This is a genomic window from Intrasporangium sp., from assembly GCF_040414665.1.
Taxonomy (GTDB): Bacteria; Actinomycetota; Actinomycetes; order Actinomycetales; family Dermatophilaceae; genus Intrasporangium.
Map to the genome: position 1 here is coordinate 1 of NZ_JBEDUL010000011.1, position 40,497 is coordinate 40,497.

Here is a 40,497-nt window from a genome sequence, read left to right on the forward strand (position 1 = left end):
GCCAGGATCACTGCGACGATCGGCCTGCTCCTGCTCCTGCACGGCCTGGCGCTCACCCTCTTCGACGTGGCCACGCGGACGCCGGACCCGGTTCTGCCGGACGCAGCGGTGAGCATCGCCGGTGTGACGATCCCCGCCAACCGACTGATCCTCGCGGGTATGGCCATCGTGCTGGGCCTCGTGCTCGCGCTCGTGTCGACGCGCACGCGGCTCGGCCTCGCGGTCCGTGCGGTGGCCGACTCGGAGAAGGGCGCCCAGCTCACCGGCCTCTCCCCGAGCGTGCTGGGCGCTCTCACCTGGGGCCTTGGCTTCGCGCTCGCCGCCATCGTCGGCATCGTGCTCAGCCCCATCGCCGGCCTGGATGCCGACGCGTTGACCCTGCTCATCGTCCCAGTCTTCGGCGCCGCGCTCCTCGCTCGCTTCAACTCGTTCGGCCTCGCGGTCCTCGGCGGCCTCGGCATCGGCATGATCCAGGCGGTCCTCGAGCTGTTCCAGGGCAACACGGCATGGTGGAGCGAGCTCTGGTCAGGCGTCGGGCGTACCAAGGCCTTCCCGGCCCTCATCGTCATCCTCCTCATCGTGCTGTCCGGCAAGCTGCTGCCCAGCCGAGGCGGCGAGGTCGTCGGGCGGCTGCCCGTGGCGCCGATGCCGAGGTACCGCCGCATCGGCCCGGTCATCGCCCTGGTCGTCGGTGCGATCTTCATCTTCACCGCATCGACGCCGTGGCTCTCCGCGGGCGTGGTGTCGATGGGCGGCGCCATGATCGGGCTCTCCATCGTCGTCATCGTGGGCTTCCTCGGGCAGATCTCGCTCGCCCAGTTCGCGTCGGCAGGCATCGGTGGCCTCATCACCGCACGCTTGGCCGAGGGCCTGCCGCTCCCGCTCGTCGTGGTGGCTGCCGGTCTGGGCGCCGCGCTCGTGGGCGTGCTGCTCGGTATGCCGTCCGTCCGGGTCCGCGGACAGAGCCTGGCCCTGGTGACCCTGAGCGCGACCTACATCTGCCAGACGGTCATCTTCGAGGACGCCCGCATCGTCGGCAGCGAGTTCGGCTTCCCGGTCGTGAAGGCCCCCGAACTCTTCGGGTCCCAGCTGACCCCCCAGGCCTTCGCCATGGTCGTCCTCGTAGCCGTCGTCGCCATGGGCTGGTTCGTCGCGACGCTGCGAGCCTCGAGCTTCGGTCGTCGGGCCATCGCCGTGCGCGAGAACGAGGGTGCCGCCATCGCGGCCGGCACGAACGTGCGCACCTACAAGCTCGCCGGGTTCGCGCTCTCGTCGGCAATGGCGGGGATCGCCGGCTCGCTGATGTCCTACCAGGCCCTCGTCTTCGCGCCCTCCTCCTTCAGCGCCTTCGGATCCCTGAACGCCCTCGTCATGGGCTACATCGGTGGCATCGCCATGGTCGGAGGAGCCATCTTCGCCGGGATCGGCGCCAGCGGAGGCCTGTTCGCCCAGTTCCTCGCGGTCAACGGATGGACCTCCGCCCACGAGCTGATCGGTGGACTCGGTCTGCTCATCGCAATCCAGCTGCACCCCAACGGGATGGTCAGCCTGGGGCACGACCTGCGACAGCGGAGGCGGCGCAAGAACGCGGCGCCCGAGGTGGTCGTGGAAACCCCTGCTCAAGAAAACAAGATCCTTCAACCCCTCAGCTCACGTTGAGAAAGGCCGCCCCAATGAAGAAGTTGTCACGCCGCACGATGATCGGTATCGCCTCCCTGACAGTGCTCGCCACTGCTGCCTGCGGTGGCGCCAGCGCCGGATCCGGGGGAGGGGACGAGCCGATCGTGCTCGGCTCGCTCCTGACGGTCACCAACCCCGTCTGGCAGAACGCCGACGTCCAAGCCACGAACAAGGCGTGGGAGACGTACATCAACGAGGAGCTCAAGGGCATCAACGGCCGCAAGGTCCAGATCATCACGTGCGACGACAAGGGCGACGGTGCCACGGCGACTCAGTGCGCCAACAACCTGCTTGCCAAGGGTGCCGTGGCCTTCGTCAACAATGCGTCGCTCGCGTTCGGCAACGTCGTCCTGCCGCAGACGAGCGCGAAGAAGATCGCGAGCATCGGTGGCAACCCGATCACGCCGCAGGAGTACAACAGCCCATTCGTCTTCTCGACGACCCCCGGTGCATCCGGTTCCTACCCCGCCCTCGCCGTCTACTTCCGCTCCACCGGGGCCAAGAAGCTCGGCATCGTCCACACCGACACCGCAGGTGGCAAGGGTGTCGCCAAGCAGCTGACCGAGCTGTGGACCGCCCTCGGCGGCGAGGCGGCGGAGTCCTTCCTCTGGGACCCCACCGCTCCGGACTTCACTCCCCTCGTGTCCCGCGTCGCGGCATGGAAGCCCGACGTCGTCATCGAGCAGGCTTCTGCCGGCACCGCGGCTCGCCTCTTCAAGGACATGGACGCGGCCGGCATGAAGATGCCGATCGGTGGCACGAGCGCGGCTGCGGTCAAGTCCGTTTTCGACACCGCCGGACCCGCCGTCGAGGGCAAGTACTTCTCCTTCGCCTGCAAGCCGGTGAGCGCCGGTGGTGACGATGTCGCGCTCTACCAGAAGGTCATGAACACGTACGCCCCTGGCCAAGAGCTGACGAACCAGACCTGCATGGCGGCGTCGTCGCTCCAGTACATGATCCACGTCCTCAAGGGCATTTCCGGCGACGTGACCGCTGAGTCGGTTCTCGCGCAGCTGAACAAGAAGGAGCCCTGGGAGGGCTTCCTCACCCACGACATGAAGTCCGACTACATCGCGTCGGTGGCTCCCTCGCTCATGAACCCGTGGCAGACGGTCTCCCGTTACGAGGGTGGCAAGTTCGTCCCCGTCACGGTGCAGAACCCGGACGCGATCAAGAACTACTTCTCCGAGCTCAACGGCGTTCCCTGGTTCCGGGGCACCGTCGCAGGCAAGTGACCGCCAGGTGGTGCCGACCATGAACATTCTCGAGCTCAAGGACGTCGGAGTCCGCTACGGGGTCGTCCGCGCTCTTGACGGTGTCTCGTTCGGGGTCCAAGCCGGGTCCATCACCGGGTTGATCGGCCCGAATGGCGCCGGCAAGACGACTCTCATCGACTCGCTGACCGGTATGACCTCCTACACCGGATCGATCCGGTTCGAGGGCAAGCCGATCGACTCGTGGTCGGCCCACCAGCGAAGCAGGGCAGGCATAGTCCGCACCTTCCAGTCAGTGGAGCTCTTCCGCGACCTGACCGTGGCCGAGAACCTGCTCGTCTACGCCGACGCGCGCGGGCTGCGCGACTTCCTCGGACGCTTCAGGACATCCTCGACTTTGGACAAGCGGATCGACGAGGTGCTGGAGCTCTTCGGGGTCGGCTGGACCAAGGACCGTTTTCCGGACGACCTGCCGCACGGTACCCAGCGCATCATCTCCATCGCTCGGGCGCTGATTGCTCGTCCGAAGGTCCTGCTGCTCGACGAGCCAGCAGCCGGCCTGGAGGTGGGCGAGACCCGCGAGCTGGCGAGCCAGCTTCGTCGGGTCGTCCGTGAGACGGACACGACGATCTTCCTCATCGACCACGACATGGACCTCGTGCTCGGCCATTGCGACCAGATCCACGTGATCAGCTTCGGACAGTGGGTCGCCAGCGGCACCCCCGACCAGATCCGGGACCAGCCAGAGGTCCACGCCGCCTACCTCGGCATCCCTGCCGAGGCCGAAGCCGAGGCCGAAGAGAATGTGAGGGACTCGGCATGACTGAGTCGGGTCTGGTCATCTCGGATCTGCGCGCCGGCTACGGCAAGGTGGCGGTGCTGCGCGATGTGGACATCGCGGTGCGCCCCGGCGAGATCGTCGCGCTCCTGGGACCGAACGGGGGAGGCAAGTCGACCACGCTGCTCGCTTCGAGCGGCCTGGCCGACGTGACCCAGGGCGACATCCGCCTGGACGGCACTACCCTCGTCGGCCAGTCGCCCACACGAATCGTCCGGGCTGGTCTCGTCCATGTCCCGGAAGACCGCTCGCTCTTCGGCAGCATGACTGTCGAGGAGAACCTTCGAGTCGCGTCATCCGCGGACCCGTCACCGATGTGGGAGCTCTTCCCCGAGCTCGCGCGGATGAGCAATCGACGTGCCGCACTGCTCTCCGGTGGAGAGCAGCAGATGCTCTGCCTCGCCCGTGCCCTTCGCTGCGACCCGAAGGTCCTCCTCGTGGACGAGATGTCGCTCGGTCTGGCACCACTGATCGTCGAGCGGCTGTTCGTGGCGCTGGAGCAGCTCGTGTCGACGACGAACGTCGGAGTGCTCGTCGTCGAGCAGCACGTCCACGTGGCGCTCAAGTACGTGAGTCGTGGCTACGTCATGTCGGGCGGTCGTGTTACGGCCGAGGGCTCCGCACGCGAGCTCGAGGCCAGGTGGGAAGACATCGAGGCCTCGTACCTCGGGGTGACCAGCGCCGTGTGAGCACGACTGCTCCTGCCCACGCCGTCCAGCGCTCCGCCACATACGCAACGACAAGCTAAGGACCGAGTATGTACTTCCACGAAGCATTCGCACGCGCACTTCAGGCGCAAGGAGTCACGGATGTCTTTGGCGTCCTCGGCGACGCAAACCTCTATCTCATCGACAGCTGGGTCCGTAACTGCGAAGGCCGCTTCTACTCGGTCTCCAACGAGGCGGGTGGTGTGCTGGCGGCCAACGGGTTCGGCCGGACGACCGGTGGGCTCGGCGTGGCCACCGTGACGCACGGGCCGGCCCTGACGAACACCGTCACGGCTCTCGTGGAGTCGGTCCGCGACCACACGCCACTGCTGCTCATCGCCGGCGACACCGACGTCGTCGACAGGGAGAACTTCCAGAACATCGCGCAGCGCGACGTGGTGATGCCGACCGGTGCCGGATTCGAGCAGCTGCGCAGTCCGCAGACGGTGGCGGAGGACGTTGCCGTCGCCGTCCGGCGTGCACAGGTCGAACGTCGACCGATCGTGCTCAACGTGCCCGCCCAGTTCCAGTGGCAGCAGGTCGACGACCCCGGGGTGTCCGAGGTCCGGTGGGTGCCGCCGCAGGCGGTGCAGCCCTCTCTTGACGCCCTCGATGCGGCGCTCGGCGTCATTGCGTCGGCGCGTCGCCCGATCGTTCTCGCCGGTCAGGGAGCGTCATCAGACACAGCGAGGGCAGCCCTGGTGCGGTTGGCCAGCCGGATCGGCGCCCCCTTGGCGACCACGCTCCGCGCTCGTGACCTGTTCCGGAGTGAGCCGCACGACCTCGGGGTCGTGGGTACGCTCTCGCATGACGTCGCGGCAGACGTGGTCGACTCGGCGGACTGCATCATTGCGTTCGGCGCGGGACTGAACAAGTGGACGACAGCGGAGGGCTCGGTCCTCGCGGGGAAGGGTGTCGTCCACGTCGACAGTGACCCGGCATCCCTCGCCCGGTTCCAGACCACCCACGCGGACGTCATCGGCGATGTGGCCGCAACCGCCGACGCGATCGTCCGTCTCCTCGACGAGGCCGAGATCCCCTCGACGGGCTTCGCGTCCGACGACCTGGCGGCACGACTGGCACAGCGCCGGCCCGACGCGTTCACCGACCTGAGCACCGAGGGTGCGGTAGACCTACGCACCGCGATGATCCGCCTCGACGAGGCGTTCCCGCGTGACAGGGCCCTCGTGTTCGATGGTGGACGCTGGATCTTCAACGCCTTCAAGCTGTTCCACGTCGAGCACCCGCGGAACTACGTGCACACGGTGAACTTCGGTGCAATCGGCATGGGTATGGGCAACGCAATCGGAGCCGCGGTCGGCTCGGGGCTGCCCACCCTGCTCTGCACCGGGGACGGTGGGTTCATGCTCGGTGGCCTGGCCGAGTTCAACACGGCCGTCCGACACGGGCTCGACCTCGTCGTGGTCGTCTTCAACGACATGGCCTATGGCGCCGAGCACATCCAGTTCCGGAACAAGAACATGGATCCGGCGTTGTCCACCTTCGAGTGGCCCGAGTTCGCCGAGGTCGCCACGGCGCTCGGGGGAACGGGACATACGGTTCGTAACCTGTCCGACCTGGACGTGGCGCTGAAGGTCATCGAGGCGAGGGACAGGCCGGTACTCATCGACATCAAGATCGATCCCGACAAGGTCAGCCTCGCCGGCCACTGAGCGACCGCAGCTCCTGATCGAACAGGTCGGATGACAGACGCGGCCGCGGCGGCCGGGACGTGCCGCCGCGGCTGCCGGCCGCCGTGCTCAGACCGCGACGGGGCAGGCGTGCCAGGACACCTGCCGCCACGACTGGCCCGAACGCGTCCAGGTCGTCGTGTACCGCAGTGTTGACGTGAGGTTGGCGGACCCGACCGTGGTGACGACCCGGGCGCTGCCGGTCGCCACTGCGGTCGTTCCGTGCACCCGGACCTCGACGTCGGCGACGTCGGCGCTGAGGTACCGGAACGTACCGGCCCGCAGATGCCCGAGGTAGCTGGCCTTTGTGTCCAGGGATCCGTTGCTGTGCGTGTAGGCGAGCTCGTCGTCGAAGAGGTCCTCGAGCGCGTCGATGTCACCTTCGACCAGGCAGTCCCATCGACGGGCCTCCAATGCCCTGACGACATCGTCGAAGCCATTGGCCTCCTGCGCTTCCATGTGTGCGACCATGCCGATAATTTATCATGAGGATTTGAATCTCGGCCGGCGTGAGCCTCGACCGTTCCGTCGTACAAGGCCGTATGCCGCTGAGCTCGCTCGCGCGCCAACGCTCACTCCGCCACGTGCGGGGCAGCGCGACGTCCGCCTTGTGAGCGCGCCACCTCTGACCGCATCGAGGTGCAGGACAATCGCGGCAGACGGCGAATTCATCGGAAGAAATTGTTGACGGACTAATTCTCATGAGGAATGCTTGTCGCAACCACAAGGGCGTGGCTCGCGAACTCCTGGGGGATGGGTCTGCTCGGCCGAGCACGAAGCGCGCCACACGGAACGAGAGGATCCGCATGCCTACCCTGTCGCCCACGCTCGATACCGGCCCAGCCGGCTCAGGGGTCGCTGAGCCGAAGCCTGCACTTCGAGACCGGCTGGCCGCCGTCGACCAAGGCCTGCTCATCGCCGGTGTGACGATCGCCATGGTCCTGGTGGGCGCGATCTTCGTCGACGGCATGTTCACGCTGGACAACTTCCTGACCATGGCCCGGCTCTCGGCTCCGCTGGCGATTCTCGCGGTCGCCTCGGCCATCGTGATCATGGCCAAGAACGTCGATCTCTCGGTCGTTGCCGTCGTCGGCATCGCCGGCATGGCGAGCGTCCAGCTGTGGAACAAGCACGGGTTCGCCGAATGGCAGGCGATCCTGGCCGTCGCAGCCGTCGCCCTCGTGATCGGCCTCCTGAACGGCTGGCTCGTCGCCTACGTCGAGATCCCGGCCCTCTTCGTCACCCTCGGGACCTGGAAGCTGTTCGAGGGGCTGTTCAACGTCAGCCTCCTGGACACCCAGAACTACCCGCTCCCGCGTGACTCGCAGATCGTGGCAGCCATCGGCTCTGGCCCCATTCCGGCAGTCCTGGCGCTCTCCGTGCTCGTAGGCGCGTGGGCGTTCATGAAGTACACGTCGTACGGCCAGCTGATCCGCGCCACCGGCGACAGCCCTGCCGCTGCCCGGCTCACGGGCGTGCCGGTCCGGCCGCTCGTCGTCGGCACCTTCGTCATCGCCGCGCTGCTCGCCTGCCTGGTGGGTCTGCTCCAGCTCGGCATCAACGGCGGCTACAGCAAGGCCTACGGCTCGGGCGAGGACCTGATGTTCAACGCCATCACGGCCGCGGTCATCGGCGGTGTCTCCCTGACCGGCGGTCGGGGAACCATCTTCGGCGTCTTCGCCGGGACCGCCTTCATCGCGATCTTCGTCAACCTCATGACGCTGCTCGATGTCAGCGTCGTCACCAGCGTCGTCATCCGCGGCGCGATCCTGCTTCTGGCTCTGGCCCTCGACGCCTGGCTCCACCCGAGGGACGAGGAGACGGCGAAGTCCGATGACCTCTGACAGCCACCACACACCGCCCGCTCTGCCCGGAAAGAGAAGACCTATGCGCAACACCACGACCAAGTCCAAGATCCTGGCGGCGTCCCTGATGACTGCAGCTCTGGCCCTGAGCGGCTGCACCGTCAGCACCAGCTCGGCCACTGTCGGCGCCTCCGCCGTGTCCGAGCAGGCGGGCCTCCCGGTTGCCGTCGACGGCGCGAAGGCCAGGTCCATGGTCCACGACAGCCTCAAGGGCAAGAAGATCGCCTACATCCCGATGTCGCTCCAGTTCGACCTGACTGCGATGTGGGGCCAACAGTTCAAGAGCCTGTTCGGGTCCCTCGGCGCGGAGTACTCCGAGTCCGACCCCGCCAACAATGTCGACACCCAGATCCGGATGATCGACTCCCGCATCGACGACGGCGTGGACCTGCTCATCATCCAGAACCCTGACGTTGGCGTGCTCTCCCAGCAGGTCCAGCGTGCGCAACAGCAGGGCATCTACGTCATCAGTGTCAACGTGCAGGGAACCCAGTCCTCCGACGCGTACGTCGGGTCCGACCACACCGCCATGGCGCAGGACCTGGCCGAGCGGATGGCCAACGACTGCAAGGCTGCCGGCAAGGACAAGGTCGCCATCGTCAGCGGCTTCGCCACCGACTCCAACAGCATCGAGGCCGACAAGGGCTGGGAGCCCGTGTTCAAGAAGCACGGCCTCAAGGTCGTCTCGAAGCAGCAGAGCAACTACGACGCCACCAAGGCCAACGAGATCGCCACCGTGGTACTGCAGCAGAACCCCGACCTCTGCGGTTTTGCCGTCATCTTCGACGTCACCGCGCTGGGCGTAGCCCAGGCCGTCGAGACAGCCGGCCTGAAGGGCAAGGTAGGGATCTACAACTTCGACGCCTCGCGCACCTGGTGTGACGCGCTGGCGGACGGCCGCGTGACGGCTGGCGCTGCCTACAACGCCTCCGGCATCGCGGTGGCGGCCGGCTACGCCGCGCAGGAGCTCTTCCTCGTCGGCGCTCCCGCCGGGTCCCGTCGGGTCATGGGCTATGTGCCGCACGTGCTGGCAGACAAGAGCAACTACAAGACCGTTCCGGGAGCCTGCTATGGAGTCAGCTGACCTCTGCCGCATCGGGTTTCGCACCGAGGAGGTGCAGGACAGATGAGCTCACGCACCGTCGACGCCTTCACCCGGACCACGGGACGACCGTCGATCGCACGCTTCGCCCCGCGCAGGACGCTGGGTGACCTGCTCTCCAAGTCGTGGATGGAGGGGGCGGTCCCGATCTTCCTGGCCCTCCTGCTGGGATGTGCCGTCATCCTCACGACGCCGCAGATCATCTCCGGCGGCGACCGCGGAATCATCCTCGCCCAGTTCGCCGAGGCGGGCCTGCTCGCCATCGCACTCACTCTGGTGCTCGTCGGCGGCGGTTTCGACCTGTCCGTCGGCTCGACCATGGGCCTCGCCGCCATCGGCAGCCTGATCCTCTTCCGCGTCTACGAGCTGCCGGTCGAGGTCGTGGTCGGGTTGACGCTCGTCGGCGGGGCAGTCGTCGGGGCGATCAACGGCTTCCTCATCGCCGTCGTGAAGACCCGCCCCTTCATCACGACGCTCGTGACCGCCCTCACGATTCGGGCACTCATCGAGCTCATCCAGGGCGAGTACAGCCAGCAGCTGCTCTTCCCGCGCGAGGACATCAACTGGATGTTCATCGGCCACGGCGCCGTCCTCGGGATCCCGACGGCCCTCTTCTGGCTCCTCCTCATCGTGGTCATCACGCACGTGATGCTGACGCGATCGCGGTGGGGCTGGTGGCTGACCGCCGTCGGCAGCGACCGGCGATCGGCACGGCGCAACGGGATTCCCGTCCAGACCGTCTCCTTCCTCAGCTACGTCATCAGCGGCGTCCTGTGCGCGCTCGCCGGGCTGTTCATGTCCGCCAGGCAGGGCAGCACGTCCGCCAACGTGGCCTCCGGCTACGAGATCATCGCCCTCACCGCGGTGGTGCTGGGTGGGGTCAGCCTGCGCGGCGGACGTGGCTCCGTCGTCCGGGCCACGACCGGTGCCCTCATCGTTGCCGTCCTCGGACAAGCCATCTTCCGGCGCGACTGGGACACCTCGATGGAGATGGTCGCGCTTGCGCTGGTGCTGCTCGTCTTCGCCGCGCTCGACCAGAAGTGGGGCAAGCACCGCAACAACCTCGCGCAGAAGCTCACGATCTCTCCCTTCCGCTACAACGCCGGACCATTGGAGGACGTCACCGACCCCCGAAGCGTCTGGGCCGTCAACGATGCCCTCTCCGAGGCAACTCCGATCGGACTGGGCAGGATCCGTGGTGCGGAGGACTGCGTTGTCGACGACGAGGGAAGCGTCTACTGCGGTGACCGCCGCGGGTGGGTCTGGAAGTTCTCTGGAGAGAACCACGAGCACGGAGAGATCTACGCGCGCACCGGCGGGACCCCCCTGGGCCACGTCTGGGACGCAGACGGCAACCTGGTCGTCGCGGTCAGCGGCATGGGCGTGTGCCGGATCGACGACAAGCGGGAGGTCGAGTGGCTCGCGACTCGTGCGCCCCGGACGAAGTGGCAGCTGTTCGATGACAGCGCACTGCGCTTCGCCGACGACCTCGACATTGCGCCGGACGGCTCGATCTACTTCAGCGACGCATCCACCCGCGTCGACACCAGCAGCTACCAGTCGGTGGTCGCGGAGTACCGCCCCAACGGTCGCGTGCTCCGTCTCGACCCCGATGGAACGGTCGAGACCGTCGTGACCAACGTGGCGGCCGCCAACGGCATCGCCACGTCGCACGACGGTCAGTCGATCCTCATCGCCAGCACCACGATGTTCCGCGTGGACCGGCTCTGGATCAGCGGCCCGAAGCAGGGCCAGTTCGAGCCCGTCCTCGAGAACCTCCCGGGCGCCCCGGACAACGTCAACAGGGCGTCTGACGGCAACTACTGGCTCAGCTTCGTGGGCATGCGAACGCCCTTCTCGGACTTGATCCTTCGTTACCCGGACTTCCGGCTGAGGATGACCAAGCTGCTGCCGGTGGACGACTGGATCGTCCCGCAGTGGAACGTCTCCTGCGTCGCCAAGTTCAACGAGGCCGGGCAGATCCTCAAGGTCCTGTGGGACCGGACAGGCGAGCGCCACCCGATGGTGACGTCGATGAGCGAGCACCGCGGTCACCTCTATCTGGGTGGCCTCGAGAACAACCGGATCGGCCGGATCAAGCTCGACCCGGAGGATGTCGGCCCGATCGACCCCTATCGCATTCCCGGCACAGGCGCGGCGCCCGTGCCGCCGACTCCCGAGGAGGTGCGGGCATGAGCCGCTGGCGCAGGGACCTACTGGAGTTGATCAGTCCCGGCCGGGTGCGCCGCAAGGCGATACCTCCGCTGGAGGCGGGGCTCCGCCCCAACACCCGGCTTGACGAGGCGACGGTCCTTGCCGCGCTCCATCCGATGGGCCTGGACGATGTCGCGATGCTGGAGGGCCAAGTCGTCGTCAGCACCGGAGGATTCCTCTCGTGGCTGGTCGAGGACGGCCTGCAGACCTTCGTCGAGCTCCCCGGCACCGCCGGCGCCCTGGCCAGCCGCGGCGACACGGCCGGCCGAGCCGGCTCCATCGTGGTCGCCGTCGAGGGACACGGCCTCGTGGAAGTCACGAAGGACGGCAGTGTGTCCGTCGTCTCGCAGGACCCGCGGCTGACCTCGTGCGTCACCGCCATCACCGCACTGGACGACGGCTCCCTCCTCGTCTGCGTGGGATCGACGACCACCGACGACTGGGCCCGCAACCTCATGGCCGAGAACCTCGCCACCGGACTGCTGCTGCGTGTCGTCGACGGCCGTGTCGAGGAGCTCGACCGCAACCTCGCCTGGCCCTCTGGCGTCTGCGCCGACGGAGACAGTGGCTTCCTGCTCGCGACGAGTGTCGGGCACCGGATCGAACGGCGATCCCTCGCTGACCCCGGACGACGTGGGAAGCCCCTTCTCGACAACCTGCCCGGATACCCCGGCCGCATCACGCCGGCCAGCCAACCGGGGGAGTGGTGGGTCGCCATGCCCTACCTCCGCAACCGCGCCACCGAGCTCATCCTCGAGCACGACGACGTGCGGTCGGAGATGGTCTCCCGGACCGAGCCCGAGTCCTGGCTCGTGCCCTGCCTCGCGATCGAGAACCTCTATCGAACCCCCCTCCAGGTCGGTGCCATCCGCGTCCTCGGTGAGATCAAGCCCTGGGCGCCCACCCGGACCTATGGCCTTGCCTTCCGCGTGAACGCCGAGGGGCGTGTCCTCGAGAGCGCGCACTCTCGCGCCGACGGTCGCATGCACGGCGTGACGGCCGTCCTCGAGCGGGAACCGGGCTCGGTCGTCGTCGCCTGCCGCGGCGCAGGAAATGTCCTCATGCTGGGAGCTGATCACTGATGACCACCACGAACCTGACGTCGGTGCTCCACCTCGAGGGCGTCACCAAGCGGTACGGCGGCGCCCTCGCAATCTCCGACGTCACCTTCGACGTCCGGCCGGGCGAGGTCCACGCCCTGCTGGGGGAGAACGGCGCCGGCAAGTCGACGATGGCCAAGATCATCGCGGGTGTCATCACGCCGGACGAGGGAAGCGTCGCCATGAACGGCGAGCCCAAGAAGTTCAGCGCCCCCGCGGAGGCCAGTGACGCCGGCGTCGCCATGGTGTACCAGGAGGGATCCCTGGTCGACACGATGACCGTCGCCCAGAACCTGTTCCTCGGCAACGCGGGACTGCTCAACAACATGGCCCGGCTCAACGTCCAGGCCCGGCACCTGCTCGAGTCGCACAACTTCCACATCGACCCGACCGCCACCGTCGCCAATCTCGGTGCCGCGCAGAAGCAGATGGTCGAGATCGCCCGGGCCGTTCACAGGGAGGCGCGGCTGGTGATCTTCGACGAGCCGACCGCCTCGGTCACCCCGGAGGAGGCGCAGCAGCTGTTCCTCTCGATGAACAGCCTCAAGCAGCGAGGCGTCGGGGTCGTCTTCATCACCCACAACCTCGAGGAGGCGCTGCAGCACGCCGACCGGATCACGGTCATGCGTGACGGAATCGTCCAGGCGACCGAGCCGGTGGCGGACATGTCCCGGGACAAGATCGTCCGCCTCATGGTGGGGCGCGATGTCGAGTACGCCCGGCACTCCGGCAGCACCTCCCCGGGAGTGGAGCCGGTGCTCGAGTTCGACAACGTCACCATGGGCAAGGTCGTCCAGAACATGTCGTTCTCAGCCTTCCCGGGACAGGTCGTCGTGCTCGCCGGCCTCGTCGGTGCCGGTCGCTCCGAGGCGGCGATGATCGCGGCCGGCGCGATGAAGCGCCGACGGATCGGCGGCGGGGAGATCCGTCTCGAGGGCCGGCCCGTGCGGTTCCGGACGCCGCGCCAGGCCATCGAGCAGGGCATCGCCTACATCACGGAGGACCGGAAGGCTCTCGGCATCTTCGCCGACCTCACCATCTTCGAGAACATCGACATCGGGCACATGGGCACGGCCCACCCGCTTCCCCCGATCACGAGCGCCAGGAAGCGCAAGCGGCTTGGGTCGTCGCTGGTCGAGCGGTTCCACGTGCGGACCCTCAACCCGGCGAAGGCAAAGCTCGTCGAGCTCTCAGGCGGCAACCAGCAGAAGGTGCTCCTCGCCAAGGGCCTGACGAAGAAGCCGAAGGTGGTCATCTTCGACGAGCCGACGCGCGGCGTCGATGTCGGCGCCATCGAGGACATCCATGCCGTCATCCGCGAGTACGCCGAGCAGGGAGTCGCGGTCATCGTGATCTCGTCCTACCTGCCCGAGGTTCTCTCGCTCGCCGACCGCGTGCTCGTCACCCGCGGAGGTCGCGTGGTGGCAGAGTTCTCCGGCGACGAGGCCACCGAGGAGAAGATCATGTTCGCCGCCGTCCACTGAGACCAGGCCGTATGCCGCTGAGCTCGCTCGCGCGCCAATGCTCCCTCCGCCACGTGCGGGGGACGCGTTGGAGCCAGGGCGAGCTCAGCGGCATACGGCTGAGTTTCTTTGGTGCGCATACAAACAAAGGATCCCGACGCCTTCCTGGCGTCGGGATCCTTTGTGCTACGCAGGATTACGACGTGGCGGTCTCGCGGTGGGCCGCGTCGCGGCCGGCCAGGTAGCCGAAGACCAGGCCGAGGACGATCGTGCCGCCCGCACCCCCGTAGAAGCCGTGGGTGGTGGCTCCGCCGGCGTTGCCGGCGGCGTACAGGCCGGGGATGACCTGGCCCTCGGTGTTGAGCACGCGACCCCGGGCGTCCGTGCGCGGCCCGCCGATCGTTCCGATCGCGCTGGCCTCGATCTTGACCGCGTAGTAGGGCGGGGTGTCGACGGGACCGAGCGTGCCGCTGGCCGGGTTTTCCAGGCTGGGGCGCATGACCTTCGTGAGCGCGGGCACGATGACCTTGCGCATGCGGTCCGGGTTGTGCGCCTTGGCGACGCCGCCCATGACGCGCCCGGCGATGGGCCCGATCGCCTTGGCGATCAGCCGGCGGGCGCTATCGGCCTTGGCGGGCGCCCAGCTGTTCGGGGAGTAGCGGCCGAGGAAGGTGTTGTGGTCGCCGAAGAACCGCTCGAAGGTCGTCGTGCCGCGGTTGAACCGCGAGTCCCGACCTGCGGCCGCCTCCGGGTTGAACTCGCCGACGGTGCGCTCCAGCCCCTCAGGGTCGATGCCACACCGGACGGCCAGGTCGCGGAGGGTGGGAGCGCTGACGACGATCGACGGGTACTGCCCGCCGGGCGCCGCGCCGAGGAACCCGTAGTGCTGGTGGTAGAACTCGTCGAAGATCATCCAGGCGGTCGCGTTGGGCATCTCCCCGGTCACCGGATCCGGCTCCCGCATCACGGCACCGAGGTCGTTGTAGGACAGCGCTTCGTTGGCGAACCGCTCGCCCCGGGCGTTGACCATGATCGTGTGGGGGAGGGCCCGCTCGCCCTGGACGAGGCGGCTGATCGGTCGACCCTCCATCTCCTCGCCGGGGACCTGGATCCCGGGCATCCACCAGGCCTGGTCGATCGCGACGAGGTCCGCACCGACCTCCTCGACCATCCGTACCGCGTCACCGTGATGCCCCTTGGGGCTGACCTGGACGGAGAAGGGCGCGCCGAGGTGCTTCGAGGTCAGGTCGTCCGCGCCCTCGAAGCCACCGGTGGCGAGCACGACGCCCTTGGTGACGTGCACGACCTGCTCCTGCTGGTCCGTGCCACCACTGATGACGACGCCGGTGATCCCGTGGTCGTCGGTCAGCAGCTGGGTGGCTCGCGCCCGGGTCCGCACCTGGACGCCCTTGCGGAGACAGCCCTCGAGGAGAGCGCCGATCAGGGCGTGGCCGGCGAGCCAGGACCCCTTGATGCCGTTGAGCATCCAGAGCGGCAGCGGGTTCCGCGCCATCCCCGACTTCTTCGGCGGACGGACGAGCTCCGCGTTCTCACCGAGGACCTGGGGAGGGAACGGGCCGGGGAACAGGGCCCGGAAGTTCGAGGCGCCGGGGATGTCGGAGGTGTAGTCGGGCCAGCAGACCGGGATCCAGCTGAGGTAGGTCTCCTGCTCGACGTACCGGGCGACCTGGGGCGCCGTGTCGAGGAACGTGTCGACGATCTCGGGGTCCAGCACCGCGTCGCGGCCCTGGCCGAGGAGGTAGGTGCGGGCATCGTCCAGGGAGTCGGAGGCCTTGAGGGCGTCATAGGAGTACCCGTGGTTCGGCACCCAGGCGGCGCCCCCCGAGATGGCGGTCGTGCCGCCGACGAGCTCCTCGGCCTCGAGGACGAGGACACTCGCGTTCTCGTCGGCGGCGGCGAGGGCGGCAATGAGGCCAGACCCGCCCGATCCGATGACGACGACGTCCACCTCGGTGGGCAGTCCGACGTTGCTGGCTGCGCCCACGACGCCGCTCGCGTTCCCGTTCTTCATGTGTCAGTCCTTACTCGGTCGTCCGTGCGTCGAGTATTCATCATGAGAAAAGGGCGGTCAAGGCTCCCGAGGTGCGGGGGTCGGAAGCCGGCCACGCGCCAACTCGGTTGGCTCCGAGGGCCCAGCCCAGCGGCATACGGCATATTCCTCATGATCAATTGTTGACAGGCTGAACCACGCCTTGCGACACTCGATCGGGCGAGAGGCCGCTTCGCGCCGCCGACCTGATGCCAGCCGCACTCGTGGAAGAGAGACCCGTGACCGTCACCGAGGACATCGCAGCCGAGCTCCATCCCCGAGCAGGGGCAGCCAAGACCGTTGTCGACGGTGTGGACGTCTCGGCGCCGGCCGCTTCCTTCATCACGCAGGGTGCCGTTCCTCACATCATCGCGGGGGAGCAGCGGGCGTCGACGAGCGGCGACGAGCGGGCGGTGCTCAACCCGTCCACCGGCAACCAGCTGGGCGCGGTGGCCAACGGTTCCGCTGACGACGTCGACGCGGCGGTCACGAGCGCACGGGAGGCCTTCGAGGACGGCCGGTGGAGCAGGCTCGCGCCGCGGGAGAAGGAGGCGCGCCTGCATCGCCTCGCCACGCTGGTCGAGGACCACGTTCAGACCATCGGCGACCTCGACGCGCTCGATGCCGGGATCCTGCGCAAGTACGCCGACTACATCGCGCAGTACTCGGCGAACGCGCTGCGCTACTACGCGGGGTGGCCCACGAAGCTCGTCGGCCAGCTGCCCCCCGTCGGACCGGACTTCGTCGTCCAGGAGCGCACGGAGCCGATCGGCGTGATGGGCGTGATCAAGCCGTGGAACGGCCCGGCCGCGATCTTCGCCCAGGTCGCTCCGGCCCTCGCTGCCGGCAACTCGGTCGTGCTCAAGCCCGCGGAACACACGCCGCTGAGCGCCACCTACCTGGCCCTGCTCGCCCTCGAGGCGGGGATCCCGCCGGGCGTCTTCAACGTCGTCCACGGTGACGGCGTCGTCGGCAGCGCGCTCGTCGCCCATCCCGGCGTCAACCGGCTCTCCTTCACGGGTTCCGTGGAGACCGGTCGGGCGCTCGCGGCAGCGGCGGCGCAGAGCCTCAAGAAGGTCAACCTCGAGCTCGGTGGGAAGTCACCGGTGCTCGTCTTCCCGGACGCCGACTTGGCGGAGGCTGCCGCCGCCGCGACACGATCCGTCTGGAACAACTCGGGTCAGGTCTGCACGGCGGGAACCCGCACCCTCGTGCACCGGGACATCTATGAGGACTTCGTCGAGGCGGCCGTCGCACTGTCCAAGGACCTCGTCGTGGGCAACGCGTTCGACGACGCCAGCGACCTCGGGCCGCTCATCAGCTCGGCTCAGCTGGCCAAGGTGCGCAGCTACGTCGGCCTCGGCAAGCGTGAGGGCGCCAGCCTTCGCTTCGAGGGCGTCGCGGGCGAGTCGGGTGGGAACTACCAGGCCCCGGTGATCTTCGCGGATGTGCGCAACGACATGACGATTGCGCGCGAGGAGATCTTCGGGCCGGTCATGTCGATCATCCCGTTCGAGGACGAGTCCCAGGCCTACGCCCTGGCGAACGAGAGCGAGTTCGGGCTCGCGGCGGGGGTCTTCACCAAGGACATCGCCCGCGCGAACCGGGCTGCCGATGCGCTCGACGTCGGGACCGTCTGGGTCAACTGCTACCAGGTCACGGATGCGGCCGTCTCCTACGGCGGTGCCAAGGCGTCTGGTTACGGGCGCAGCCTCGGCGGGCCCGCGCTCGAGGAGTACACGAGGCGCAAGTCCGTGTGGTCCAGGAACTACTGAGTCCAAGAACTACTGACGATTGATGGCTGTCGCAAGGAGAGATGCAGTGCTGCGTTATGAAGGTCGGGTTGTCCTCGTCATCGGCGCCGGATCCGGGATGGGCCGGTCGGCGGCTCTGCGGATGGGCGCCGAGGGGGCCTTTGTCTGGGTCGCCGACGTCGACGAGGAGAGTGCCACGGCAGTGGCCGCCGAGATCAGGGATGCCGGCGGCTCGTCCGTCGGCGTCGGAGTGGATGCCACGGACACGGCGGCGCTGCGCGAGCTGTTCTCCCGGATCGAACGAGAGCACGGCGTCCTGCATGCCGTCCACTACCAGGTGGGGATTCCTGCCGCCGCTGGCCTCGACGTCGATGATGCCGCGTGGCAGCTCGCGATGGACGTCAACATGAAGTCGGCGTTCTACTCCGCGACGCTCGGGTTCGACCTGCTCGAGAAGGCTGCTGGGAAGGGCAGCGTGACGCTGACGAGCACGGCTGCCGCCATCATCGGCTCGCCCCGCTCGCCCCTGTACTCGATGACCAAGGGCGCCCTGCTCCCGCTGGCTCGCTCGCTCGCCGTGATCGGCGGACGGAGGGGGATCCGCGTCAACGTGGTCGCCCCCGGGATGGTCGAGACCCCGATGCTGGCCTCCTTCTTCCCGGGGGGTGAGGGGAAGGCCACGAGCGAGCTGATGGCCGGGTTCCGCGACACCGTGCCGCTCGGTCGAGGCGCCCAGCCGGAGGAGATCGGGAGCGTCATCGCCTTCCTCAACAGCGACGACGCCAGCTACGTCACGGGCGCGACGATCCCCGTCGACGGGGGAGCCACGATCATCTGACCTGCCTGAACCCTTGACGAATTCCTCATGAGAAATTAGATTGAAGGTCAGGGTTCCGATCGACAGGCAAGGACGCAATGAACGGGAACACGGAGGTCACTCAGCAGCTGGAGCGACTTCAGCTGCTCGTGGACGAGCTGGAGATTCGCCGAGTCATCACCGACTACGCGTCTCTCATCGATGCGCGCGAGTACGACCAGCTCCACTCCCTGTTCGCCCCGGACATCGTCGTCGACTACCACAACGGCCGCACGCAGGTCGTCGGGGCCGACAACGTCGTGGACTACATCGTGGAGAACACCAGGCACCTGGCGTGGCAGCACCACAACGTGTCGCCCTACGGGATCGACCTCTCGGGTGACCGTGCCACGGCGCAGGTCTACCTGCTGTCCCACCAGATGCTCACGGACTCGCCCGGCGAGGTGCTCATGATGGCGGCGACCTACGACCTCGAGCTCACGAGGGGCGAGCAGGGCTGGCAGATCCTCCACATGACCCACGAGATCAAGGTCGCCAACTACCTGCCCATCACCACTACTCCCGCAGGCGGCGCGCACGTTCCGCCCGCGGTTCGACACTGACAGCACTCAACGAGGAGTCGAGATGTACAGCAAGACCACCGCGCCCGAGACGGACGAAGCCCGCGAGGCGGCGGAGCGGCTCGAGCGCGCCAAGAACGCCGGGTGTCCGGTCGTGCACTTCGACTACACGACTCCGAAGCCGGCGCTGAGCTACTTCGAGGCGTTCGACGAGCTCCGCCACGAGGGTCCGACGGCGTACTCGACCTACGGACCCGGCTTCTGGATGCTCCTCAGCTCGGATCTCGTCCGTGAGGCCTACCAGACGCCAGAGGTGTTCAGCAGCAGCGCGACGATCCCGACGGTGCCGCACCCGGACTGGACCTGGATCCCGACCATGATCGACCCGCCGCTGCACAGCGAGTACCGGCGCATGATCAACATCGCGTTCTCTCCCCGGTTCGTGCGCGACCTCGAGCCGATCATCCGTCAGGACTGCATCGAGACCATCGAGTCGTTCCTCGCCGACGGCCGGTGCGACTTCCTCGACCAGTTCGCGAAGGTCTTCCCGACGAAGGTGTTCCTGCGCATCGTGGGACTGCCCCAGGAGCACACCAACATGTTCATGGGCTGGGTCGAGACGATCTTCGAGGGCCTGGGGCACTTCGGTGAGGAGGCGGAGGACCAGCTCAACGCCCAGCGGGAGATCCGTCGGTACTTCGAGGGAGTCCTGAAGGACCGGCGCGAGAACCCGCCGGCCAACGCGGAGGACGACTTCTTCTCCATCATCGCGAGCACCCAGATCGCCGGACGGCCCATCACCGACGAGGAGTTCCTCAACATCGCGGAGGTCATGCTGCTGGCCGGCCTCGACACCGTGAAGAGCCAGCTCAGCTACATCTTCTACTGGCTGGCCATCACGCCGAGGGACCGCGAGTGGATCGTGCGCGAGCCCGAGATCATCGCGAACGCGGTGGAGGAGTTCCTCCGGGCCCACAACATCGTGATGACGGCTCGTCAGGTGGCCAAGGACACCGACTTCCACGGCTGCCCGATGAAGAAGGGCGACATGGTCATGGTGGCCAACCCGTCGGCCTCGCGCGACGAGGCGGAGTACGAGAACCCGACGGAGATCCAGCTCGACCGCAAGGTCAACCGGCACTACTCGTTCGCGGGCGGTCCGCACCGTTGTGCCGGTGCGCACCTGGCTCGCACCGAGCTGGCCATCGCCCTGGAGGAGTGGCACAAGCGGATCCCGGAGTACCACATCACCAATACCGAGGGCCTCGTCGAGAGCGGCCCCCAGGTCGGGATCGAGAAGCTCCAGCTCGGCTGGGCGAACTGACCGACGAGCCCGCCACAAACCACCATGCAAGGAACAGCGATGAAGCGCATCACCATCGACAGGAGCAAGTGCAGCGGCCACGGACGCTGCTACACGCTGGCCGAGCCATTCTTCGAGCCCGACGAAGAAGGCTTCCCAGTGATCCTCAACGAGACGGTTGCGGCCGACGACGCCAATCTCTCGCTCCTGCTCGCCGCTGCGGAGAACTGCCCGGAACGGGCGATCGCGGTCGTGGACGAGGTCTGAGCATGACAACCGCACTCGCCCCCGCGATGTCGCTGGAGGGCTTCCGCGAGGCTGCTCGGGCGTGGCTCGCCGAACACGCGCCACAAAGGGCAGCACTGCGTGACCCCGACGACGTCTCCGTCTTCCACAATCTCGACTTCGAGACGGAGACGAAGATCCTGGACACCCTGCGCGACTGGCAGCGGACCAAGCACGATGCCGGGTACGCCGCGTTGAACTGGCCCGTCGAGCTGCACGGGGCCGGACTGCCCACTGAGTACGCGGACGCCTTCAAGGCCGAGGAGTCGGCTGTCGTCTCGCTGACCCGCCACGAGTTGTTCTCCGTCACGGTCAACCTCATTGCCCCGACCATCCGGCTGTACGGCTCCGACGCACTCAAGTCGCTCCTGCTGCCTGGACTCCTCGACGGGTCACTGCTCGCCTGCCAGCTGTTCTCGGAGCCGGGTGCAGGGTCGGACCTCGCCAACGTGGCCACGCGTGCGGTGCGGGACGGTGACGACTGGGTCGTCTCCGGCCAGAAGGTCTGGACCTCCGGCGCGCAGTTCGCCGACTGGGGTCAGGCGATCGTGCGCACCGAGCCCGGGTCGTCGCGTGGGCGGGGCCTGACCAGCCTCATGATCCCGATGTCCGCGCCGGGCGTGGAGATCAGGCAGATCCGCCAGATGTCCGGCGGCACCAGCTTCAACGAGGTCTTCCTCAGCGAGGTTCGCGTCCCGGACGCCTACCGGCTCGGTGACGCGGGGGATGGCTGGGCCGTGACCAGGGCGACGCTCGGCTTCGAGCGGGCCAACGCCTCGAACAAGAATGGTGTCGGCGGCCAGTTCGACCAGCTGCTCGAGCTCGCACGGCGCACCGGCGCGTTGGAGCACCGAGACGTGCGACTGCAGCTCGCCGAGGTCCGGATGCGTGAGGTCGCGGCGGAGGTGGCACAGCACCGGGAGAAGCAGGCCCGGGACACCGGCCGCGCGCCGGGCGCGACCGGGTCGATGCGCAAGCTGCAGTGGGTCACCAAGCTCGCGCTCGTCTCCGAGCTCGCTCGGACGCTGCTCGGCGAGCGCCTGGTGGCCGACACCGGGGAGCGGGGCACCTTCTCCTGGACCGCGCACGTGCTCGGCGCGCCCGGCTACCGCATCGCTGGCGGCACCGACCAGATCCAGCGAAACATCATCGCCGAGCGGCACCTGGGACTTCCTCCCGAGCCGCGACCGGGCGCGTCGACAACCGCAGGAGGAGCGCGATGAGCGTCGCCATCGACCTGACCGGACGGGTCGTCGTCGTCACGGGTGGCAGTCGGGGCCTCGGGCTCGAGATGTCTCGTGCCTTTGCCCGCGCCGGTGCCAACGTGGTGGTCGCGAGCCGCAAGCTCGAGAACTGCCGCGAGGTGGCGGAGCAGATCACCGAGCAGACCGGCACGCGGGCGATCGGGATCGGGGCACACGTGGGCGACTGGGACGGCTGCCAGTCCGTCGTCGACAGCACGATCGACGAGTTCGGCAGGCTCGACGTCCTCGTCAACAACGCCGGTATCGCGCCCCTCTACGACAGCCTGGAGACGGTGTCCGAGCAGCTCTTCGACAAGACCATCGACGTCAACCTCAAGGGCCCGTTCCGCATGACGACCTTGGCGGCCCCGCGCATGGCAGACGGCGGGTCGATCGTCAACGTCAGCTCCATCGCCTCGATCCGTCCTCGGACGACCGACCTCGTGTATGCCGCCGCCAAGGCTGGGCTCAACACCCTGACCAAGGGCCTGGCCCAGGCCTACGGGCCCCGCCTGCGCTGCAACACGATCATGGCCGGTCCGTTCCTCACCGAGATCAGCCAGTCCTGGTACACCGACGAGTGGCGCGCGAGGGCGCAGTCGTACCCACTGCAGAGAGCGGGCGAACCCGACGAGGTCGTCGGGACCGCCCTGTACTTCGCCTCCGACCTGTCCAGCTTCACCACCGGCACCGTGCTGCCCGTGGACGGCGGCCGCTCCGCGACGGCCTGAGTCCGACCACGCAAGCCCTGCGAAAGCGAGACCCTCCGATGACCACCGACCTCGAGACCCCTCCGGGCCTCTCCGATCGACGCCCCGTCCCCCGGCGCGGCCCACTTGCCGGCGTCCGCGTCGCCGACTTCTGCTGGATGGGCGTCGGCTCCGTGGCGACCCGGTTGCTGGCCGACTTCGGCGCCGAGGTGATCAAGATCGAGAACCGTCGGCGCATCGACCGCCCCCGGCTGCTGCCGATCTACAAGGGAGAGGTGCGCAACTACGGCGAAGAGGTCCCCGACGCGGACCCCAATCGAGGTGGGCTGCACAACAACTACAGCCGGAACAAGCTCGGCATCACCGTCGACATGAAGACCTCGCGCGGTCGAGAGCTGGTGGACCAGCTGATCTCGGCCAGCAGCGTCGTCACCGAGAACTTCGCACCCGGCGTCATGGAGCGATGGGGCCTGACCTACGACCGTCTCGAGGAGCTTTCTCCCGGAGTCATCTACGGCAGGATGAGCGGCTTCGGCCACACCGGGCCGCATGCGAACTTCAAGTCCTACGGACCCATCGTCCAAGCCGTCAGCGGGCTGTCGTTCATCAGCGGGCTTCCGGGGCGGGAGCCCTCCGGGTGGGGCCTGTCGTACATGGACAACCAGGCTGCCTACTACAACTCGGCAGCCCTGCTCATGGCGATTTTGCGGCGCAACAAGACCGGCCTGGGCGGCGAGATCGACGTCTCGGCCGTCGAGGTGGGGATCTCCCTCATCGGCCCGGACCTGCTCGACGTCACCGTCAACGGGAACAGGACGAGGCGCCCTGACTTCCCGTACGGAAACCGGCTCCCGCACCCCGCCGCCGCGCCCCATGGCGTCTTCCCGAGTCGTGGAGACGACCGCTGGGTCGCGATCACCGTGTTCGGCGACGACGACTGGTCGCGCTTCGTCGAGGCCCTGGGCACTCCCGCCTGGTCCCGCGACCCGAGGTTCGCCAGCCAGGCGCTCCGGCACCAGCACCAGGACGAGCTGGACAGCCATGTCGCCGAATGGACGCGATCGAGGACCGCATCCGAGGCGATGGAGATCCTCCAAACCGCTGGCGTCGCTGCCGGAGCGGCCCAGGACGCGTCCGACGTCAACGAGCGCGACCCCCAGCTCGCCTCACGCGGCACCTTCTTCGAGCTCGACCACCCGGTCATCGGCGAGGCGCGCTTCGAGGGCACGCCCATCGCCTTCGGCCGCACGGAGCAGCACACCTGGCGCTCGGCGCCGCTGCTCGGCGAGGACAACCACTACGTGTTCGGTGACGTGCTCGGCCTGCCGGCCGACGAGATCGCCGGGCTCGAGGCCGAAGGAGTCATCTGATGTGGGACGGGCCAACGGGTGAGCTGACCTACAGCGGGCTGAAGGTCGTCGAGTTGGCCGAGGGTCTCCAGGGCGAGATCGTCGGGAAGCTGCTCGCCGATCAGGGCGCCGAGGTCATCAAGGTGGAGCCACCGGATGGATCGGCTGGACGCCACGTCGGGCCGTATGCCGACGGGCACGACGGTGACCCCGACTTCAGCCTCCACTTCTGGACCTACAACACCGGGAAGCGAAGCGTCGTCATCGACTCTGCGACCGACGAGGGCCGGGTCCGGCGGGCGAGCCTGATCGCGGATGCAGATGTGCTCATCACGAGCGCAGGCCCGCGCGACCTCGCCGGCCAGGGCATCGACCTCGAGGAACTGGTCGCTCGGCAGCCCGAGCTCATCGCCCTGTCCGTGTCGCCGTTCGGCCTCACCGGGCCGTGGGCGGACCGGCACACGTCGGACCTCGTGGCGCTGGCGGCAGGTGGAATCCTGATGAGCTGCGGCTACGACGACCACTCGATCCCCCCCGTGCGTCCGGGCGGCAACCAGGCCTTCCAGATGGCCGCGAGCTTCGGCCACTCCGGGCTGCTGCTCGCACTGATCGAGCGGCAGCACACCGGCCGAGGCCAGGTCGTCGACGTCTCGATGCACGAGGCCGTCGCTGTGAGCGGCGAGCTCGCCAACCCCTACTGGTTCTACCCTCGGGTCCTGCTGGAGCGGCAGACCTGCCGGCACGCCCAGCCCTCCCCGACCCAGCCGGCGCTCTTCGAGTGCGCGGACGGGGTCCAGGTGTACTTCGCGCTGATCCTCAGCGATGCCCGGACGTGGCAGACCCTGGTTGCGTGGCTCGCGTCGGTGGGGCTCGACCTGGATCTCGGGGACGAGAAGTACCTGTCCCTGGCCTATCGACAGGAGCACTTCTCCCACATCCAGACGATCATGGAGTCGTTCTTCCTCATCCAGGACTCGGCCACCGTCTACCGCGAGGCGCAGCAGCGTGGCCTGCCCCTCGGCCCCGTGCTGGCGCCGGAGCAGCTGCTCGAGGACGAACACCTCCGGGAGCGTGGGTACTTCGTCCCTGTCGAGATGCCGGGTGGTGAGCGGCACCTGTTCCCCGGTGCACCCTTCCGGTTCTCCTTCGGGACCGGCGCGCCTGCGGCACCACCGCGGCTCGGCGCCCACACGTCCGAGCTCCTCGGCGAAGAGGCAGGAGCAGTGGTGTGAGCAGGTACGACTGGGTGCCGGACCAGTGCGCCATCGTCGGCATCGGGACGACGGCGTTCACGAGGGAGTCCGGCGTCAGTGTGACGGCGTTGGCCGCGCAGGCAGCGCTCAAGGCGATCGCCGACGCTGGCCTTGAGCCGTCCGACATCGACGGCCTGGTGCGCAGCGACTACGACCAGACCTCCCAGGTGGCACTCGCTGATGCGCTGGGCATCGACGACATCTCCTACTGGGGCCAGACCGGCCCGGGTGGTTCGGGGCCGAGCGGCATGGTGGGACAGGCAGTGGCCGCCATCACCTCTGGCCAGGCGACCCACGTGCTCGTCTACCGGGCCCTCAACGGCCGTTCCGGACGCCGCCTCGGCAAGGGCGTCTCGGTGACGGGTGGCGTCGGGGGCGAGTCCACCTACCTCGAGCTCTTCTCGCCGTACGGTGTCACCTCGCCCGGCCAGTTCTTCGCGATGCTGGCGCGACGCCACATGAGCGAGCACGGGCTCACCGAGCAGGCCCTGGCCGAGATCGCCCTGGTCAGTCGCAAGCGTGCCAACGCCAACCCGGCTGCCCAGATGTACGGGCGGGACCTGTCCCGTGACGACTACTTCAGTGCTCGTCTGATCTCGGACCCCTTGCGGCTGTTCGACTTCTGCCTTGAGACGGACGGGGCGGCAGCCGTCGTCGTCACCACGACGGAGCGTGCTCGCGACCTCGCGCAGCGGCCGGCGCTGATCCGATCCGTGGCCCAGGGCACCGGCGTGCGCGTGGGTCCCGGGCAGATGTACCCCGTGCTCATGGGGGAGTCCCTCGACCACCTGCCGTCCCGGAGCACAGCCCAGCGGCTCTACGAGCGGGCCGGGCTGACACCGGGTGACGTCGACGTCGCCCAGATCTACGACTGCTTCACGGTGACCGTCTACCTCCAGCTCGCCGACTACGGGTTCTGCAAGCCGGACGAGGTCTCGGCCTACATCGAGGGAGGCGGGCTCGACCTCGGCGGCCCGATCCCGATCAACACGGCCGGTGGCCAGCTCTCCGAGGGATACATCCACGGCATGAACCACGTCGTCGAAGGCGTCCGGCAGATCCGGGGGACGTCGACCTCGCAGGTGCCCGGCGCCGAGGTGTCCCTGGTGACCTCGGCCCCGCCCCCGGGCTCGAGCGCCTTGCTCCTGGTGGCGGCATGAGCGGCCGTCTCGGCGGGGAGGTGGGGCTGCGCCCCGTCACCGACGACGCCGACACCCGGGGCTTCTTCGAGGCGGCAAACCAGGGCCGCCTCGCGGTGCAGACCTGCAACGTCTGCGGCCACCAGCAGCAGCCACCACGACCGCGCTGCAGGTCCTGTCATGCCGCCGACCTCGGCTGGCAAGAGGTCCCCGGTGTCGGTGTGATCCACACCTGGACCGTGGTCGAGCACCAGATCAACGCACATTTCCCGACGCCCTACACCGTCGTCCTGGTCGACGTGGAGCCGCGCCCGGGGGAGCCCCCAGTGCGCTACCTCGGGCACCTGCCAGGTCGTCCACACCTTCGCATCGGTGACCCCGTCACGGTGACCTTCGTCGATCTCGGCGACGGCGTCACCATCCCGAACTGGGACCTGGCTGCGGGCGCCGCCCAACACGACACGACGGACATCGGGCCGGCCTGACGGCCCCGGACCAAGGAGGACCACGATGGCCTGGGATTTCCAGACCGACCCCGAGTACCAGGAGAAGCTCGACTGGGTCGAGCAGTTCGTCCGCGAGGAGGTCGAGCCGGCCGACCGGCTCTACGACCACCCGCTGGACATGAACGACCCCGTTCGCAACGCCATCATCAAGCCGCTCCAGGCACGCGTCCGCGAGCAGCAGCTGTGGGCCTGCCACCTGGGACCCGAGCTCGGGGGTCCCGGCTACGGACAGCTCAAGCTCGCGCTCCTCAACGAGCGCATCGGCACGACGCTCAGCGGGCCCGTGGTCTTCGGCACCCAGGCACCCGACTCCGGCAACGCCGAGGTGCTCGCCCACTTCGGCAGTGCCGATCTCAAGCGGCGGTACCTGGAGCCGTTGCTTGCAGGGGAGATCGCGTCCTGCTTCTCCATGACCGAGCCCACGGGCGGGTCCGACCCGACCTCGTTCCAGTGCCGGGCGGTCCGCGACGGTGACCACTACGTGGTGAACGGCGAGAAGTGGTTCTCCTCGAACGCGCGCTTCGCGACGTTCCTCGTGCTCATGGCCGTCACCGATCCCGACGCGCCCCGGCACCGCCGGGCATCGATGTTCATCGTGCCGGCTGACGCGCCGGGCATCGAGATCATCCGCAACGTCGGGGTGACCGGTCATGCCGGGCACGAGGGAACCCACGCTTACGTCCGCTACACCAACGTCCGGGTTCCCGTCGACCACCGCCTCGGCGAGGAGGGCGATGGGTTCAAGGTCGCGCAGGTGCGCCTCGGCGGCGGTCGGATCCACCACGCCATGCGGACCGTGGCGCTCGTGCGCAAGTCGCTGGACATGATGCTCGAGCGAGCGGTCTCCCGGGAGACCCGGGGCCAGCGCCTGGGCGACCTCCAGCTCGTCCAGGAGATGATCGCCGAGTCCTGGGTGCAGCTCGAGCAGTTCCGGCTGTTCGTCCTCCAGACGGCGTGGAAGATCGACCAGCTCAAGGACTACCGGCTGGTCATCAAGGACATCGCCGGCGTCAAGATCGCGATGCCCAAGGTGCTCCAGGACGTCGCGGGCCGAGCGCTGCAGCTGCACGGCTCGTTGGGCATCTCCACGGAGATGCCGTTCGGGAAGTACGTCCTCGAGAGCTTCCACATGGCGATCGCCGATGGCGCGACGGAGGTGCACAAGCAGTCGGTCGCCAAGCAGCTCCTCAAGGGTGTCGAGCCCGCTCCCGACCTGTTCCCCTCGCAGCACGCGCTTCGCCTCGACGCCGCCGCGCGGGCGAGGTACGCAGACGTGCTCGCTGAGGCCGAGGTCCTTCAGGGCCAGCCGGTTGGGGTTTGAGCCATGATCCTCGACGACGTCCAGGCCCTCGAGACCAGGGCAGACCTGAGCAGGCTCATCAGTGGGCTCTTCGAGAAGGTGTCGCCGGCGGCCACATTGGTCCAGCGCGCGGACGCGGCTGCCCTGGGCGAGATCGACCAGGCCCTCTGGGGTCGGATCAACGGTGAGATCGGCGTGGTCGGCCTCACGGTGCCGGAAGGACTCGGCGGAGCCGGAGCCACCGTCGCCGAGTCGGCCGTCGTGCTCGAGCAGATCGGCAGGAGGGCCGCAGCGATTCCCTTCCTGGGGTCGTTCCTGGCCGTGGAGGCCCTCGTCCGAGGCGGCGATACCCGGGCGCAGGAGCGCTGGCTCAGCGATCTGTTGCAGGGCGACGCCCGGGGAGCCGTTGCCTTGGCCGCAGGCCTGAGCGCCCAGCGTCGCGGCGACCTCTGGACCGTCACCGGGAGCGTCGACCTCGTGATCGACGGTTTCGGAGCCGACGTCCTCGTCGTGCCTGCCTTGACCCCGGAGGGCCCACGTTGGCTAGCGGTCGACCTTGCGGGAGTGGAGCGCACCCGTCGGGAGGTCTTGGACCTGACCCGGGAGCTTGCGTCCCTCGTGATGAGCGAGGCCCCCGGCGTGGAGATCGCCGAAGGCGGCCGCTTCGCCGACCTCGAGGCCTATCTCGAGAGCCTGGCCGTCCTGGCCCTCAGCGTCGAGCAGCTGGGCGTCGCCGAGCAGGCTCTCGAGGACGCGCTCGCCTACGCGAGGGTGCGTGAGCAGTTCGGCCGCACCATCGGCTCGTTCCAGGCGGTCAAGCACCTCCTCGCCGACATGGCGACAGAGGCCGACCTGGCCCGATCGCTCGTCGAGCATGCCATCTGGGCCTGCGTCGCCAACCCGTCGGACTTCTCCGAAGCGGCGTCGCTGGCCATGCTGGGCGCCTCGCGCGCTGCTGTCATCATCACCGGCGAGAACGTGCAGGTGCACGGCGGCATCGGCTTCAGCTGGGAACACCCCGCTCACCTGTACTTCCGCAAGGCACGCAGCAACGAGGTCCTCCTCGGCTCCCGAGCGACGCTCTCGGACCGCGTCCTTGCGGCACACGGGGTGCCACGATGAGCGGCTCGCACCCGCTGCCTGACCGCGTCGTGGTCGTCGGCGCCGGTCTTGCCGGAGGCAGGACCTGCACGGCGCTGCGGGCGGCCGGCTTCGCCGGTGACGTGATCCTGGTCGGAGCGGAGGACCACGCACCCTACGACCGGCCCCCGCTGAGCAAGGCGGTGCTCACTCAGGGTGCCGACCCGGACCTGGGGCTCGACCTGGTCGGTCAGGGCGTCAAGCTGCAGCTCGGTGTTGCGGCCACGGGAATCGACCTCGCCGCCAAGGTGCTCACCACCGAGACCGGCCCCATCTCCTACGACGCCCTCGTCCTGGCGACGGGGCTGCAGCCGATTCGCTTGCCGGGCAACGGTCCCCAAGTGACGCTGCGCACGATCGAGGACGCGAGGCACCTGCGTGGCTGCCTGGTTCCGGGCGCCCGGGTCGCCGTGATCGGGGCCGGGTGGATCGGCGCCGAGGTCGCGACGGCAGCTCTCGGGCTCGGCTGCGAGGTCACCTGTCTCGACAGCGCGTCCGCCCCCCTCGCTGGGCCGCTCGGGGAGCGCGTGGGTTCGATGTTCCTTCCCTGGTGGGACGGGGTCGACCTGCGCCTGGGGACCCGGATCCGCGAGGTCGGAGCCCACGGTCCAGTCCTCGCCGACGGCGAGCTGATCGCGGCAGATGTCGTCCTCACCGCTGTGGGTGCGCGGGCCCAGACCGGCTGGCTCGCGTCAGCGGGCCTCGAGGTGACGGATGCCGGCGTGGCCGTGGGCGCGGACCACCGCACCAGCGACCCCCACGTGTATGCGGTCGGTGACATTGCCTCTCGCTGGTCGGACCGGTTGGGCCGGCGTGTGCACAACGGGCACTGGGACGAGGCGGCGTCAGGACCGGCGGCCGTGGCCGCATCGATCCTGGGGCTGCCGCCCAAGCCCGAGGACGTGCCCTACTTCTGGTCAGGCCAGTTCGGCCGCAAGCTCCAGTACGTCGGCCAGCACGACGAGGCCGACGTGGTCGTCGTTCGGCAGCACGAGGACCCTGACAAATGGGCCGTGGCCTGGCTGGACGCCATGGGCCGGCTCACGGCACATCTGTCGGTGGGCTATCCCCGCTCGCTGGTGCAGGCCAGAGCGGCCATCGCCGACGGCCGGCTCGTCGATCCAGACAGGTGCCGCGACCTGGGCCAACCCCTGTGAGCCAGCCGCCTCGTCGGCCAATCCCACCGGAGAAAGATGGTGAATCCTTGACCGCCCCAACCACCGAGGTCCTGAGCCGCGTGGTCATCCGTTTCGCGGGTGACTCGGGCGACGGCATGCAGCTGACGGGTGAGCGATTCACCAGCCAGGCCGCGCTGCTCGGCAACGACCTGGCGACGATGCCGGCGTTCCCGGCCGAGATCCGTGCCCCCCGCGGAACCCTGGCCGGAGTGTCGTCCTTCCAGATCCAGATCGCCGACCACGACATCCTCACCCCCGGCGACCAACCCGATGTGCTGGTCGCCATGAACCCGGCGGCCCTGAAGGCGAACCTGGGCGACCTCCCGCTCGGGGGCATCCTCATCGTGAACTCTGACGAGTTCACCTCCCGGAATCTCGCCAAGGTCGGCTATGCCGCCGACCTGCTCGACAACGACGAGCTCGACTCGTGGACAGTGCAGGTCGTCCCGATGACGACCCTGTCGGTGGCCGCCGCGGCGCCCGCACAGGTGAGCAAGAAGGACGCCGAGCGGGCCAAGAACATGTTCGCCCTCGGTCTGCTCTGCTGGATGTACGGCCGCTCGACCGACGAGGTCGAGACCTTCGTCGCTCGGAAGTTCGCCCGTGCGCCGCAGATCGCCGAGGCCAACCGTCTCGCGTTCCGCGCGGGCTGGAACTACGGCGAGACGACCGAGGCCTTCGCGACACAGTACGAGGTCGCACCCGCGGCGCTACTACGCGGGACGTACCGTCAGATCTCGGGTAACCGGGCGCTCGCCTACGGCCTCGTCGCCGCGAGTCAGCTGTCCGGTCTGCCCCTGGTGCTCGGGAGCTACCCCATCACCCCCGCGTCGGACATCCTCCATGAGCTGAGCCGTCTCGGATCACTCGGCGTCTCGACCATCCAGGCCGAGGACGAGATCGCTGCCGTGAGCACGGCCATCGGCGCATCGCTCGGGGGCGCGCTCGGGGTTACGTCCACATCCGGCCCCGGACTCGCGCTGAAGGCCGAAGCGATCGGCCTGGCGGTCATGACAGAGCTGCCACTCGTCGTCGTCGACGTGCAGCGAGGAGGCCCCTCCACGGGGCTGCCCACTCGGACCGAGCAGTCGGACCTGCTCCAGGCGGTCTACGGCCGCAACGGCGAGTCTCCCGTCGCAGTGGTGGCAGCCAGCTCGCCCGCGGACTGTTTCGACACGGCGGTCGAGGCTGCCCGGATCGCCGTGACCTATCGCACCCCAGTCATCGTGCTGTCGGACGGCGCCATCGCCAATGGAGCAGAGCCGTGGCGGATCCCGGACCTCGACGACCTTCCGCGGATCGATCCCGACTACGTGGCGGAACTGGCCGAGGGCGAGACCTACCAGCCCTACGCGAGAGATCCCGAGACCCTCGCCCGGGCGATGACCGTCCCGGGGACACCGGGCCTCACCCACCGGATCGGGGGTCTCGAGAAGGCGAACGGCTCGGGTGCCGTGTCGTACGACGGTCGCAACCACGACCTCATGGTGCGGCTGCGGCACGAGCGCATCGCGCGGATCTCCGTTCCACCTGCGTTGGCGGATGACCCGGACGGGGACAGCGAGCTGCTCGTGGTCGGTTGGGGGAGTACGTCGGGCCCCATCGGCGAGGCCTGCCGCAAGCTGCGCGCCGCTGGCGTCTCCGTCGCGCATCTGCAGCTGCGTCACCTGAATCCCTTCCCCGCCAACCTGGGGGAGGTGCTGAGGTCCTACCCCACCGTCGTCGCACCGGAGATGAACCTCGGCCAGCTGGCCACGATGCTGAGGGCTCGCTACCTCGTCGACGTGCGCTCGGTCACCAAGGTGCGAGGCGAGGTCTTCACGTCCGAGGAGCTCTACGACGCCTTCCGCAGTGCACTCAACGGGACCCTGAGCCAGCAGGAGGCCGAGAAGGTCTCCATGGCCCTTGATCGGGTCGTCCCGCGCCACCGAGTTCTCGAGGAGCAGCTCTCATGACCGCGCCAACGGTTCCCGTACTTGACCTGCCGCTCACAGCGACCTCCCTCGTGCCGAGCGCGCAGTCACGGCAGACGGCCAAGGACTTCGCGAGCGACCAAGAGGTCCGGTGGTGCCCGGGCTGCGGGGACTACGCCATCCTCGCGGCAGTGAAGGGCTTCCTGCCCACCATGGGAATCAAGCGGGAGAACCTCGTCTTCGTCTCGGGCATCGGGTGCTCGTCGCGGTTCCCCTACTACCTCGACACGTACGGGCTGCACTCGATCCACGGTCGAGCGCCCGCGATCGCCACTGGCCTCGCCGTCGCGCGTCCCGACCTGTCGGTCTGGGTCGTCACCGGAGACGGGGATGCGCTCTCGATCGGGGGCAATCACCTGATCCACGCCCTGCGACGCAACGTCAACATTACGATCCTGCTCTTCAACAACAGGATCTACGGCCTGACGAAGGGCCAGTACTCGCCGACCTCGGAGCTCGGCAAGATCACGAAGTCGACGCCCAACGGCTCCGTCGACCAGCCGTTCAACCCGCTCGCCGTGGCGCTGGGGGCGGAGGCGTCCTTCGTGGCACGGGCCCTCGACAGTGACCGTGCCGGGCTCACCGCGGTTCTCGAGGAGGCGGCGGCATATCGCGGGTCCGCTCTGGTGGAGATCTATCAGGACTGCCCCATCTTCAACGACGGATCCTTCGACGTGCTGCGCAAGGACGGTGCGGACGCCCGACTGATCCCGCTGCGTCATGGCCAACCGGTCGTGTTCGGTGCGGACGGCGAGAAGTGTGTGGTTCGCCGCGATCTGCGGCTCGAGGTTGCCGAGACGGACGCAGTGGACCCCGCCGAGATCGTCGTCCACGACGCGCTCAGCGATGACCCCGAGTACGCCTATGCTCTGGCTCGGCTCTCGGACCAGGACCTCGAGCACGTCGTCACCGGAGTGTTCCGGGCCACCTCGCGACCGGTGTATGACGACCTCGTCAGGTCCCAGGTGTCCGGCCCGCGTCCGGGCACCCCGGACGGGTTGGCGGCGACACAGACTCTACTTACCGGCAGCGACACATGGACTGTGTGACAGTCGACGAGGACATGACGTGATGACCGTGGGACGCCTTGGGACGAAGGACGGCGAGCGATGACTGGCAAGAAGGAGACTGGCGGCGTGGCGACGAAGTCGGCCAAGGTCGCGAACGGCAGAGCGAATGGCGGAAAGCGGGAGAACGGCAAGCCCGCGGACGCGTCAAGGGTCCCGGAAGGCATACCGATTGCCGCCGGCGGATCAGTCCTCAGGCCACTCAAGGCGTCCGAGGTCGTCGCCCGCGCGGTCGTTCGCACGATCCGGGCAGAAGGGCTCCAGCCGGGAGACCACCTTCCCTCCGAGGCGGAGATGCTCAAGCAGTACGAAGTGAGCAGGGAGTCGTTGCGGGAGGGGCTGCGGCTGCTCGAGGTCCAGGGGATGATCAGCATCCGACGCGGCCCCGGCGGCGGCCCGGTCGTCGGCACCGTCGACTCCGCGAACCTGGGTCGCATGGAGGCGCTCTTCTACCACCTGGCCGGTGCCACCTACGACGAGCTCTTCGACGCCTGGGTCCTGGCCGAGTCGACGCTGGCCAGGATGGCCGCGGCCAACCCTGACAACGAGACGAGGCAGGCAGCCGTGGCGCCCTATCTGCAGGGCGATGTGGAGGAAGCGGACCACGCCGACCTCGAGGTGTACATGTCCGGGCACGAGGGCTTCCACGGCGTGGTGGCTGCGCTGGCCGGGAATCGCGTCCTCCAGCTGACCTTCCGTGCCTACGGTCAGCTCGTGGCCCATCACCTGGCCACGGTCGGTGACGTGCGCGTCATCCACCAGTCACTCGTCGAGGACCATCTCAAGCTGGCCCAGGCCATCTTCGATGGCGACGCCGAAACGGCCGCGTCCCTCATGGAGGCGCACCTGACCCGCGTGATCGCTGTCAACCGAGCGGAGCTCGGCGTGTTGCTCGAAGGCACCGTCGAGTGGTTGTGACACCCCCGGTTGCTGCTCCTCGCTGAACCCGCGTCGGTCGTCGACCGACACCGCCCAGCCTGAACCCGAGGATGCCGTATGCCGCTGAGCTGGCTCGGCTGGTCATGCCGGGTTACGCAGGGCTGCCCGACATCAGGATCCATCCGTGCAGACAGGGCCCGGTGCAGGTCTTGCGCAATTCCTCATGAGGAATTAGTGTGGCTGCATTGCCACTATCCGTCACTGGAAGGACGAGGATGAGCGAGGCCGTCGATGTTGACGACGTCGTGGGCACACCTGACTCAGACGTTGCTGCCGTGCGTGCCGGTGAGGAGCTCGACTGGCCGGCGCTGGAGGCGTTCCTTCGCGAGCAGCTGCCCGACCTGTCGGGGCCCTTCAGCGTCAAGCAGTTCCCCCGAGGCTCGGCGAACCTGACCTACCGAGTGACCATCGGAAACACCCACCTCGTGGTCCGCCGGCCACCATTCGGTGCCTTGGCGGCGGGTGGCCACGACATGTCGCGCGAGCATCGGGTGCTCGCGCGGCTGCACCGGGCCTACAACCGAGCGCCGCAGTCGTACCTGCACTGTGACGACCCGACCGTGATCGGGGCGGAGTTCTTCGTCGTCGAGTACCGCCAGGGCTACGTCGTGTGGGACCACGTCCAGACCGAGATCTCCGACGAGCCGGATGCCTCGGTGCGTGTCGGACTCGCGGTCATCGACGCGCTGGCCGACCTGCACGAGGTGGACCCGGCCGCCTGCGGCCTGCAGGATCTCGGGCGTCCGGACGGGTTCCTGGAGCGTCAGGTGGCTGGCTGGACCCGCAGATGGCAGGCGGTGTCGGAGTACTCCACGCTGCCCGATGCGGCCGCGACCTCAGCACTCGTGGACGAGGTCGGGGCGCGACTGGCGAGGACCCAGCCGAGGAGCCAGCGGGCCGGAATCGTGCACAACGACTTCAAGATCGACAACTGTCAGTTCGCGGCTGGTGACGCGGACCGTGTGGTGTCCGTCTTCGACTGGGACATGGCCACCACCGGCGACACCCTCGCGGACCTTGGCACCCTGCTCAGTCACTGGCCGGACCGTGGCCTCCCGGCCGACGACGTCAATGCCTTCATCGCAGCGAGCGCAACGCGCGCGCTGGATCTCCCATCCCGCGCCGACGTCATCGCCCGCTATGCCAGGACGAGTGCGCTGGACCTCGCGAACATCGCTTGGTACGAGGCCTTCGGCTGTTGGCGCACCGTCGTCATCCTGCAGCAGCTCTACGCCCGCCACGTCCGCGGCCAGACGTCCGACGAACGGATGGCGCAGCGCGGCCTCATGGTTGCCCCGTTGGCTCGGCGAGCCCTGGCCCTCTTGGGCGGCACTCCATGAACGTCTCCCCTTTCCCAGGCAAGACCTTGCCGACCTTGACTCGAGGAGCAACAACATGAAGACCGGTAGCCGGGCACTCAGTGCCGTCTGCGACACCGAGGTGGTGGTGATCAAGGGCGCCGACGTCCCACTCGCCTGCGGCGGATCGCCCATGGTCACGACCCGCGACGGTGTGCAGGGCGCAATTCAGGCCGGCCATGATGGCGGAACCGTCCTCGGCAAGCGCTACACCCACGAGGGTTCCGGACTCCAGGTCCTGTGCGTCAAGCCTGGGGCCGGCAGCCTGAGCGTCAACGGTGAGCGACTCATCGAGCTCGCAGCCAAGCAGCTGCCGTCCTCGGACTGACGGGAGAGGAGCGCATGAACACCACGATGCTGCTCAGCATGGTCACCCAGGTGAACCCGGACCGGGTGGCCGTGACGTCAGGTGGTCAGGACTGGACGTACGCCCGACTTGCCGAGCGGGCAGCGGAGTTCGCCGCGCTGATCCAAGCGGAGCGACTCTCCGCCGTTGCCTACCTTGGGGAGAACTCGCCGGAGGCGATGGCGCTCTTCTTCGGCTGCTCGATGGCCGGCGCATCGTACGTCCCAGTCAACTACCGGTGGACCGACGTGCAGCTTGCCGAGGCGCTCAGCCGAATCGCGAACCTCGGAGTGGTCGCGGACGAGCCGTCCGCGGCACGGGTCGCCCGACTCGACAACGTGCTGGTGCTGGGCGAGCCGGCCGGGCCTGCCCTCGACGAGGCGGTCGAGACGGACAGCGAGTTCCCCGCAGTGCTCCTGTTCACCAGCGGGACGAGCGGCACACCGAAGACTGCCGTGCTGCGCAACCGTCACCTGGTCGGTTACGTCGTCAACACGGTCGAGTTCCTCAACGCCGCGCCGGACGAGGCCATCCTCGTCTCGGTTCCGCCCTACCACATCGCCGCGGTCAGCTCGATGACAACGTCCGTGTTTGCCGGGCGACGAATTGTCCTGATGCCTTCGTTCGAACCGCAAGACTGGGTTGACACCGTGCGCCGGGAAGGGGTGACCCAGGCCATGGTCGTCCCGACGATGCTCAACCGAGTCCTCGACGTCCTTGAGGCGGAAGGGGGCTCGCTGCCGGAGCTGCGCCACCTGTCCTACGGCGGCGGCCGGATGCCGGTGCCGGTCATCGAACGAGCGATGAGGCTGCTGCCGAGCGTTGACCTCGTGAATGCCTACGGCCTCACCGAGACGAGCTCCACGATCACGCTGCTCAGCCCCGAGGACCATCGAGAAGCGGCCGCGAGCACTGTGTCTGGTGTCCGGGCGAGACTCGGCTCGGTCGGGCGGGCCCTGCCATCGGTCGAGATCGAGATCCGGGACGAGGGCGGTCAGGTCGTCGGGCCAGGGGTGGCGGGCGAGATCTGGGTGCGCGGCGAGCAGGTGTCGGGGGAGTACCTTTCCCACTCTGCCCTCGATGACACGGGATGGTACGCAACGCGGGACCGGGGCCACCTCGACGAGGCGGGCTTCCTTTTCCTGCACGGCCGTGCTGACGATGTCATCGTGCGCGGTGGCGAGAACATCGCCCCTGCAGAGGTGGAGGACCGACTGCATCTCCACCCTTCCGTCGAGGAGGTCGCCGTTGTCGGTGTCCCGGACGCGGACTGGGGGGAGCGCATCGAGGCGTTCATCGTGCCCACTCCGGGGGCGGTCGTGGTTGAGGACGAGCTGCGCGAATGGGTCCGCTCGGGTCTCCGGTCGACACGAGTGCCCGAGGTCATCCACTGGCGCACCGACCTTCCCTACAACGAGACGGGCAAGCTGCTGCGCCGCGAGCTGAAGGCGCTGCGCGTCCGCGAGCTCGCAGCGGATGTTCCGAGCTGATGACCAGCGGGTCCTGAGAGGCCTCGAAAGGAGACCGTGAAATGGGGATCAGCGACAACCGGGTGGTCATCGTGACCGGAGCTGCGTCAGGTATCGGGCGCGCGCACGCCCTCGAGTTCGCTCGGCAGGGTGCGAACGTCGTGGTCAACGACATCGCCCCCACCGATGGTGTTGTCAAGGAGATCGAGGACCTGGGCGGAGTCGCCGTGTCGAGCCGGCACGACATCTCGGAATGGGACGGCGCCGAGGAACTCGTCGCAGCCACCGTGGCGCATTTCGGAGATCTGCACACGGTGGTGAACAACGCCGGGATCCTGCGCGACGGGATGCTCGTCACCATGGACCTCGAGAAGTGGGATGCGGTGGTGAAGGTGCATCTGCGCGGAACATTCTGCGTGACCCACCATGCAGCCGCGCACTGGCGAGAGCGGCACAAGGCGGGCTCGCCGACCCCCGCACCGCGGGTGGTGAACACCACCTCGCCGTCGGGACTCTTCGGCAATATCGGACAGTCCAACTATGGCGCGGCAAAGGCCGGCATAGCCGGGTTCACGGTCATCGTCGCGGACGAGCTCGCCCGCCTCGGAGTGGGTGTCAATGCGATCGCCCCGACGGCCCTGACGGACATGACGGCGGGACTCGACGCCTACGTCTCCGCCGTCCGCGACGCGAGCGACAAGGCCGGGTTCGACGTCGGCTCGCCGGACAACATCGCACCTCTCGTGGTGTGGCTCGGGTCCCCGGACAGTGAGGGAATCACCGGCCGCGTCTTCACGATCAAGGGTGCTGAGCTGGGAGTCGCCGAGACCTGGGTCAAGGGGCCGACGGCGGTGCGGGAAGACGGTCGCTGGGAGGTCGAGGACGTCGACCGGATCTTGCCGCACCTGGTCGCCCAGGCGCGACCCAACAGCACGATCTCGGGGGTACCGCGGGCATGACCACAGCATTGTCGTCCGTCGCATGCCGGGTGTTCGAAGGGCTGGGCGCGTTTCGGGCGCAGGTCGGGCAGGAGCTCGGCGTCAGCGACTGGTTCGAGGTCGGCCAGGATCGGATTGACGCCTTCGCCGACGTCACCGAGGACTGGCAGTGGATCCACGTCGATGGGGACAGGGCCGCCCTCGGACCATTCGGAAGCACCATCGCTCACGGGTATCTGACACTGGCCTTGGTGCCCGTCTTGGGGAGCCAGATCTTCCGCATCGATGGCCCGCGCATGGCGGTGAACTACGGCGTGAACAAGGTCCGGTTTCCGCAGCCTGTCAAGGCCGGCTCGCGAATCCGGGCGAGGGCGACACTCATCTCGGTCGAGGACGGCGCCGTGGGTGTTCAGGCCGTGATCCGCTACGTAGTGGAGATCGAGGGGCAGGAGAAGCCCGCCTGCGTCGCGGAGACCGTGCGCGTCATCGTGCCCTGACCGGCCTGCCTATGACGTCGTCGCCACCGGACGTCCGTCGGCTAGCACCAGTCTGACCAGCGAGGACTCCGGGTGTGCGAGGGCCTCGCTGAGCGGGACCGAGAGAAGGCACAGGTCGGCGTCAGCTCCCGTCTCGACGCGCCTTGATGGTCCGCCCGGGTCCTCTGGGGCAGTGAGGTATCCCCTCAGGGCGACGTCGGCAGTGACGCGTTCGTCCGGCGCGATAGCAGTCCCGTCCCGGGTCTGTCGGTCTCGTGCGGACCTGATCACCTGCCATGGGTCGGCCTCGCCGAAGGGCGCGTCGCTCGATGGTGCAACGAGCACGCCAGCCCTGACGAGACTCGCCCACGGATAGAGATGAGGCAGGTCGTCGGCGTCCACGTCCTGCAGGTAGACGTCGCCTCGGGTCCGGAGCAGGTCGGGCTGGGTGACCACGGTGAGCCCGAGACGCGCGAGCTCTGCTTCGACGCCAGTTGGAACGACTGATGCGTGCTCGATCCGGTCGCCTCGGGTGCTGCCGAGGTCACTCAGTACTGCAAGGGTCAGAATGAGCGATTCCCTTGTGACGCAATGGACTGCGACGGGGGAGCGGGCCTGCGCCATGCCGCCGGGATCAACCATGGCGCGAAGCTTGTCATACGTTGGCAGGTCGTGGTCCCTCAGGAGCAGCTTGCGTGGGCCAACGCTGATTCTTGACGTCCCATCGGCTGGCCTGGCCCCGCCGAGGAGATGCATGCGCAGCGGCGTGGCTGCGCCGAGAAGGTCGACTGCTCGCTCGTCCAAGCCCGGCGTGGCGTCGGTGACCCCCGTGATCCCGAGCCCGAACAGTCCGTCGGCCACGGCGGCGAGGTCTGCGTCCTGGAGCGCAGTCTGGTCGGGTAGGGCGCGAGCGAGGCGCTCGTCGTAGCGCCAAAGGCGCCCGTTCGGAGTCCCATCGTGGTCTCTCTCGACATCGGCCGAGTCATCCAGGACGGCTGATATGAGTCGGAGGGCCGCGGAGTTGAGGACCCACAGGGCCCCGCTGCGGTGTTGGATCCGCACGGGCCGGTCGGGAACCCAGGCGTCGAGGACCCGCCGCTCGAGTGCCCCCGCCACCGACTCGTGGTAGCCCACGCCGCGGATCCAGGATTCTTCGGCTGGGGCGGAACGCAACTCACGCTCCAGCTCCTCAGCGGTTCTCACGTGCGGCGGGCCGGCCTGGACCGATCGGCGAGCCGCAGCCATCGCCAAGAGGTGGAGGTGGTGGTCGTGCAGCCCCGGGAGCAGAGCGCCTCCCCGGCCCTCTACCAGCTCGTCTTCGCCTCTCTCCAAGTTCGCACCGGTTTCCACGATTCGCCCCTGGCGGACTCGGACGTCCAGACGTCGCCCGAGCACCTCGACATCCGAGAGGAGCAGGTTGGCACGCTCCACATCCGGTGTGGTCATGGGACATCCCGGGACGTGTGCGC

Annotated in this window: 36 protein-coding genes; 33 read left to right on the plus strand and 3 right to left on the minus strand. The window is 68.2% G+C overall.

What is annotated here, in order from left to right:
• The 5 genes from ABF401_RS01305 to ABF401_RS01325 form a co-directional block, all read left to right on the plus strand.
• The coding region (locus tag ABF401_RS01305; RefSeq protein WP_353507725.1) for an ABC transporter permease subunit at positions 1 to 1,659 on the plus strand (1,659 nt) is incomplete at its 5' end.
• 14 nt (positions 1,660 to 1,673) lie between these two features.
• A complete protein-coding gene (locus tag ABF401_RS01310) occupies positions 1,674 to 2,915 on the plus strand; it encodes an ABC transporter substrate-binding protein (RefSeq protein ID WP_353507726.1) in 1,242 nt (413 codons plus the stop codon).
• 19 nt (positions 2,916 to 2,934) lie between these two features.
• The gene (locus ABF401_RS01315) at positions 2,935 to 3,717 is read left to right on the plus strand and encodes an ABC transporter ATP-binding protein (RefSeq protein ID WP_353507727.1); all 783 of its coding nucleotides are present in this window, start codon (positions 2,935 to 2,937) and stop codon (positions 3,715 to 3,717) included.
• Entirely contained in the window at positions 3,714 to 4,421 is a 708-nt protein-coding gene (locus ABF401_RS01320) for an ABC transporter ATP-binding protein (protein ID WP_353507728.1), read from the plus strand. The genes ABF401_RS01315 and ABF401_RS01320 overlap by 4 nt, the downstream gene beginning before the upstream one ends.
• A 68-nt stretch (positions 4,422 to 4,489) precedes the next feature.
• Entirely contained in the window at positions 4,490 to 6,112 is a 1,623-nt protein-coding gene (locus ABF401_RS01325; RefSeq protein WP_353507729.1) for a thiamine pyrophosphate-binding protein, read from the plus strand.
• A gap of 87 nt (positions 6,113 to 6,199) precedes the next feature.
• Here the strand turns inward: ABF401_RS01325 and ABF401_RS01330 are convergent, their stop codons facing one another.
• Positions 6,200 to 6,601: a nuclear transport factor 2 family protein gene (locus tag ABF401_RS01330; protein ID WP_353507730.1), complete on the minus strand. Its 402-nt coding sequence runs from the start codon at positions 6,599 to 6,601 to the stop codon at positions 6,200 to 6,202.
• Between the two features lie 335 nt (positions 6,602 to 6,936).
• On the opposite strand from ABF401_RS01330, the gene ABF401_RS01335 reads away from it, so the two are divergent.
• Genes ABF401_RS01335 through ABF401_RS01355 form a run of 5 tightly spaced genes read left to right on the plus strand, consistent with a single transcriptional unit; the run spans position 6,937 to position 13,895 of the window.
• A complete protein-coding gene (locus tag ABF401_RS01335) occupies positions 6,937 to 7,974 on the plus strand; it encodes an ABC transporter permease (RefSeq protein WP_353507731.1) in 1,038 nt (345 codons plus the stop codon).
• A gap of 43 nt (positions 7,975 to 8,017) precedes the next feature.
• Positions 8,018 to 9,079 carry a sugar ABC transporter substrate-binding protein gene (locus tag ABF401_RS01340; RefSeq protein ID WP_353507732.1) on the plus strand — a complete coding sequence of 354 codons (1,062 nt, stop codon included), beginning with the start codon at positions 8,018 to 8,020 and terminating at the stop codon, positions 9,077 to 9,079.
• A 42-nt stretch (positions 9,080 to 9,121) separates the two neighbouring features.
• On the plus strand, positions 9,122 to 11,293 hold the full coding sequence (locus tag ABF401_RS01345; protein WP_353507733.1) for an ABC transporter permease: 2,172 nt from the start codon (positions 9,122 to 9,124) through the stop codon (positions 11,291 to 11,293).
• A complete protein-coding gene (locus ABF401_RS01350; RefSeq protein WP_353507734.1) occupies positions 11,290 to 12,393 on the plus strand; it encodes an SMP-30/gluconolactonase/LRE family protein in 1,104 nt (367 codons plus the stop codon). The genes ABF401_RS01345 and ABF401_RS01350 overlap by 4 nt, the downstream gene beginning before the upstream one ends.
• A complete protein-coding gene (locus ABF401_RS01355; protein ID WP_353507735.1) occupies positions 12,393 to 13,895 on the plus strand; it encodes a sugar ABC transporter ATP-binding protein in 1,503 nt (500 codons plus the stop codon). The genes ABF401_RS01350 and ABF401_RS01355 overlap by 1 nt, the downstream gene beginning before the upstream one ends.
• 175 nt (positions 13,896 to 14,070) lie before the next feature.
• On the opposite strand, the gene ABF401_RS01360 is transcribed toward ABF401_RS01355, so the two are convergent.
• A complete protein-coding gene (locus ABF401_RS01360) occupies positions 14,071 to 15,906 on the minus strand; it encodes an FAD-dependent oxidoreductase (RefSeq protein WP_353507736.1) in 1,836 nt (611 codons plus the stop codon).
• Positions 15,907 to 16,163: 257 nt separating this feature from the next.
• On the opposite strand from ABF401_RS01360, the gene ABF401_RS01365 reads away from it, so the two are divergent.
• From ABF401_RS01365 to ABF401_RS01470, 22 genes are all read left to right on the plus strand, one after another.
• The gene (locus ABF401_RS01365; protein ID WP_353507737.1) at positions 16,164 to 17,699 is read left to right on the plus strand and encodes an aldehyde dehydrogenase family protein; all 1,536 of its coding nucleotides are present in this window, start codon (positions 16,164 to 16,166) and stop codon (positions 17,697 to 17,699) included.
• Between the two features lie 46 nt (positions 17,700 to 17,745).
• Positions 17,746 to 18,516 carry an SDR family NAD(P)-dependent oxidoreductase gene (locus tag ABF401_RS01370; protein ID WP_353507738.1) on the plus strand — a complete coding sequence of 257 codons (771 nt, stop codon included), beginning with the start codon at positions 17,746 to 17,748 and terminating at the stop codon, positions 18,514 to 18,516.
• 77 nt (positions 18,517 to 18,593) lie between these two features.
• On the plus strand, positions 18,594 to 19,097 hold the full coding sequence (locus ABF401_RS01375) for a nuclear transport factor 2 family protein (RefSeq protein WP_353507739.1): 504 nt from the start codon (positions 18,594 to 18,596) through the stop codon (positions 19,095 to 19,097).
• Between the two features lie 22 nt (positions 19,098 to 19,119).
• On the plus strand, positions 19,120 to 20,379 hold the full coding sequence (locus tag ABF401_RS01380; protein WP_353507740.1) for a cytochrome P450: 1,260 nt from the start codon (positions 19,120 to 19,122) through the stop codon (positions 20,377 to 20,379).
• Between the two features lie 39 nt (positions 20,380 to 20,418).
• Entirely contained in the window at positions 20,419 to 20,625 is a 207-nt protein-coding gene (locus ABF401_RS01385; RefSeq protein ID WP_353507741.1) for a ferredoxin, read from the plus strand.
• Between the two features lie 2 nt (positions 20,626 to 20,627).
• A complete protein-coding gene (locus ABF401_RS01390) occupies positions 20,628 to 21,866 on the plus strand; it encodes an acyl-CoA dehydrogenase family protein (RefSeq protein ID WP_353507742.1) in 1,239 nt (412 codons plus the stop codon).
• Positions 21,863 to 22,618, plus strand: coding sequence for an SDR family NAD(P)-dependent oxidoreductase (locus ABF401_RS01395; protein ID WP_353507743.1), 756 nt, complete (start codon positions 21,863 to 21,865; stop codon positions 22,616 to 22,618). The genes ABF401_RS01390 and ABF401_RS01395 overlap by 4 nt, the downstream gene beginning before the upstream one ends.
• Positions 22,619 to 22,656: 38 nt before the next feature.
• Complete coding sequence (locus tag ABF401_RS01400; RefSeq protein WP_353507744.1) at positions 22,657 to 23,967, plus strand: CaiB/BaiF CoA transferase family protein; 1,311 nt, start codon at positions 22,657 to 22,659, stop codon at positions 23,965 to 23,967.
• Complete coding sequence (locus tag ABF401_RS01405; RefSeq protein ID WP_353507745.1) at positions 23,967 to 25,178, plus strand: CaiB/BaiF CoA transferase family protein; 1,212 nt, start codon at positions 23,967 to 23,969, stop codon at positions 25,176 to 25,178. Before ABF401_RS01400 ends, ABF401_RS01405 begins: the two co-directional genes overlap by 1 nt.
• Positions 25,175 to 26,359 carry a thiolase C-terminal domain-containing protein gene (locus ABF401_RS01410; RefSeq protein ID WP_353507746.1) on the plus strand — a complete coding sequence of 395 codons (1,185 nt, stop codon included), beginning with the start codon at positions 25,175 to 25,177 and terminating at the stop codon, positions 26,357 to 26,359. The genes ABF401_RS01405 and ABF401_RS01410 overlap by 4 nt, the downstream gene beginning before the upstream one ends.
• Positions 26,356 to 26,823, plus strand: a complete 468-nt coding sequence (locus ABF401_RS01415; RefSeq protein ID WP_353507747.1) for a Zn-ribbon domain-containing OB-fold protein — start codon at positions 26,356 to 26,358, stop codon at positions 26,821 to 26,823. Before ABF401_RS01410 ends, ABF401_RS01415 begins: the two co-directional genes overlap by 4 nt.
• Positions 26,824 to 26,848: 25 nt before the next feature.
• Complete coding sequence (locus ABF401_RS01420) at positions 26,849 to 28,165, plus strand: acyl-CoA dehydrogenase family protein (RefSeq protein ID WP_353507748.1); 1,317 nt, start codon at positions 26,849 to 26,851, stop codon at positions 28,163 to 28,165.
• Positions 28,166 to 28,168: 3 nt separating this feature from the next.
• Positions 28,169 to 29,266 carry an acyl-CoA dehydrogenase family protein gene (locus ABF401_RS01425; protein ID WP_353507749.1) on the plus strand — a complete coding sequence of 366 codons (1,098 nt, stop codon included), beginning with the start codon at positions 28,169 to 28,171 and terminating at the stop codon, positions 29,264 to 29,266.
• Entirely contained in the window at positions 29,263 to 30,441 is a 1,179-nt protein-coding gene (locus ABF401_RS01430) for an NAD(P)/FAD-dependent oxidoreductase (protein WP_353507750.1), read from the plus strand. The genes ABF401_RS01425 and ABF401_RS01430 overlap by 4 nt, the downstream gene beginning before the upstream one ends.
• A 47-nt stretch (positions 30,442 to 30,488) precedes the next feature.
• Positions 30,489 to 32,417 (plus strand): 2-oxoacid:acceptor oxidoreductase subunit alpha, encoded by a 1,929-nt coding sequence (locus ABF401_RS01435; protein WP_353507751.1) that lies wholly within the window; start codon positions 30,489 to 30,491, stop codon positions 32,415 to 32,417.
• Positions 32,414 to 33,484, plus strand: coding sequence for a 2-oxoacid:ferredoxin oxidoreductase subunit beta (locus tag ABF401_RS01440; RefSeq protein ID WP_353507752.1), 1,071 nt, complete (start codon positions 32,414 to 32,416; stop codon positions 33,482 to 33,484). Before ABF401_RS01435 ends, ABF401_RS01440 begins: the two co-directional genes overlap by 4 nt.
• 60 nt (positions 33,485 to 33,544) lie before the next feature.
• A complete protein-coding gene (locus tag ABF401_RS01445) occupies positions 33,545 to 34,420 on the plus strand; it encodes a FadR/GntR family transcriptional regulator (protein ID WP_353507753.1) in 876 nt (291 codons plus the stop codon).
• 236 nt (positions 34,421 to 34,656) lie between these two features.
• A complete protein-coding gene (locus tag ABF401_RS01450; protein WP_353507754.1) occupies positions 34,657 to 35,781 on the plus strand; it encodes a phosphotransferase family protein in 1,125 nt (374 codons plus the stop codon).
• A 55-nt stretch (positions 35,782 to 35,836) separates the two neighbouring features.
• Positions 35,837 to 36,127 (plus strand): hypothetical protein, encoded by a 291-nt coding sequence (locus ABF401_RS01455; protein ID WP_353507755.1) that lies wholly within the window; start codon positions 35,837 to 35,839, stop codon positions 36,125 to 36,127.
• Between the two features lie 14 nt (positions 36,128 to 36,141).
• Positions 36,142 to 37,635 carry a class I adenylate-forming enzyme family protein gene (locus ABF401_RS01460; protein WP_353507756.1) on the plus strand — a complete coding sequence of 498 codons (1,494 nt, stop codon included), beginning with the start codon at positions 36,142 to 36,144 and terminating at the stop codon, positions 37,633 to 37,635.
• A gap of 41 nt (positions 37,636 to 37,676) precedes the next feature.
• The gene (locus tag ABF401_RS01465) at positions 37,677 to 38,573 is read left to right on the plus strand and encodes an SDR family NAD(P)-dependent oxidoreductase (protein ID WP_353507757.1); all 897 of its coding nucleotides are present in this window, start codon (positions 37,677 to 37,679) and stop codon (positions 38,571 to 38,573) included.
• A complete protein-coding gene (locus ABF401_RS01470; RefSeq protein ID WP_353507758.1) occupies positions 38,570 to 39,049 on the plus strand; it encodes a MaoC family dehydratase in 480 nt (159 codons plus the stop codon). Before ABF401_RS01465 ends, ABF401_RS01470 begins: the two co-directional genes overlap by 4 nt.
• 9 nt (positions 39,050 to 39,058) lie before the next feature.
• Here ABF401_RS01470 and ABF401_RS01475 read toward each other — a convergent pair whose 3' ends face one another.
• On the minus strand, positions 39,059 to 40,273 hold the full coding sequence (locus tag ABF401_RS01475; protein ID WP_353507759.1) for an amidohydrolase family protein: 1,215 nt from the start codon (positions 40,271 to 40,273) through the stop codon (positions 39,059 to 39,061).
• A gap of 18 nt (positions 40,274 to 40,291) precedes the next feature.
• Here ABF401_RS01475 and ABF401_RS01480 point away from each other — a divergent pair.
• Positions 40,292 to 40,497, plus strand: a 206-nt coding sequence (locus ABF401_RS01480) for a hypothetical protein (protein ID WP_353507760.1), incomplete at its 3' end; no start/stop codon positions are given.

Bases quoted from the DNA above. Each gene is read 5' to 3' on its own strand.
- ABF401_RS01325 (WP_353507729.1), top strand. From the start codon at position 4,490: ATGTACTTCCACGAAGCATTCGCACGCGCACTTCAGGCGCAAGGAGTC.
- ABF401_RS01345 (WP_353507733.1), top strand. From the start codon at position 9,122: ATGAGCTCACGCACCGTCGACGCCTTCACCCGGACCACGGGACGACCG.
- ABF401_RS01330 (WP_353507730.1), bottom strand. From the start codon at position 6,601: ATGGTCGCACACATGGAAGCGCAGGAGGCCAATGGCTTCGACGATGTC.
- ABF401_RS01430 (WP_353507750.1), top strand. From the start codon at position 29,263: ATGAGCGGCTCGCACCCGCTGCCTGACCGCGTCGTGGTCGTCGGCGCC.
- ABF401_RS01395 (WP_353507743.1), top strand. From the start codon at position 21,863: ATGAGCGTCGCCATCGACCTGACCGGACGGGTCGTCGTCGTCACGGGT.
- ABF401_RS01455 (WP_353507755.1), top strand. From the start codon at position 35,837: ATGAAGACCGGTAGCCGGGCACTCAGTGCCGTCTGCGACACCGAGGTG.
- ABF401_RS01340 (WP_353507732.1), top strand. From the start codon at position 8,018: ATGCGCAACACCACGACCAAGTCCAAGATCCTGGCGGCGTCCCTGATG.
- ABF401_RS01375 (WP_353507739.1), top strand. From the start codon at position 18,594: ATGAACGGGAACACGGAGGTCACTCAGCAGCTGGAGCGACTTCAGCTG.
- ABF401_RS01355 (WP_353507735.1), top strand. From the start codon at position 12,393: ATGACCACCACGAACCTGACGTCGGTGCTCCACCTCGAGGGCGTCACC.
- ABF401_RS01445 (WP_353507753.1), top strand. From the start codon at position 33,545: ATGACTGGCAAGAAGGAGACTGGCGGCGTGGCGACGAAGTCGGCCAAG.
- ABF401_RS01310 (WP_353507726.1), top strand. From the start codon at position 1,674: ATGAAGAAGTTGTCACGCCGCACGATGATCGGTATCGCCTCCCTGACA.
- ABF401_RS01350 (WP_353507734.1), top strand. From the start codon at position 11,290: ATGAGCCGCTGGCGCAGGGACCTACTGGAGTTGATCAGTCCCGGCCGG.
- ABF401_RS01320 (WP_353507728.1), top strand. From the start codon at position 3,714: ATGACTGAGTCGGGTCTGGTCATCTCGGATCTGCGCGCCGGCTACGGC.
- ABF401_RS01335 (WP_353507731.1), top strand. From the start codon at position 6,937: ATGCCTACCCTGTCGCCCACGCTCGATACCGGCCCAGCCGGCTCAGGG.
- ABF401_RS01440 (WP_353507752.1), top strand. From the start codon at position 32,414: ATGACCGCGCCAACGGTTCCCGTACTTGACCTGCCGCTCACAGCGACC.
- ABF401_RS01475 (WP_353507759.1), bottom strand. From the start codon at position 40,273: ATGGCTGCGGCTCGCCGATCGGTCCAGGCCGGCCCGCCGCACGTGAGA.
- ABF401_RS01425 (WP_353507749.1), top strand. From the start codon at position 28,169: ATGATCCTCGACGACGTCCAGGCCCTCGAGACCAGGGCAGACCTGAGC.
- ABF401_RS01465 (WP_353507757.1), top strand. From the start codon at position 37,677: ATGGGGATCAGCGACAACCGGGTGGTCATCGTGACCGGAGCTGCGTCA.
- ABF401_RS01385 (WP_353507741.1), top strand. From the start codon at position 20,419: ATGAAGCGCATCACCATCGACAGGAGCAAGTGCAGCGGCCACGGACGC.
- ABF401_RS01450 (WP_353507754.1), top strand. From the start codon at position 34,657: ATGAGCGAGGCCGTCGATGTTGACGACGTCGTGGGCACACCTGACTCA.
- ABF401_RS01400 (WP_353507744.1), top strand. From the start codon at position 22,657: ATGACCACCGACCTCGAGACCCCTCCGGGCCTCTCCGATCGACGCCCC.
- ABF401_RS01315 (WP_353507727.1), top strand. From the start codon at position 2,935: ATGAACATTCTCGAGCTCAAGGACGTCGGAGTCCGCTACGGGGTCGTC.
- ABF401_RS01470 (WP_353507758.1), top strand. From the start codon at position 38,570: ATGACCACAGCATTGTCGTCCGTCGCATGCCGGGTGTTCGAAGGGCTG.
- ABF401_RS01420 (WP_353507748.1), top strand. From the start codon at position 26,849: ATGGCCTGGGATTTCCAGACCGACCCCGAGTACCAGGAGAAGCTCGAC.
- ABF401_RS01360 (WP_353507736.1), bottom strand. From the start codon at position 15,906: ATGAAGAACGGGAACGCGAGCGGCGTCGTGGGCGCAGCCAGCAACGTC.
- ABF401_RS01390 (WP_353507742.1), top strand. From the start codon at position 20,628: ATGACAACCGCACTCGCCCCCGCGATGTCGCTGGAGGGCTTCCGCGAG.
- ABF401_RS01380 (WP_353507740.1), top strand. From the start codon at position 19,120: ATGTACAGCAAGACCACCGCGCCCGAGACGGACGAAGCCCGCGAGGCG.
- ABF401_RS01415 (WP_353507747.1), top strand. From the start codon at position 26,356: ATGAGCGGCCGTCTCGGCGGGGAGGTGGGGCTGCGCCCCGTCACCGAC.
- ABF401_RS01405 (WP_353507745.1), top strand. From the start codon at position 23,967: ATGTGGGACGGGCCAACGGGTGAGCTGACCTACAGCGGGCTGAAGGTC.
- ABF401_RS01460 (WP_353507756.1), top strand. From the start codon at position 36,142: ATGAACACCACGATGCTGCTCAGCATGGTCACCCAGGTGAACCCGGAC.